At 58.6% G+C, this 40,394-nt stretch carries 36 protein-coding genes and 1 pseudogene; 16 read left to right on the forward strand and 21 right to left on the reverse strand.

The window, feature by feature from the left end; translation table 11 throughout:
* The first annotated feature begins 162 nt into the window (after positions 1-162).
* Positions 163-372, forward strand: a complete 210-nt coding sequence (locus APR53_02925) for a transporter (protein ID KQC04696.1) — start codon at positions 163-165, stop codon at positions 370-372.
* Positions 373-715: 343 nt separating this feature from the next.
* Here APR53_02925 and APR53_02930 read toward each other — a convergent pair whose 3' ends face one another.
* Entirely contained in the window at positions 716-2,008 is a 1,293-nt protein-coding gene (locus APR53_02930) for a proteinase IV (protein ID KQC04697.1), read from the reverse strand.
* A gap of 89 nt (positions 2,009-2,097) precedes the next feature.
* Entirely contained in the window at positions 2,098-2,295 is a 198-nt protein-coding gene (locus tag APR53_02935; protein KQC04698.1) for a hypothetical protein, read from the reverse strand.
* 228 nt (positions 2,296-2,523) lie between these two features.
* Here APR53_02935 and APR53_02940 point away from each other — a divergent pair, with 228 nt between their 5' ends.
* Positions 2,524-3,522: a hypothetical protein gene (locus tag APR53_02940; protein ID KQC04699.1), complete on the forward strand. Its 999-nt coding sequence runs from the start codon at positions 2,524-2,526 to the stop codon at positions 3,520-3,522.
* Positions 3,523-3,687: 165 nt separating this feature from the next.
* Positions 3,688-4,341 carry a hypothetical protein gene (locus APR53_02945; GenBank protein ID KQC04700.1) on the forward strand — a complete coding sequence of 218 codons (654 nt, stop codon included), beginning with the start codon at positions 3,688-3,690 and terminating at the stop codon, positions 4,339-4,341.
* Between the two features lie 233 nt (positions 4,342-4,574).
* On the opposite strand, the gene APR53_02950 is transcribed toward APR53_02945, so the two are convergent.
* The 4 genes from APR53_02950 to APR53_02965 form a co-directional block, all read right to left on the reverse strand.
* Positions 4,575-5,150, reverse strand: coding sequence for a hypothetical protein (locus APR53_02950; GenBank protein KQC04701.1), 576 nt, complete (start codon positions 5,148-5,150; stop codon positions 4,575-4,577).
* Positions 5,147-5,656: a hypothetical protein gene (locus tag APR53_02955; protein ID KQC04702.1), complete on the reverse strand. Its 510-nt coding sequence runs from the start codon at positions 5,654-5,656 to the stop codon at positions 5,147-5,149. The genes APR53_02950 and APR53_02955 overlap by 4 nt, the downstream gene beginning before the upstream one ends.
* A gap of 215 nt (positions 5,657-5,871) precedes the next feature.
* Entirely contained in the window at positions 5,872-6,432 is a 561-nt protein-coding gene (locus tag APR53_02960; protein KQC04703.1) for a tRNA-Thr(GGU) m(6)t(6)A37 methyltransferase TsaA, read from the reverse strand.
* A 256-nt stretch (positions 6,433-6,688) separates the two neighbouring features.
* The gene (locus APR53_02965; protein ID KQC04704.1) at positions 6,689-9,607 is read right to left on the reverse strand and encodes a hypothetical protein; all 2,919 of its coding nucleotides are present in this window, start codon (positions 9,605-9,607) and stop codon (positions 6,689-6,691) included.
* Positions 9,608-9,865: 258 nt separating this feature from the next.
* Here APR53_02965 and APR53_02970 point away from each other — a divergent pair, with 258 nt between their 5' ends.
* The 9 genes from APR53_02970 to APR53_03010 all read left to right on the forward strand — a co-directional run bounded on the left by APR53_02970 (position 9,866) and on the right by APR53_03010 (position 24,030).
* Positions 9,866-11,653: a hypothetical protein gene (locus tag APR53_02970; protein KQC04705.1), complete on the forward strand. Its 1,788-nt coding sequence runs from the start codon at positions 9,866-9,868 to the stop codon at positions 11,651-11,653.
* A 19-nt stretch (positions 11,654-11,672) separates the two neighbouring features.
* Positions 11,673-12,626, forward strand: coding sequence for a hypothetical protein (locus APR53_02975; protein ID KQC04706.1), 954 nt, complete (start codon positions 11,673-11,675; stop codon positions 12,624-12,626).
* On the forward strand, positions 12,623-13,291 hold the full coding sequence (locus APR53_02980; GenBank protein KQC04707.1) for an ABC transporter ATP-binding protein: 669 nt from the start codon (positions 12,623-12,625) through the stop codon (positions 13,289-13,291). The genes APR53_02975 and APR53_02980 overlap by 4 nt, the downstream gene beginning before the upstream one ends.
* Entirely contained in the window at positions 13,288-14,508 is a 1,221-nt protein-coding gene (locus APR53_02985; GenBank protein KQC04708.1) for an ABC transporter permease, read from the forward strand. The genes APR53_02980 and APR53_02985 overlap by 4 nt, the downstream gene beginning before the upstream one ends.
* A gap of 21 nt (positions 14,509-14,529) precedes the next feature.
* Positions 14,530-15,624, forward strand: a complete 1,095-nt coding sequence (locus tag APR53_02990) for a hypothetical protein (GenBank protein KQC04709.1) — start codon at positions 14,530-14,532, stop codon at positions 15,622-15,624.
* A gap of 207 nt (positions 15,625-15,831) precedes the next feature.
* Positions 15,832-16,782 (forward strand): nucleoside recognition protein, encoded by a 951-nt coding sequence (locus APR53_02995; GenBank protein KQC04710.1) that lies wholly within the window; start codon positions 15,832-15,834, stop codon positions 16,780-16,782.
* A gap of 246 nt (positions 16,783-17,028) precedes the next feature.
* Positions 17,029-17,688, forward strand: coding sequence for a methyltransferase (locus APR53_03000; protein ID KQC04711.1), 660 nt, complete (start codon positions 17,029-17,031; stop codon positions 17,686-17,688).
* 172 nt (positions 17,689-17,860) lie between these two features.
* Positions 17,861-19,264, forward strand: a complete 1,404-nt coding sequence (locus APR53_03005) for a hypothetical protein (protein KQC04712.1) — start codon at positions 17,861-17,863, stop codon at positions 19,262-19,264.
* A 599-nt stretch (positions 19,265-19,863) separates the two neighbouring features.
* Entirely contained in the window at positions 19,864-24,030 is a 4,167-nt protein-coding gene (locus APR53_03010; protein ID KQC04713.1) for a hypothetical protein, read from the forward strand.
* A gap of 195 nt (positions 24,031-24,225) precedes the next feature.
* On the opposite strand, the gene APR53_03015 is transcribed toward APR53_03010, so the two are convergent.
* The gene (locus APR53_03015) at positions 24,226-24,537 is read right to left on the reverse strand and encodes a molecular chaperone DnaJ (GenBank protein KQC04714.1); all 312 of its coding nucleotides are present in this window, start codon (positions 24,535-24,537) and stop codon (positions 24,226-24,228) included.
* A gap of 108 nt (positions 24,538-24,645) precedes the next feature.
* Here APR53_03015 and APR53_03020 point away from each other — a divergent pair, with 108 nt between their 5' ends.
* Complete coding sequence (locus APR53_03020; GenBank protein ID KQC04715.1) at positions 24,646-25,218, forward strand: methyltransferase type 11; 573 nt, start codon at positions 24,646-24,648, stop codon at positions 25,216-25,218.
* 11 nt (positions 25,219-25,229) lie between these two features.
* On the opposite strand, the gene APR53_03025 is transcribed toward APR53_03020, so the two are convergent.
* The 13 genes from APR53_03025 to APR53_03085 all read right to left on the reverse strand — a co-directional run bounded on the left by APR53_03025 (position 25,230) and on the right by APR53_03085 (position 36,363).
* Positions 25,230-26,024, reverse strand: coding sequence for a tryptophan synthase subunit alpha (locus tag APR53_03025; GenBank protein KQC04716.1), 795 nt, complete (start codon positions 26,022-26,024; stop codon positions 25,230-25,232).
* Positions 26,008-27,177 (reverse strand): tryptophan synthase subunit beta, encoded by a 1,170-nt coding sequence (locus tag APR53_03030; GenBank protein ID KQC04717.1) that lies wholly within the window; start codon positions 27,175-27,177, stop codon positions 26,008-26,010. The genes APR53_03025 and APR53_03030 overlap by 17 nt, the downstream gene beginning before the upstream one ends.
* A complete protein-coding gene (locus tag APR53_03035) occupies positions 27,174-27,737 on the reverse strand; it encodes a hypothetical protein (GenBank protein ID KQC04718.1) in 564 nt (187 codons plus the stop codon). Before APR53_03035 ends, APR53_03030 begins: the two co-directional genes overlap by 4 nt.
* A complete protein-coding gene (locus tag APR53_03040) occupies positions 27,734-28,480 on the reverse strand; it encodes an indole-3-glycerol phosphate synthase (GenBank protein ID KQC04719.1) in 747 nt (248 codons plus the stop codon). The genes APR53_03035 and APR53_03040 overlap by 4 nt, the downstream gene beginning before the upstream one ends.
* Entirely contained in the window at positions 28,477-29,493 is a 1,017-nt protein-coding gene (locus APR53_03045) for an anthranilate phosphoribosyltransferase (protein ID KQC04729.1), read from the reverse strand. Before APR53_03045 ends, APR53_03040 begins: the two co-directional genes overlap by 4 nt.
* Positions 29,490-30,065: an anthranilate synthase gene (locus APR53_03050; protein KQC04720.1), complete on the reverse strand. Its 576-nt coding sequence runs from the start codon at positions 30,063-30,065 to the stop codon at positions 29,490-29,492. The genes APR53_03045 and APR53_03050 overlap by 4 nt, the downstream gene beginning before the upstream one ends.
* Entirely contained in the window at positions 30,062-31,534 is a 1,473-nt protein-coding gene (locus APR53_03055) for a hypothetical protein (protein KQC04721.1), read from the reverse strand. The genes APR53_03050 and APR53_03055 overlap by 4 nt, the downstream gene beginning before the upstream one ends.
* 398 nt (positions 31,535-31,932) lie before the next feature.
* Entirely contained in the window at positions 31,933-32,169 is a 237-nt protein-coding gene (locus APR53_03060) for a hypothetical protein (GenBank protein ID KQC04722.1), read from the reverse strand.
* 90 nt (positions 32,170-32,259) lie between these two features.
* Positions 32,260-33,042: an iron ABC transporter ATP-binding protein gene (locus APR53_03065; GenBank protein KQC04723.1), complete on the reverse strand. Its 783-nt coding sequence runs from the start codon at positions 33,040-33,042 to the stop codon at positions 32,260-32,262.
* Positions 33,036-34,103, reverse strand: coding sequence for an iron ABC transporter permease (locus tag APR53_03070; protein KQC04724.1), 1,068 nt, complete (start codon positions 34,101-34,103; stop codon positions 33,036-33,038). Before APR53_03070 ends, APR53_03065 begins: the two co-directional genes overlap by 7 nt.
* 6 nt (positions 34,104-34,109) lie before the next feature.
* A complete protein-coding gene (locus APR53_03075; protein ID KQC04730.1) occupies positions 34,110-35,303 on the reverse strand; it encodes an ABC transporter substrate-binding protein in 1,194 nt (397 codons plus the stop codon).
* 11 nt (positions 35,304-35,314) lie between these two features.
* Positions 35,315-35,812, reverse strand: a complete 498-nt coding sequence (locus APR53_03080; GenBank protein ID KQC04725.1) for a hypothetical protein — start codon at positions 35,810-35,812, stop codon at positions 35,315-35,317.
* 176 nt (positions 35,813-35,988) lie between these two features.
* Positions 35,989-36,363, reverse strand: coding sequence for a hypothetical protein (locus tag APR53_03085; protein ID KQC04731.1), 375 nt, complete (start codon positions 36,361-36,363; stop codon positions 35,989-35,991).
* Positions 36,364-36,629: 266 nt separating this feature from the next.
* Here APR53_03085 and APR53_03090 point away from each other — a divergent pair, with 266 nt between their 5' ends.
* From APR53_03090 to APR53_03100, 3 genes are read left to right on the forward strand one after another with little or no spacing between them, the layout of a single operon-like run.
* The gene (locus APR53_03090; protein ID KQC04726.1) at positions 36,630-37,862 is read left to right on the forward strand and encodes a hypothetical protein; all 1,233 of its coding nucleotides are present in this window, start codon (positions 36,630-36,632) and stop codon (positions 37,860-37,862) included.
* A gap of 6 nt (positions 37,863-37,868) precedes the next feature.
* Positions 37,869-39,083: a hypothetical protein gene (locus APR53_03095; protein KQC04727.1), complete on the forward strand. Its 1,215-nt coding sequence runs from the start codon at positions 37,869-37,871 to the stop codon at positions 39,081-39,083.
* Positions 39,083-39,775 (forward strand): ABC transporter, encoded by a 693-nt coding sequence (locus APR53_03100; protein KQC04728.1) that lies wholly within the window; start codon positions 39,083-39,085, stop codon positions 39,773-39,775. Before APR53_03095 ends, APR53_03100 begins: the two co-directional genes overlap by 1 nt.
* A gap of 242 nt (positions 39,776-40,017) precedes the next feature.
* Here the strand turns inward: APR53_03100 and APR53_03105 are convergent.
* Positions 40,018-40,394: pseudogene (locus tag APR53_03105) on the reverse strand.

Genomic DNA, 40,394 nt, shown 5'->3' on the forward strand with positions numbered 1-40,394 from the left:
AGTTTTTCAAAAAAACCAAATAAATCTGATGCCGGGTAGACACCCGAGAGGTTCCCGCATCGCGATCGCCCTGCCGGCCGGCTGCTCCCTGTATACGAATAATGATTGCCTTCATCGAAATGTTTAAAATAAATCATTGTATATTCCGTTCCGGTGAACACCATGGAGATTAGTGCGCGAAACGTGTTTACGGGAACGGTCATATCAATCCAGTACGGCCAGATACTCGCCGAGCTTGTCATCGAACTCCCCGGCGGGCTGGAGATCACGTCGCTCATCACGAAAAAATCGGCAGAGCGGATGCATCTTGCCGAAGGCAGGAAAGTCTCGACTGTTATCAAAGCGTCGAACGTAATGGTGGCGCTGGACTAGGACATCCTGTGCCAAAGGACTGTTTGCCGGCCGACGTACATTCACTCCCCCAGCAGGGGGATGCCGCATTTGGGGCACGTCATCTGACGACAGGGCATGCCGGCAGTCTTTTGGGTCCGGTAACCACATGTGGGGCAGACGCATGCCGTCGGCGGATTGCCGCGGCGTCCCCTTCCCCCTCCGAAACGGCCATCAGGCATTTTCTTTCACCGCCGGAATATCTCCCCTCTCCGGCATAAGTGTTTGGCTGAGATATCTTCCGGGAGGGAGCGGCGGGATGCCGGAAAGGGGTGAGTGGAAAGAGGGGCGGGGGAAATGATGCTTTCCCCCCTCCGATAAGAAATTATGATCCGTCCGGCGCGACGACCCGGCCCATGAAGAGAATAGTCCCGGTCTCGTCATCCTGAATGAGGAAGAGGAATGGATGGTCCGCCCTGAATACGGGGGCCGGCCCGGCAATGCCCTTTCCAAGGATGACGGCCGTCGCGGCGGCGGCCTCGGTTCCCTCCTCGTTCACATCGAGACAGGCCTGGTGGATGACATCGGTGATGAAGAGGTCGCGGCTTCCGTCCAGCCCCGAGAAATCCGCGGCCGTGGTAAAGGCAGTCGGCATCCCCATCTCACTCAGTGTTTTCGGCAGGAAATACTTCGTTTCGAGCGTGAATTTCGGAAGCCAGACTCTGACACGGCGGGATGTCGCCGATTCCTGCCATGCTGCGAGGTTCTCTGCCGTGAGAGACCGCTCGATCACCGAAAGATCATCTCCTTTCGGAAGGAGAACGATCATGGAGAGTTTTGTTCCGCTTCCGTGTTCGTATGGCATTCCGAGAAGCTGGAGGTCGCCGCTTTCCGCATATCGGTACACGGCATTCTCATCGGTTCTTTCCATCATCGGCACCCTGACGGTGGTTCCCGACGCGGTGATGAAATCGGCTTCGCGGGTTTTGTTTTTGTCAAACTCAAACACCCAGTCGCCCCTGAAGTAGATCGCATTGGTGATCACGAGTCGTGTTTGCGGATCGATGGCATCGGGAGGAATCAATTCCCTGATTTTCTGCCCGGTCTCATTCTCAACCCAGGTGTTGATAATCTGCCGCGATTCGTCCGGGGCAGTAATAAAATCGAGGTTCGTGGTCTTTGCGCCGTACCAGGTTTCAGCCGTTGCGATATAGTCAGGGAGGAACCCATGTGTCTTTTCCGCCCACAATGCGTTTGCCGTGCGCAGGGTGTAGCTCGCGTCTCCGGTGTTCAGTCGTGCGTCCATGCCGGAGAATCCTTCTCTCAGTGTGGCGCTGTCGTCCGGGAAATGCAGGACAGAGCGTATTTCATCGGCGGTCGTGCCGCGGGCGCCCTCGGAGGTGATCGCACAGGCCGACGAAAGGGAAAACGGTGAGAAGAAGAGGTTGCTTTCCGAATATTCGGGATCCGCGGCCAGACGTGAATACAGATCGCAGGCAAAGCGGTTGCTGGCATCCGCCACCGTCTCCTCAGCCGGCGATGCGGATTCGGCACCGGGCTGCTCCTCCATCGTAGGGGGGACGGCGTCTGCCGGGGCCGTGCCGGTACACCCTGCACCGGCCATGCAGAGGATTGCGAGCGCCGCAAGGACACAAACACCGATGATTTTTGGCTCCATGGCCGAGTACTTGCATCCCCGATGAATTATATCTGGCGTTGGATGCGATTTTTTTCGAAGTTATTGTCGGGAAACGAAAGCCCCCGCAATTAAATGATGCCTGACATACCCATACCGAACACAAACGCTGTAATCACCACCAATACCACAATCAGGATACCGATAATCAGAAAAACAATCAGCTGTCCGACTATCGAATACGCCATAACAGCAAGTGCACGCTTCCAAAAGCTATCGGAGATTAACCAGCCTTTATAATTGTACGTATCCACATCACCATCTGACATGACAGGGGGATATGATCGTCCGTATATATGCCCTTATTTCATTGCGCGGATAAAATCCGCGAACATATCTTTTCGTCTTTCCCCGTCATCCGATCGAAGCAGCAGGCGTGTCAGCGTACCATGGATCATCCACCATGGTGATTACCCGTCGTTCATTCCTCCCAACGTTTCCCGGATGAGAGTGAAAGGGCCCAAAGATTATTGGGGGCGGATATGCCACGGAAGGGTATGAAGGAGCTGGAATCCTGTTGCCTGTGCGAGTGGCGGTGCAGCGTCGACCGCCTGCGGGGAGAACCCGGGGTATGCCGCATCGGACGTGCGGAGGTTGCGGCGACGATGTGCTCGGGATCGCTTGCCAGCTATATCGTCACCCTCCTCGGCTGCTGCTACCGGTGCCTTCACTGCAACGCATACCGGATCTCGCAGTACCCCGATCCCGGCTGGCGATACAGGGGCTATATGCCGCCGGAGGTGCTGGTTGCGGAGGCGCGTGAGCAAATCGCCGCCTTTTCCGGCCCCCGTATCCGTACGATCGGCTTTACGGGCGGGGACCCGATCATCCACCTCCCCTACATCGAAGAGGTGGCCGCCGAGGTGGAGCGGCAGGGGCTTTCCGCGGGGATCGGGATCTCGACCGGCGGATTTGCGACACCGGAGACGATGGCACGGATCGTGGACCTCTGCCGGGTGATCACCCTCGAGATCAAGGCATTTTCCGACCCCGTCCATCGTGCCCTTACCGGGGCGCCCTCGGGCCCCGTGCTCCGGAATGCGGATTATCTCGTGCGCGAGGGGCGGGACCGGATCCGGGTGTTCAGGACGGTTGTCATCCCCGGAATGACCGACGGGGAGGTGGACGACATCGCGGAGTTCATCGCCTCGCTCGACCCGACCGTACCCTACCGGCTCATCGGATTCAGGCCGAACAACGTCCTCTACTACCATCCCGGCCCGTCGCGTGACGAGATGGAACGGCTCTGCGGGGCCTGCCGTGAAGCGGGGCTTGACGATGTTGCATGGAGCGGTTATTACCCTGAGATGGTGCCTGACGGAGTCGCAGCCGAGGCGGAAAGGCTCGCCGACAGGTATGAGGGAAATCCGGCTGCAGCCCTGACCGCCGCCTATGCGGCTTTCTACGGATGCCCGACGCACCCCCGGAACTGCGGAGCATGCCCGCTCCGTGATCGCTGCCCCGCGACGCTCCGGGAGCCGTGGCGGGGGCGGTGACCGGCACATAGCCGGGCAGCAGGCTCCAAAGTACCCCTTTCCCCATTCCTTTCTTCTCCCATGTCTTCGCACGGCCGCTTCGTTTGCCCGTTTGCTTCAAGATGAAGCACACGCCATGACTATCTGCCGAGGGCATGACGGGATTGCCGGTTGAGTGAGGTAACTATGGACGCATCGTATTTTTACATCCAATTTTCCGTCTACAACACGGAATGGCTTTTTGTGAATATCCTCCTGTGGATTTTGCTCATGATCGCCACGGCGGCGGTGCTCGCACAACAGGGGAATGAACAATCTCATACCCTTATCAGAGGGGTTCTGGCCCTTGTCTTTCTCTGGAACGGCACCGTGTTCTTCTTTTCGTATATGACGCAGTCCGCGATTGCCGGCGGGATTCCTTTTGCATTGGTGGGGATCCTTTTTGCCGCCGACATCGTGCGGAAGAAGATCCGCATCGCCCTGCCCGCATCCGGCTGGCTTCGGTATGCCACGCTTGCCTGGTTTGTCTGGGCGCTCGGGCTGTACACGGTTGCCGGATGGCTTTCGGGGCACCCGTATCCCGGGGGGCCGCTGCCCGCCGCACCCTGCCCGGCTACGATGCTCGCCATCGCTCTCCTTTCAACATCGATGGGTACGCTCAGGACCGACCGGCTGTACTTTACGCTGCTATTTGCACTGCTCCTCTGGTGGGCATTCTTTGCAGGGATCTTCGCCCCGGCGCTCTATGGCTTCTATATAGATCTCACGCTGCTCGCCGCAGGCATATACGGTCTCGCGATGCTCCGGGCGCAGTCGAAAAAACCCGGCCATGCGGCATGAGGGGTGCGTCCGTATCGAGATCATGCACGGCAACCGGTTATCCACCCCGGTTTGCCGTTTTCACCTGATAATCAATCCTTCCAGAAGATCCTGCGGTCCCGGCCCGCTCCGGGGCCCGCGGCGCCTGATCTACGAACAAAATTCAGAATCGTAGAAAATTTCCGGAAAAAGACGGAGGGTAATACTGTTTCTATTATCCTCTATGCTGACTTCCCCTCTTTGACAGCAGATTTTCACTGCTTTTTCTCAGCCGGTTTTTTCAGGAGCACCGTCCGGCTGAACAGGACCCAAGGCCCTTTCTCCGGCACAAAACCAGCCGCCCGGGCGGCCGCCACTTCCCCCTCAAACTCCTGCTCGTCTACGTGATGCGACGGCTCGACGACAAGCATTCTTCCGCCGGGACGGAGTGCCGCGGCAATTTCCCCGAAGAAACGACCGGCGTCGGGCGTCTCGTGGACGACGTAGAAAGCAAGAACGAAGTCGAACGGGTCGGCTTTTCCGAGTTCGAGCGTCTCCGGGCGGGTTCTGTGAGTTTGGATCCGGGAGAGGATTCCTTCTTTCTCTGCCCGCTCCCGAAGCATCGCAAGCATCTCATCCTGCAGGTCGGCGGCGACGACGCACCCGGACTCGCCCACCATCCGGGCCATCGCCCGGGAAAAAAAGCCGGGTCCGCAGCCTACATCAAGCACCCTGTCTCCGGCACGGATGTAACGGCCGAGGATCCGTCCCGGCGACTGGATCAGTCGCCGGATCGGGTGATCGAGCATTCCGGCATGCGAGGCCGGACAGATGTCATGTTTGCCGGTCATGTCCTCTCCTCCGGTGCACGGGTGGCATGACGGCGCTCATCGAGCATCTCCCGGGTCACCTCATCGATTGCCTGAAAAACCGGAAAGAGCAGTTCGCAGGCTTTGGGATCCAGATCCCCGACACGCTCGTATATTCGCCGGTGAACCCATTCGTGCTCCGCTTCATGCCCGTGGAATGCAATCGTTCCCTCCGGTGTCAGACGGAGGCGGACCTCCTTTTCGTTGTCCGGCAGGCGGTATTTCTCGATGAGCCCTTTCCCGGCGAGTCTGCCTACCATCTGAGACGCAGCCCCGCGGCTGACGCCCATCATGGCCCCGAGTTCGGTCACGTTCATATCCGGGTGAAGACCGAGCGCCTGGATGGTGTGGATTTCGGATGGGTGAAGGAGCTGTCCCGTGCCGAAATCCGTCGGGATGGCCTCGATTTCGTTCATCCTGTTCATTGTCTTCATCCAGAGGGCGCACAACCGGCTGAAGGCCGTTTCATTTTCTGTGGGTTTTGCCATTTGATTACCTGCTATACAATATTGTATAGTAGCTTTACAATATAATGGTATCCCTGCTCCATGAAGATATGCGGGCAGGCGCCCCCGTCTTCGGCACGATCCTTCGTTCGCCGGTGCGGAGGAATAGACGGATAATGTCTCCCTGCCGTCGGTTTAAAGGGTGACAGGGTGGAGCCAGCCCGGCCGGGAAAAAAGGAGTGGCTGCCGGAGTTCTCTCACCCTCGACGCTCGCCCACTTCTTTCATGAGCCGGTCCATCCAGACCGGAACCCGCACGGCTTCCTGCGGGAACTGTGCCGGGACATAGGGCTTGATGTCGATGACGGGGCTGCCGTCGACGGCGTCGAGGCCGGAAACCTCCAGCACGTTTCTCCGGTGTGCGTGCAGCCGGACGACGGTCACAAGAACCGGATTGGGCCGTGCGGGGCTGCAGGTCGAAAAGAGCCCCGTCGCCGGGATATCCTTCCTGCCCATCGGGTGCACGCGGGTAAGCGCCCGGCTCTCTTCAGGCACTTTGTGGCCCCAGTACAGCACCATGAGGTGGGAATACTCCTCTATGCCTTCGAGCGCCCGGCTCACGTCATCCCGGAGGGTAATTTCGGAGATATCCTCCCGTGCGCTGCGGATCCTGGCCCTGTTCACGTCGGCTTCTCCCCGCATTGAAATGCCGTCCCCGTCGGCAACGAGGAAGGGTTCCTGTACGGTGTTGTGGATGATTCCCACGGGCCGGAGAACGATACGGGATAATTCGGGTAATGGTGCCGGGGGTTCGTGCATACTAAGGGTACTCCTGTGCTCTGCTTGCTGGATAGGTTCGCAATGGATGCACAAGAAGGTTCTTTTTCTGAATTCTGCCATATTCTTTGCTGGTGCAGGCTCTGCCGCAGTTCCGCTGAATGGTTCGCTCGCAGCGGTGACGCTGGGTGTAAAAACATGTCACCCGGGGGGGTATCGCAGCACATCCCCCACAAATCCGCAAAGGCCGGTTTAAATTTTTATTTAAAAAAGGAATGACACCGTGAATCGCCCTGCGTTATGTCCCCCACTCAGTGAAGAGTGCCCGCACATCTCCAAACCCGATCATGGAATTATTATCATAATCAAAACACTCACCCGGTTCATTGGCCGGGATCCACGCATCATAGTATTCGAAGAATGTACGAATATCACCGAAACTGAAAATACTGTCGCCGTTCACATCCTCGAAGAGCCCGTCCCCGTCGGGATCCTGCGGGAGGTTTGTATAGCCGGGGAGCGGGGAAAGGGCCGGGACGGCAGTGACGGTAATGTAATCCGTCTTGACTTCGTCATCGCTCCCGCCGGGCCCGGTGACGGTGAGTTTGACGGTGTATGTGCCGGATAGTGCGTACTCATGGTCAGGGCTCTCATCAGTGCTGTCTGTGGTGCCGTCGTTGTCAAAGTCCCATGCCAGGTGTGTGATGTACCCGGTCGAGGTGTCTGTAAACCGGACGGTGAGCGGCGCCTCACCGGACCGGGGCTCCGCCTCGAAATCGGCGACCGGTGCGGCATCAATGTATTCGATGATCAGGAAGGCATGGCTTGCTGCCATCACGGGAGTCGAGCCGGAGGTGCTCCTGATGGCGGCTTCGTTCCCGGAAGGAAGCAGGGAAGTTACCACATCATGGGTATCAACAGCTACCTGCGTGATCCCGTTGTCCCACACACGGCTTGCAATGGTCGCTCCATTGAAGAGCAGGTCGCCTTCCGGTCCATTCCCGGACGGAACGAACGTGACAAGTTTTGCTGCGACCGCGTCTCCCGGATCGATTGTCATGCCGGAGAAGGGCACATATGCGGTTGCCTCCCCGGGCGTGGTTGCGTAGCCGGTCGCATCGGCACCAAGGAGATCGAACTCCTCGTTTAAGAAGATCTGTTTTCGTGTAGCGTCAGGATCAGCATATACCACCGCGAGTGTGAGGCCGTACATGGCAACATTTGTATTCACATCGTCTTTGGAGATGACCGCACTGTTGCCTGAAGGATTGAACAGGCCCGTAACATCATACGTGAGCAGTCCGTAGTCGTGGTTCGGATAGCCTCCGAAATTGCTCCTGTCCTGGTAGTGGTTCTGGGGGGCCGCGGTAATTCCATTGAAGGTGATATCCAGATGGTCCGGAATCTGACTGGTGTCATCCCATGTATAGGGAACATAGAGGCGTGCTTCCTGTAGGGTTGCCCCTTCGGGAAGGGGGAGATCTCCGCTCGTCCAGGTAACGGTGTAGGAGGACCAGCCGCTTCTACCGATACCGCCGGCCATATAGGCACTGTCGCCGGACGAATGCAGGATCCCTCCCCTGAGGTCAAAGGTCTTCTTTGTCGTGACATCGCTGTCGTCCCAGTAGCGTTTGCCCTTGTAACCGTTGAACTTCACCGTCTTGGCCGTGCCGGCTTTGGCATTGTTCGCCTCATCCGTTTCGGAGACCATGTCGTCCGGGTCCACGATGGCAGTGTACGTGACGATCCCCCCTTCTGTTGTCCGAATGGTGGGATCGATCACATATACGGGCACGATTGCACCTGCGGCAATCGCCGGCACGATTTCACGTACATCAACTCCATCGGTTGATGTGAGTCGGACCTCGGTTTCGGGAGAGAACTCCAGACCGTTGTTCTTTACGTTGATCCGTACCCGGTTCGGCTCCTTTGCAAAGACGTTGCCGGTGTCCGGGTTCACCAGTGAGGGGGTGAGGTCGCAGGCCGGAGCAGCGGTAACGGTGATGTAATCGACCTTGATTTCCTCGTCGCTGCCACACGAATTTGACGCAGTGAGTTTCACCGTACAGGTGCCGGCATTGTAGTACGTGTGGATGGGGTTCCGATCAGAACTATCGACCGTGCCGTCGGTATCGAAGTCCCATGCCCACGAGGTCGGGGTGTTGGTGGAGAGATCCGTGAAGTGGACGGTGAGAGGAGCCGTGCCGGAGATCGTGTCCGCCGTAAAGCCGGCAACCGGAATGTCCACCGGCGGTTCTCCCTCCATTACCACCTCGAGCGTGGCGAGCGGGATCTTATAGAAGGATGCATTCCGATCATAAGTGAGGTCATTGACATCGCCCGTGAGTACCTGAGAGGTGACATTCCATGTATTGGTTCCGAAGTACACGCCCTGATAATTTCCATCCGGCGGATCGGCGGGGATCGCATCACCGTTCCAGGCATAGGTGCCGTCCGTGCTCGCGAGGTGGTTTACCAAAAGTGTTGCCGATTCAACCCTTCCCGATAATCCGGTGAGGTCGAAGGTCGTCATCCCGGCGTACGGATTCCCGGCATCATCAGTAAAGAAGGAGTCAACATCATGCCCCTGGTTCACCCAGTACCTTACCTTATCCGAATCGCCGTCGTTATAGGCAACGAAAAGCGTTAGCATCTTAATCCGGCCGTCGAAACTGCTATGGACCTTTGTGGTTGCTACCCGTGCTTTCGGTGCCCGCGAACTGATGAGGGATGTTACATTATACCACATCAGGTAGTCGCTCGTGACCCGGTTGCAGTGGTCGTTCACCACCACGGGCGTGGTGCCGCCGTCATATTCGTAGACATACTCGACGTTCAGCTCCTCCCTCCCCAGTGGTGTTTCGAAGGTGCCGTCCCCGTCCCCATCGAAAGAGACGGTTGCCCGGCCATCGTAGTTGCTCTGCATGGTCCCGCAATAGACCACAACGTACAGCCTGGCCCACGCAATATCGCTTGCGTCAGGAATATCGGAAAAAGTCTTATTCACCTCTGATCCGAAGAAATCAAGCGTTGCATCGACATAGAGACCCCCGGAAACAGTACCGGTTTGCACGGTTACCGGAGGGTCGCCACCAACATAATCGTCGGCCATGATGCCGGGCACCAGGCAGAGGAGGAGCAGTATTGCGACTGCCCCGTTTCTCACACCGGGTTTCCGGACGAATTTTTCACCTGTTATGATATCACCCCGTTTCACATCGGTATCGTGGATACGCGGAGTCTGACGGGATAAATCCCCCCATAGTGTACAGGTATGCTCCGGATTCCTGTCGGTAGATGTGCTTTCTCCGCTATAGTAACACGGATATGATCGGGGGTATGCCGCCATGAATCATAAATATTATGATATAAAATTTGATTAGCACTTTGTATAATCAATAAAACTATTTTTCATATTTGGTATGACGTAGTTGAGTATCACAATGTTAATGCCCCCCGGTGACCTGTATTCATCATGCATACCGCCCGGCTGGCTGCAATCCCCTGTATGCTTCTTGTGATTTTCCTGATCACGGCACCCTGTGCTGCGCTCTATGATTTCGAGGGTTTGGCGTTCCGGCCGGCAGCCCACGGCGAGGTCCGGGGTGTCGTGATCACGGCGGGGTCCTACGGCCTGACCGACCCGCCCGCCGAATGCACCATCACCCTTGACCGGGCCCCGGTGTGGGCACGGATCTACGGCGGGGTGTGGGGCGGAACCGAGAAGTACTCGGGCTGGGCGCAGTTTTCGGTCAACGGGTATTCCCTGGATCCCGTCACTCTGTATGGCGAGGATGATATGAACGTGGACGTCTACTGCAGCGGGCATGGCGTCTACTGGATAGTGCAGGACGCAACCGCTCTCCTCGGACCGGGCGAAAATACGGTCACCCTGTCTACCAGCAGGGGAGAGGCGGACAGCAGAATCGACGGCCGGCTCTACGGGGTCATGGTCGTGGCGGCGGTCGAGACCGGTGATGGCGACCTCGTCCGCTACGTGGTGCTCGAAGGCAACGAGAACCTCCACGGTGAAGGGTGGGCCGGTACCAATCCCACGAGAAAGGACCGGGTGGAGGTGCCTCTTGCCGGCATGGTCACCGACGACACGACAACGGCGGAACTCTCCGTGTTCCTGCTCGCCACCGCGAGAGGGCAGCCGGACTATCTGCTCTTCAACGGGGCCGATCTCGGGACCGCACCCCAAGACGAGACGTACCTGCCCGGCGCACTGGATATCGGGAACGAGCGGTCCTTCGATGCCGCCGGCGGCGCAGGCCTCGAGACCCGCTACGTCGATATGGAGTCTTTTGACGTTTCAGACGACCTGCAGCCCGAAAACCTTCTGGTCTTCGAGCGGGGCCGGGACCTCGACGGCGATGGAACAATCAGTACCGCCGGGGCAACCCCCGAGGGTGAAGACTACCTGCATCCCTGCCTTGCCGTCCTCACGATAACCCGGCCGGATTCGGTTTCCACTCCTTTGCTTTCCGTAAATTCCCTTCAGGTGGCAGACGCGTATGCAGGCGGGGAGGCGACTGTTGCCGCGACGGTGAGAAACACCGGCAGCCCGCCGGCGGGGCCCCTGACCGTGGAGGTCATGGTCGATGGACTGCCGCTCGAAAGCCGGCAGGTTTCCCTGCCCCCGGCAGGCTGGGTGCAGATCGCTGTTCCCTGGGAGCCGTCGGGAGGGCGGCATGAGGTTGCCGTCAGGGTATCGGCGGACGGGGCAGCGCCTGCAGAGGCCGGGATAAGCGTGCAGGTCGGCACGCCGGTCGACCTCGCCATCGCCATCGGCGACCCGGTGCGCCGCGGGGGTGCAGCGGAATCGGCAGTCAGCACTCCCGTCCCCCTTGCCGGGGGTGCCGCCGGCGTCGTGCTGGGCTGGTGGCTGTGCTGCCGGCGATCGCGGCTGTCCGGGCTGCTCCTTGTCGCAGCGGTTATGATTGCCGTGCTGGCAGTCCCGCTAGCCGCTGCCGATAACGGTGCATCCGGTCAGGTCATCTCCTACACCCTGCCGGTGGAGATCCGGAATGCAGGGGGAAGCGATGCTGCGGCATTTGACGTGGATGTCTTCCTCGATGGAGAGCGGGCGGCCCGGCTGACGGTCCCGGGCATTGCTCCGGGCGGGATAATCCGGGAACAGGTGCCGCTCCACACCTGGCCCGGTACCCATGAAATCACCGTCATTGCCGATGAAAAAGGAGTCCTGAATGATGTCGATCACAGCAATAACCGCGCTGACGGAAGTGTTCTGTTCCTGTAAGCCGCATGCAGGGTGCGCAATGGCTCTTGTCCTCCTGCTCTCCGCAGCGCCGGCAGCGGCGAGCTACGCGGGAGATCTGCCGCTCCAGGTCGTCTATTCCGCACGCCTGAACGGCAATTACCTCTTTTGCGAGGGCGACGGGGGCTATAGCGGCACCCTGACGCCGGGGAGCGTCTATACGGCATCCTTCTTCCGGGATATTCCGCCGGGGGGACAGGTCTTCTACGAACGGATCTACGTCTACTGGACGTGGAGCCGGCGTGACCAGACAGCATCGTACCCTGCCATGGAGGTGCGGCTTGACGGTTCCGACGGCCTCGTTCTCGAGCAGTCCGCCCGCTATGCGGACAGCAAGGGCTTTGCCAGCAAGAATGATTATTTTTCGGGGATGGACAGCTTCCTCCTCCCTTCCCCTGCCGATCAGGAGGTCACCGTTACGATAGCCAATACCGCCGCTGACGAATCCACCTTCATTATCCAGGGAACCGCACTCCTGGCGGTCTACGAGGATGCCGGTGAGCCCGAATCATCCATCTGGGTTGCCGAGGGGGGCGACCTCCTCTACCGCAGCTACGGCATACCCGAGGAGCTCGCCACCAGCCGGGTGGAATTTTCGGGACGGATCGACCTTTCCCGGGTGGCGTCGGCCCGGCTTTTTCTCCTGGCCCCTTCCGCCGGCTTTGCCCGCGAGGAGATCCCTGAAATGAACCAGCTCCGGCTGAATACCCCCGGAAGGGGAACGCTCCCCCCCCTCATCGAGCCGGTGATACAAATCCTCTTCCCCAATTACGAAGGCCGGACCTGGACCGATGTCTTTTCGGCAGACGAAAGCCGGCAAATCGGGACGGCATCGCGCGAACTGCGCCCCTTCCTCCGCTATTCCGACAATTTCATAGAAGTCCGCGACAATGGCGACTATTTCCAGCTCTGCAACGCCATCCTGCGGGTGGCATACCGGGAGGCAGAGGCATGACGCCGCTGATGGTGGAGACCCGGAACCTTTCGCGCAGCTATGCCGGCGGGGTGCATGCGCTGCGGGGGGTCGATCTGGCGATTGAAACCGGGGAATTTGTATCGCTGGTGGGAAGGAGCGGGAGCGGCAAGAGCACGCTCTTAAACATTATCGGGGGGCTGGACGCTCCGACCGGCGGAACCGTCCTCATTCAGGGACGGCCCCTTATGTATGCCGACCGGCGGGAGCTTGTCGGCCTCAGGAGGAGCACGATAGGGTTCATTTTCCAGCAGTTCAACCTCCTTCCTTCGCTCACCGCCCGCGAAAACGTCGAGTACCCCCTCCTGTTCAATTACCGGCGCCCGGACGAGCGGCGGGAAAAGGCACTGGCGCTTCTTGCAATGGTTGGCCTTGAAGGGCGTTCCTCCCATTATCCCGGTCAGCTCTCCGGCGGTGAGCAGCAGCGGGTGGCGATAGCGCGGGCGCTGGTTGCCGATCCACCCCTCATTCTCGCGGACGAGCCCACGGGGAACCTTGATTCGGCAACGAGCGAGGGGATCTTTTCTCTCCTCCGGCGCCTGAACCGTGAACAGGGCGTGACCCTGCTGGTGGTGACCCATGAACGGGAGCTCGGGTCCTACGCGGACCGGACCATCGAGATGCGCGACGGGCAGGTGGTGGCATGATCGCCCGCCTGCTGGAGTTTTTCCAGCTCGCCGTCCGCCAGCTCTCCCGCCGGAGAGTGCGGGTCGTTCTCACCGTTGCCGGCATTGCCATCGGCGTGGCAGCGCTCGTCGGAACCGTCGCCCTCGGGGAGGGGATACGCACCCAGGCGGTCGAGGCCATCCGGAGCCAGTCCGACCTGACCCTCATCGAGGCGCTGCCGGGAGTGGAGGGCATGACCGTGCAGCTCATTACCCCGACGCGGGCTTCTGCTGCAGGCGGCCTAGCAGGAGTCGATGCTTCCTCCCCCGTCGTGCGGGGAACGTGCGCCACCCGGGGCCAGACATATGTCCGGTTCGTAGGGATATCCTCGCCGGGACTCAAGACGGTACTCCACCCGGCCTATCTCAAGGGCAGCACCTTCGGAGCAGGATCGCGGGACGTGGTGCTCGGTGCAGCCCTCGGCGAAAAGCTCCAGCGCTACGAGGGCGTCCGCACCGGGGATCCGCTCGTCCTCATCCGGCGAACCTATGATGCCCGGGGAAGTCCGGTGGACGAGAAAGTGACGGTTGTTCCGGTCGGAATCCTTGAAGAGCGGGGCGATGAGTATGACCAGGTACTGCTGATGGACCTCGATCTGGCCCTCTCGCTCGGCGAAGACGACGAGGGGTACAGCGGGGTCCTTATCCGGGCCGAAGGACCGGAGCAGGTCTTTTCCGTCGCGGAAGGGCTCAGGGAGTTTGGCCTCTCGCCCCAGGGTTCGTTTGAACAGATCGAGGCCGTGAACCGGATGATGGACATGGTGGTCATCTTTCTGGGCATCTTCGCCGGGCTCTCCCTTGCCGTCGGCGGGCTGATGATTGCCAGCACCATGATCACTTCAGTCTACGAGAGAACGCGGGAGATTGGCATTGCCATGGCCGTCGGCGCTTCGGAACGGGATGTGATGGAGCTCATCCTTTCCGAATGTGCAGTGCTCGGGTGCATCGGGGGGGTCTGCGGCGATCTGCTGGGAGTGGGATTCGCTGCGATGCTGAACACGCTGGGAGGCCCGTTCCTGATCTCGCGATTCGGCGACGCCTTTGCAGGGCTTTTGGACACCGAGATCGCGCTGGTGACCTGGCCGCTCCTTCTGGCAGGCTTTGTCCTGGCGGTGGGGCTCTCCCTGCTTGCCGGGCTCTATCCGGCCTGGACAGCGTCATGCCTCAATCCGGTTGAAGCTATCAGATCAGGGAGATGAAACATGAATGCCATAGCTACCATGAAAAAGAGGAACTATATTCTCACCGCGCTTGCGGTCTGCATGCTTGTTGCCTGCATCGTACCTGCCGGCGCAATTGTAATCCCGCCGGAATCAGCCGGTGCCCTCGGGGCGGAGCTGATAGCCCTGACGGGGCCGGCATCATCATCAGGGGAATCCACGGCGGCATCGGGGTACCGCGGTTCGGTCCTGGAACTGTACCGGAAGGGGACGCTCCACGGCGAATTCTTTTCAACGGCGGCCAGCGGGTACACCGGGATGATCCTCTCCGGCCAGGAGAAGGTCTACGCGCTTCCCGATCCCGTGCCTGAAAAAGGCGTGATTGTACTCTCCCGCCTCTATCTCTATACGACGTGGAGCCACGACACCTCAGTACGGGAGGGTATTTCCGCCTCGCCGGCAGTCTTCTGGAACGGAAAGGAGCTCAAGGCCGATGCTGTCTACGAGGACCGGAAAGGCAGCGGGATCTATGACTATCCCGTGGAGACCTTTGCCTACGACGTAAGCAGCATCATCACGGCAGGCGAAGAGGCGGAGGTGAGGGTCGTAAACAGCGGGAGTGACGGGCATGAATTTGCGGCCTATGGTCTGCTGCTCCTTGCCGTCGTTGAAGATCCCGTTGCACCTCAAATAACCTACTGGATATGCGAAGGATCCGACATCATCTTCGCGGACTCAGGTTTCGGCACAACCGCCGCCGATGCCCGCACCAGCGTGGCTTTTACCGGCGACGCGGAGATCGCCGATCTCTCCGGTGCCAGCCTTCTCCTGGTCAGCACGGCTGCTTCCGGCCTGGAAAACGACCCGCATCAGGTTCTGTTCAACGGTGCGGCCTGGGATAATCCTCTCTCCGCCGGCTCCTCCGCTATCAGCATTGCCGATCTCGATGTGCTCTCCATGGTATCAGCCTCGGGAAACACGCTCGAGATCGCCAGCGTTCCGGTCTCGGGGGGAGGGGACTATATGGAGAACAGGAACGCCGTTCTGGTGCTGATCCAAGACGGTGCCGGTGAGGTGCCGTCGGCGGCAGGCTCCTCCGGGAATTTCTTCGAGTGGTTTATCGGTCGCATTTCGGCGTTGTTCGGGTTCTCTTAAACGGCTGAAATTCGACAGCGTCGAAATGATAGCGGAGGTTGGTGTCGTTGGAGGGGTGTGTACGGATGGAGTCACCCCGGTCCGGCGCGCCGCACCGCCCTATCCTCTCCGAAAACCGATTTCAAAAAAGACTCGTAATGAACCAATGCCCGGAGAATTTCAACCGATGACCGTCACGCACCCTACGACCTACGACAGCTGGCAAATATGATCGAGATCGGGAACCTCTCTGCATTCGCCAACTATCTAATACGGGCAACCGTGCTCATAACAGCAGGCATCATACTGGCAGGTATCATTGCCGAAACAGGGCTTTTTTCCCGTCTAAACAGGATATCACGCCCGCTTTGCCGGTTTTGCGGTCTCTCCGAGTCCTGCATGGTCTGCGTCTGTGCCATGGCGGTCAATGTGACCGCAGGAAAATCAATGCTGGCCGACTATTTTCGCAATGAACAAATCAGAAAAGAAGAGATCATTCCCGCACTCCTGATGGGTACGTTTCCGGCCGTTCTCGGCGAATCGCTGTTCCGGGTGCAGCTGCCCACAGCACTCGTCCTCCTCGGCCCGGTCATCGGGATGCTTCACACCTTCCTGAACCTCTTCTCAAGCTTTCTGCAGACGTTCGCCGCAGTTATCTTTTCACAGCTCTTTCTGCGCACGCATCATAACGGCCTCTGTCATCCTGTCGATGAACAGCCGTTATCGTTTTCAGCTTCCACTGTAAAAAAGGGCTTTTCCCGCGCTATACCCACTCTCTGGCGCGTTCTCCCGGCTACAGTGGCGGCAACGCTGGTCTTTTCCGTGCTCTGGAGCGTTGGCGGGATGGAGGCTGTCGCATCGATCTTCGACCCCATCCTTCGCCTTGTCGGTCTCCCCGGCGAAAGCAGCGCTGCGCTTGTCGCACAGTTCATTCATTTCTCGGCCGGGTATGCCATCGTCGGTTCGCTGATGATCGAAGGCGTGCTCGGCCTGAAGACTGCGCTGATAACGCTCATCATCGGGAGCATGATCATCATCACGAACATCTACATCAAATACACCGGGCCGCTGTACATCTCCCTTTTCGGCAGGTACGGTCTTCGCGTCACGCTGGTCACCTACAGCGCCAGCATGGCGGCAAAGGTGGTGACGATCGCTGTCGTCATGGCACTTGTCTGAGTCCGGCGAGGCTTAAAACGGTGCCGGGGGGTCGTGTCTCTGTCGTACCAGCAAGGCTCCACCCCACCACCTCCTTCGCAGGTGATATGCTGCCTGCACGCAGCAGGAGGGCTGTGCTGCGTGAAACGAAGGCATTGCCAGTACAGCCGCCATATCAATGGAAGTATTCTTCCTTTTTTGATGTGTTATGTAGGTACGATCTGGTGCAGAAGCGACGTTACCGCCACCGAATCGTGAGTCATGCCTATGTCCGACAGAAAGAAAAGATCTGAAAGAAAAAGGGCCGGCAACATGGATGAAATTGCCAGAACCGTCTTTGCCCCGGTATATCCTGTCATCGCCCGGACACTCATCGATCGCTTCGGCATTACCGAAGGAACCTGCATCGACATCGGCAGCGGGCCGGCATCGCTGGCCATCGCCGTTGCACGAACAACCCGCCTGTCGGTCATCGCTCTGGACGTTTCGCATCATATGCACGAGGTTGCCGTGCGGAACATCGCAGAGGCCGGACTTTCCGGCCGGATACACCTCCTCTACGGGGATGTGCACGCCATACCCCTTCCCGACGACACTGCGGACCTTATCATCAGCAGGGGATCCCTGTTCTTCTGGGATGATATTTATGCCGCCTTCCGGGAGATCTACCGTGTCCTCAAACCGGGCGGAAAGACCTACGTCGGCGGGGGTTTTGGTAACCGGGACTTGAGGGATTCGATTGCGGCCGAGATGATCCGCAGGAATCCCGACTGGCAAGAAATGAACCGGAAAAATATCTCCCCGGAGAACGCCGAGCGGTTCCGGGCTATGCTTGATGATATCGGTGTTCCGGTCTATGATATCATCTTCGGGGACGAGGGGTTCTGGATCGTCATCTCCAAGACGGCCGGCGGGGCGCTCCCCTGAGATGCATGGTCTGCGAAAAGGAGTGCGACATAGCCAAGGGAGTTTTGGCCGGTGCAGGATGTACGTCAACTGGAGAGAGTGCAATCCGTATGGGTGATCATTAGTGCTTTGCATACCTTTAACACTATTTTTCACGACCGGATGGTTATAGGTGGTTTTTATGAAAATTCCAATGATTATCGCTCTTCTTGCCGTGTGCATGCTCGCAACTCCTGTTCTGGGCGCGGTACCTGCCCTCGACTGGCAGACAACCTACGGTGTGGAATGTACGGAAAACGCGTTTGCCATGGTTCCCCTCGGGGGCGGCAAGATCCTGTTCTGCGGCGATACCGGAAAATGGGCCGTCAACACGCATCCCGGTGCAAAAGGTCAAAACGATCTCTGGCTTGCGGAAGTGGGCGACGACGGCAGCGAAATCTGGGATTACTGCTACGGCGGGACGGATGACGACAGCGGTAGATCGATCGCTGCGACCGCTGACGGCGGATGGATCATCGCCGGGTATACCGATTCCAACGATCTCGATGTGTCCGGCAATCACGGCGGCCGCGATGCATGGGTGGTGAAACTCAATCCCGACCGGACGATTGCGTGGCAACAGTGCCTTGGCGGCACCGAGAGCGACGTTGCACGGTATGTCATCCAGACCTCCGACGGCGGCTACCTCGTGACAGGAGTAACCGCATCTGAGGAGCTTACCGGCCACAACGGGTGGGAAGACGGGTTCGTGGCAAAACTCCTTCCCGACGGCACCCCCGACTGGTTCTACTGCTATGGCGGGGAAAATATCGACGGGCTGCTGGATGTCATTGAGACTTCCGGAGGCGGCTACCTCATCAGGGGATACACCGGCTCGGACGAGATTCCCGGCTATCATGGCTTCTGGGATCTCTGGATCCTGAAAATCACGCCGTCCGGCGCGCTTGACTGGGAACGGTGCTACGGCGGATCCGATCTCGATATCAACAACCTGTATGACCGGGGCTCCGGGCTCATCGAGTGTGCGGACGGCTATCTCGTGCTTGCCGATACGAAGTCCACCGACGGCGATGTGACGGGCGTCGTTCAGGGGGACGCCGATATCTGGATAGTCAAGATCGGATTCGACGGCACCATCCTCGGCCAGGCGACCCTTGGCGGGGAGGGATACGAGACCATCGGGACGATACGCCCGGTTTCCGGTGGCGGGTACATTCTCGTTGCAACGACCACGTCCAGCGGGGGCGATGTCTCCGGCAATCACGGCGATAAAGATATCTGGGTGGTCAGGCTTGCAGCCGATTATTCGATTGTCTGGCAGAAATGTCTCGGCGGGAGCCGCGATGAATACGGCTATGATGTCCTGGAGATGACGCCGGGAACCTTCGAGCTTGTCGGGGTTACCCAGTCCGATGACGGTGATGTCACCGGGTACGTGACACCCACGGGACTGATCCTTACCGATGCGTGGATCGTCCGGCTTGCGAATGACGGGGGAGGAGGTGTTCCCGTACCTGAGTTCCCGGGCATCCTCATCCCCGGTGCACTGCTCGGTGTTCTCGGCTGTACCGCCCTGCTTCTGCGGCGGCGGCCCTGAATCCCTCTCATTTTTTCAGGCCGGAAATCCACGAGCCGGCCAGATTCATTCTGCGAGTAGTTTATTATTATCCCCCGTATCGAAGAGCCGGGCTATGGCAGATAACGTCATGCTCGGGGTCCTCACGGCGGTGGCAGTCGTCGCCCCCCTGCCGGTCAGGACGTACGGCGGGAATTTTCTCAATATCATCCGTGCCGAGTACTGGGTGCCAGCCTCTCGCTCTTCCGGTTCCTGCTTCGGACGATTGTCATCTCGTTTTCATACTTTGGTCCCGGTCATGATCCGGCATGCGGGAAAACCTGTTATCGCCACCGGAAAAGCGAGGGCTGCAGTCACCGGGAGATCGGAATTTGACGGGTCTCCTCCGCCTTCTCACTTTCCTGACGAATCCGGTCAAGGTGTATCGTCATCATCTTTGCACTTCCTGTTCTCCCCAATTCGCAAAGGTAATCCATCTTTGACTACTTTTACCATACTTTTCGAATAAAATGTAATATAATGTAACAAATTTTTTATCTTTTCGCATCAGAACAGCATTCGCAGATCCCCGGTTCCCGAACCGTCATGGTGCGTGACACTTTCTGCGAGAGGAGTAGTTTATGATCCCGTCCCTCACCACCGTCTCCCTACGCCAGCTTCTTCCTGTTTGCGTCGCATGCATTATTGCGGCTCTGGTTTTCATTCCGGCCGCCGTCTCAGCCGACACCTATGTTGGCGGTATCCCGCTGACGACGGAAAAGATTGGCACGGTCTCCGGCGGCCTCTGGTTCAACTCGTTATATGGCACCGCCGGTCAGCCCGTTGGCCAGCCGAATACGGTGACCATGACATTCCTGCTCCCGGAGCACTCGGAAATCCGATGGGCACGTATTTATGTGGCTGTTTACTGCGGACATATGCAGAACAATTACGAAGGGACGGCACGGGTGAAACTTGACGGCAACGGTGACGGAAGCTTTGAAAGGACGCTTGGAACGGAAACATTGAATGTGGAATATTCGTTTCCCGGCGAAGGGGGGGTCGGTGCCGTCGCAGTGAACGACCACTGCAACCGGGTTACGAGCGACTATCTCATGTGGTACGATGTTACGGAGAACATCCATGGCGGAACCGTCGGTGTTGAGGTCTTTACCGATAAAAATCCGGGATACACCGGCTTTTTCGATGGCAGGATCAAGCTCATCACGCTTGTTGTCGCCTATGACGACGGGGATGCGGACGAAGTGCAATACTGGGTCAACCAGGGCCACGACGTGGATACCTATTACTCTGATGATTATCTCGGGGAAGATTACATCGGCGAGTGCATCTTTTCGGCAGGAAGCCTTCCCAACGACTGGGAATCTTCGGAGCTTTCCGTCGTCTACCTCGCAAGCGAGAACGGAAACTACAATTTCAACCTCGATGATCTCGGTGCGGCATCCCCGCAGGGAGGGTATGCCGGTTCGCAGACCTGGGATGTCACCGACAGCGTCGCCGGTTCGGGCGATAATATCCTGACATATTCCCGGTCCTTACAGTTCTACAAAATCCCACTCGCAATGCTGACGATTTCGTATCAGGGAGCACAGAAGGGCTCCCTTTCCGTCACCTCCAGCCCTGCGGGCGCTGCAATCCTCCTTGATGATGAAGAGACCGGCCAGGCCACGAATGCCACCCTCGGGGAACTACCGGCAGGCGATCACGTCGTGACGGTGGCTATGGAGGGCTATTACGAGCCGGATGAAGTGCTCGTGACGGTGGAGGCAGGTGGCACAACCACGGTTCACTTCACGCTCGAACCCATTATCGGCAGCATTCACGTCGATTCAGACCCGGCAGGTGCGGATATCTATCTCGATGCCGTGCAGCAGGACGAAAAAACCGGGGCGACGCTTGAGGGTGTGGTTATCGGCGAACATACTGTAATGGTCAGGAAATCCGGATATACCGACGCTTCTGAGACGGTTTTCGTCGAGGAGGGGGAAACGGCGGAGGTATCGTTCGAACTTTCCCCCGTTGCCTCCCGGAGTGCGGGCGACGCATCCGCCGACCGGCCCGGCTATTCGGGTACGGCCCTCGCCCTCTACCGGACTGATACACTCTGCGGAGGCGTATCCCTCGTTAATGTGAGCGGATACTCCGGCCTTCTCAAACCTGAAGAGACAAGGGAGTATACATTCCCGGTCACCGTTCCGTCCTCCGGAACCATTGAAGTCGGACGCCTGTTCATCTACTCGGCTCAGGGGCATAACACCGAAACCAGGAGCGGTGTTATTCCGCATATCCAGGTTTCTGTCAATGGAAAAAGTACTCCCGCGGCCTCGAGATACACCGATCAAAAAGACGAAGAAGAGTATGAGTATATTCTCGCCACCGACTGCTTTGATCTCACCGACAGTCTCAATGCACCCGGGGAGATCCGGATTACGGTACGGAACGCGGGAACGGGGGATGAAACGTTCGCCCTGCATGGAGCGGTGCTTGCCGTCGTCTACCGGGATGAAAACAGCCCCCGCATTACCTACTGGCTCTATGAAGGATGCGATGCCATCCTCGCGTCTCCGGAATTCGGCACGACATCGGAAAGCGCAACAACGACCGTCTCGATTTCTGATACCATAAATACTTCTGCCATCTGCAGCGCCAGGCTGATCGCCATCGCCTCTGCGGCATCCGGAACCGAGACCGGGGAAAACCTCGTTTCGTTCAACGGCTGGGAATGGTTCAACCTGTTGCGAGGGGATTCGTCGGGGATCAGCAGAGCCGACCTTGATGTCAAACCGTACCTCAGCCGCTCCGACAATATCGTAGCGATCCGGAGCTACAATACCGGCACACAGGGTGATTATCTCGAAAGCAGGAATATCTTCCTTGTTCTGAATCAGGAAGATGAGGGGGCCCCTCCCGTCGATACTCTCAATCAGTCAGCGGCGGGAACCGTACCGCAGGACCGCACGCAGACAGGCGGGAGCGACACGCACCGTATGGCGTACGCGCTTTCGCTTGCGAACGGAGGTACTGCGGCACAGTATATCGTGCTGCCCGACGGAAGCCTCACGCTGTATATCAGGGAAGGGACCGAGATCCGCGACAGCACCGGCGGCATGATCGGAACGCTCGGAATATCCCGTCCGGAGCCCGGTAGCGCCGGGGCTGGAAATGCCACCGGCTGGATATACCGCATCAGCCCCGACGATGCAATGTCGGACATCCCGATGGTCCTGACCGCGCCCGTCAATGCGTCCGGTCATGAGGATGTTCCCGGCGATTCCCTCTCGTTTGCCCGGTACAATCCGGGGACCGGCCTCCAGGAATGGATCGCTACGACATACGATAAGGAATCGGGCGTCCTATCATGTGAGATAACCCGTGCCGGGGTGTATGCGCTCTACGGAGGGGAGGCCGGAGCACCGGGTGATGCGGATAAATCCGGCCTTTCGGGAAATCCACTCTTCTCCATGCTTATGGCCGTATGGAACAGCCTGTTTGGCTCTCTTTTCGGACCCTCACCTGCACAGGACAATGGCGTGGGTGTTTTACCCCCTGATGTTGCGGGTGTGCTGTCCGAGCTTGTCATCGAGACGGCAGAGACGACGGAGAATAGTACAAGCGCATTGTACAGTCTTTCCATAAGGTCGAATCCGCCCGGGGCCCTCATTTTCCTCGACGGGACATATCTTGGGAAGACGACACCCGCAACAACAGGGCCTCTGGAGGCCGGAGAGTACCGCATTCGTCTCGACCTGGAGGGATTCCGGCCGGCCGAGCAGGATATCATCCTCACGGAGGACACGTGCATTGATCTCGACCTCTCCCCCCGCGACGGTCCGTATCTGAACCGGCTGAAGTACGATATGATCGATCAGATCCCCGAAGTGAGTGTCGTTGGCGGCGTGCGCGTCGAATCGGTTCCCAGCGGTGCCGAAATATATATCGACAGCAGAAACGTGGGTTTTACCACCCCGAAAGTAATCTACGGGCTGAAAGAAGGCATTCATACGATCAAGGTCAAGAAGGCGGGGGCGCTTGTGGAGGAGGGAAAACTTGTTGCCTGGACGGCGTCGGAAAGCGTGTGGATTTATCCGGACGCCATCACCCCCGTGCAGTTCCTGCAGGGAGTCCCCGTGCCGCCGGTAAGGACGGTCACGATCGATTCGGATGACTATTCGGGGAAGATGTTCTCGATCTGCGGAAAATATCCCGCCGGTATAATCCCGCAGGATATGCAGATCCGGGAGACAAATCCCTTTATCACGATCGAGAATGACGGGACCTATCAGTCATACCGGCTCGATAACGCGGAGGACGGAACAAGCATGAAGATTCAGCCGGAATCGCAGGATTTTGGTGCTATCAGCGTGGAATCAGTGCCTTCCGGTGCTGATATCTTTCTGGACGGCTTTCCCACGGGCTACTGCACCCCCTATAGTATCGGAAACGTTTCGGAAGGTCCTCACAGCATCATGGTGTCGAAGCTGGGATATCTTCCCGCTGAAAATGATCTCTGGCTCGTCCCGGGGCACGCCGATGCGGACGCCGCGGTGCGTTTCATCCTCGATTCGTATTCCTATGGTTCTATCTGGGTGAATAGTACCCCCGCAGGAGCAAAGATATACCTGTACGGCCGGGACACCGGTGCGATTACCCCGTACCTGTTTTCTTTTCTGGAGATCGGCACATACGATCTCAAGCTGAAGAGGGACCGGGCCTCCGAAAGCATCGAGGGAATTTTAGTTTCTCCCTACGAGCTCCGGCGCCTTGCCGTGAATATTACGGATCAATAATCTCCTTTTCCCGGCTGAAAACGGGCTTGCCGGGAGGATAGTGCATGCCGGAGGGGAAATCTCCGGGAAAGGCCGGGAGTGGCGGTTCTTGTTGCCGGTGGTGGAGCTACCGGGGTGCGTGGGATCCCTTGCTGTTGCAGGAGGGTGCTGTGTGGCGTCGTTTCACGCTCTTATCAGTGGAATGCCTGATTTCCGTCAGCTCCAGAGAGGGTCGTCGCCGAACCGCTCCATCCAGTATTCGCCGGGAGTCTTCCCCAGGGTGGCTTTGATGTCATCGAGACGGAACGAGAACCGGTGATTCGTGCAGTAGTCAAGGAGGAGTTCATATGCCCCGTTGAGGGTGGCGGCTCTCTGGTGGGAGGATGGCGGGTCACTTTTTGCCGCATCCGGGTGCCATTCTTTCATCAGCTCACGATAGCGGTGGCGTATCTCGTTCAGACTGGCCCCCCCGGTAATCCCGAGAACCTCCGCTGCCTCCCTGACGGCCATGGCAGTATGTGTGTTCATTGTTCATCCGATACGGCGGGACGGAGAAAAAAAGTTACCGCGGTAGTCTGATCCTGTACTTTTTCGCGCTTGCGGCAGATACGGGTGCAGGGAGAATTCACAGGTCCCATGACAGAGGAGATCTTCGAGCGGTATGCCGGGGAATATGATGCCTGGTATGATGTGCACCGGAGCGTCTATCACGCAGAACTGGCCCGCATTCAGAGCGTCCTCCCTCCGGTCGATGCCCGGAGCGTTGAAGTCGGCGTGGGATCCGGGAGGTTCGCCGGCCCGCTCGGGATCCGGCTGGGCATCGAACCCTCGCGGGCACTCGGCGGGATGGCATACCGGAGGGGAATCGATGTCATCCGCGGCCGTGCGGAAAGCCTTCCCCTCCGGGATAACTCGTGTTCGCTGGCGCTTCTCGTGACCGTTCTCTGTTTCCTTGACGATCCACACGGGGCGCTTGCCGAACTATACAGGATTGTCGTCCCGGGGGGCGCCCTCGTCATCGGCTTCCTCGAACGCGACGGTCCGGTCGTGCGGACGTACCTCCGCGAGGGGGAGAAGGGGCGTTTTCTCTCCCATGCCCGTTTTTTCTCGTCCGATGAGGTTCGGGGGCTCCTCCGGCAGGCCGGATTTTCCGTGCTTTCGGGGGATTCCCGGCAGGGATTCGGTGTTTTCGTGGCGAAGAAGGACTGAAGGGAACATTATTAAACCCCGTGCGAATCCACCGCCGCCTTCATCCGGGCGGTGAACGCCGCAAGCTCCCGCTCCATCCTGCCAGGATTTCCGGCATTTCTCTCGATAATCTCCACGATGGCGCTTCCGACAATAACGCCGTCCGCTCCGGCCTCCACCGCCTGCCGGGCCTGGACTTCATCCGCTATCCCGAAGCCGAGGGCGAGCGGCATGTCGGTCTGCTCCCGTACCCGTCGGATCAGGGGCCGGGCGGCTTCCGAGAGCGTTTCACGTTTTCCCGTCACCCCCGAGAGGGAGACCAGGTAGAGAAAGCCGCCGGCCAGTGCGGAAATCATTTTCACGCGGGCGGGGGGCGTTGTCGGTGTCACCGTAAAGATCTGCTCAATCCCTGACTCTTTCGCAGGGCCCGTCACCAACCCCGCCTCTTCGGCCGGCATATCGACGACCAGTATCCCGTCAACCCCGGCGTCCTTCGCCTCGCGGTAGAAGCATGCGGGCCCCCGGGCATAGACCGTGTTGCAGTATACGAGCAGCACGACCGGAATATCCGACTCTTTCCTGATCTCCCTCACGAGCGTAAAGGCGGAGGCGGTCGTTGCACCGGCAGAGAGAGCCCGTTCATCGGCCCGCTGGATTACGGGGCCGTCGCCCACCGGGTCCGAGAACGGGATGCCCAGCTCCAGAATGTCCGCTCCCGAACGGATGAGGGTCTGCGCAATCATAAGCGAGGTCGCGTAATCGGGATCGCCCGCCACCGTAAAGGCGATGAATGCCGGTCCTTCAAAGGCTTTATTGATTCTGCTCATGCACGACCTCCCGTGTGATATCCTTGTCACCCCTCCCGGAGAGGTTGATGATGACGATATCGTCTTTTTCGAACCTGCCCTTCTCCCGGAGGAGATAGGCAACCGCATGCGCCGACTCGAGTGCCGGCACGATTCCCTCCCGTCGCGAGAGATACCGGAACGCGTCGAGGACCTCCGTGTCCCGGACGCTTTCATAGCGTACCCGGCCGGTATCTTTGAGCATGCTATGCTCGGGCCCGACCGAGGGGTAGTCCAGCCCGGCCGCTATCGAGTGCGTTCCGCGGACCTGCCCGTCGTCGTCCTGGAGAAGGTAGGAGAGGGCTCCGTGCAGGATCCCCGGCCTGCCGTGCCCGAGCGAGGCACCGTGTTCTCCGGGCTCTATGCCCCTGCCGCCGGCCTCGACGCCGGTGAGCGCCACATCATCCCCGAGGAAGGGATGGAAGATCCCGATGGCATTGGATCCGCCGCCCACACAGGCGATCACGTCATCGGGGAGGCGCTCCTCACGCTCGAGGATCTGCCGCCGGGCCTCCTTTCCGATGACTGTCTGGAAATCCCTGACCATCCGGGGGTACGGGTGCGGCCCGACGACAGAGCCGAGGATATAGGCAGAATCCCCGGCACTGGCTGCCCAGTCCCGCATCGCCTCATTGACCGCATCCTTGAGGGTCGCGGTCCCGCCGCTTACCGGGATGACGGTTGCGCCCATCAGCTCCATTCTGACGACATTAAGATGCTGTCGGGTGCAGTCCGTCTCTCCCATGTATACCTCGACCGGGAGACCGATCACCGCCCCGGCAATCGCCGTCGCAACGCCGTGCTGGCCGGCTCCCGTCTCGGCGATCAGCCTCTTTTTGTTCATATGGCGTGCAAGAAGGGCCTGTCCGAGCGTGTTGTTGAGTTTATGCGCCCCGCCATGGAGGAGGTCCTCGCGTTTGAGGTATACCCTGCACCCCATATCGTCCGAGACATTCCTGCAGAATGTCAGGGGTGTCTCCCTCCCGGCATACTCCGTCAGGTACAACGCAAGCTCGTCCTGAAACTCCCTGCTCCGGCAGATGGTTCTCTGCCCCTCCTCGAGCGCCGCCAGGGCTGCCATCAGGGTTTCCGGAACAAACTGACCGCCGTATTGGCCGAAACGTCCTTTCTTCATGGAAGCCTCCTGCATGCGCTGATAAATGCACGCACGAGCCGGGGGTCCTTGACTCCGGGCCGGCTCTCGACCCCCGACGCCACATCGAGTGCATAGGGGCAGAGGGCCGCTGCGGCGTTCGCATTCTCCGGGGTCAGCCCTCCGGCAAGGATGGCCGGGAGGGGGCAGTTTGCGAGCACCTGCCGCGCAAATCCCCGGTCAAAGGGCTGCCCCCTCCCCCTGCTGGAGTCGATCACGACCGCATCGCAGGGGTAGGCCGGCCTCTGTCCGGGGCTGATCATACGCAGGACCCGCGCACGGGTGCGGGGGAGGGGGATCTCCGCCCGCACCTGCACGGCCGGGGTGCGGAGCGCGAGCATCTCGTCGATCTCCTCCCCGTCCTCCGTCGCCGTCACGCATACCCCTGTCGTGAAGGGGCCGAGTCGATCAAGGATCTCTCCGGCGCGCTCCACCGCAACCGAGCGCGGCGAATCGCTGAAGACGACGATGCCGACGGCATCGGCTCCCGCCTCCTCCGCACAGCGTGCATCCCCGGGCGAGGTGACCCCGCAGATCTTTATGCGAATACCAATCCCTCCAGTGCCGTGTGCGGCTCCTTTGCTGACATGAGTGCCGTTCCGACAAGGAAGGCGTCGGCATGGGGGGCAAGCCGCCTGATATCCTCCGGCCCTGTAATCCCGCTCATCGCGACGACGAGCCTGCCGGCATTCCGAATCCGTCCGGCTCGTTCGGCCGTTGTATCCGGCCGGATCTGCATGGTGCGGAGGTCACGGTTGTTGATCCCGATGATCCCGGCACCCGATGCGAGCGCCACCTCCACATCATGGTGCGTGTGCACCTCGACCAGGGGTTCGAGCCCCGCCTTCCGGGCAGCAGTGACGAACGTTCCGAGCCGGTCGCCGAGCAGGCCCGCGATCAGGAGCACCGCATCCGCCCCGAGCTCTTTCGTCTCCCCGATCTGGCGTACATCGATGATGAAGTCCTTTCGTAAAACCGGGAGAGAGACAACTTCTTTCACCGCCGCAATATCTTCCGGCCTTCCCCCGAAGAATTCGGGCTCGGTGAGAACCGATATGGCCGCACACCCGCCTCTCCGATATTCTTCCGCGATTGCGGCGGGATCGGTCCGATCCCGTATCCTTCCCGAGGAGGGCGAGGAAAACTTGATCTCCGCGATGACCGCATGCCTTCCCCGAACGGACGTTATCGCCTCCTTCAGGCTCAGAGGGTCGTTCCTCTCTCCGCCTCGTCCGGGCTCTTTTATCCGATGCCGTGTCGTCCTGAGGATCTCGTCCAGAATCATGGTGTTTCCCCGGTTATCTCAATCAGCGATTCCAGTTTTCTCCGGGCCTTTCCGCTGTCAATCGAGTCCTCCGCACGGCGGATGCCCTCGTCAAGCGAACCTGCCCGTCCCCCGAGGCATATCGCGGCCCCGGCATTCATGAGCACGATGTCGCGTGCCGGCCCCTCCCCTCCTCCGAGGACGTGCAGGAAGATCTCCGCATTCTCTCCAGCATCGCCTCCCCTGAGCGCGGCCGGATCGGCCTCGGAGATGCCGAAGTCCCGGCATGAAAGTTCGTAATGCTCCACCTTCCCGTCGGTGAGCTCTGAAACCCGGGTTCTCCCGGCCGTTGTGATCTCATCGAGCCCGTCGCCGTGAACGACCATCGCCCGCCGGGTGCCGAGTATCTTCAGGGCACCGGCGACCGTTTCCGTGAGCTCCGGGTTGTATACGCCGATGAGCTGGGCTTCTGCCCCGGCAGGGTTTGCAAGCGGGCCGAGGATATTGAAGAGGCTCCGTATCCCGATCTCCATCCGCGGCCCGGCAACGGCTTTCATCGCCCGGTGGTACAGGGGTGCGAACAGAAAGCCGATGCCAATCTCCTCTATGATGCGGCATGTTCTTTCGGGCGGGATGGCGAGGACGACCCCGACCTTCTCCAGCAGATCGGCTGATCCGCACCTGCTGCTCACGCTTCTGTTTCCGTGTTTGACGACGGGAACCCCTGCACCCGCGGCGACGAACGCGGCTGCCGTGCTGATATTGAACGTTCCTCGCATATCCCCTCCCGTCCCGCAGGTATCGACGAGCGTGCCTTCACATTTCGGCCTTATTGCCGCGGCATGCTCCCTCAGCACACCCGCACCGGCGGCAATCTCGGTCTTCGTCTCTCCCTTCATGCTCATTGCGGTCAGGAAAGCTCCGATCTGTGCATCTGTCGCACTGCCTGTCATCATGGAAGTCATGGCAGACGCCGCCTCATCGGCGGTGAGATCCGTCCGTGCCGCGGCCCGTGCTATCGCTCTCTGCATCACCGGCACCCGCTCCCCAGGAAATTTGTCATCAGGTGCATGCCTTCCCCCGTGAGGATGCTCTCGGGGTGAAACTGTATGCCCTCAATCGGGTAGTCGCGGTGCCGGACGCTCATGACATAGCCGTCATCGCAGCTCACCGCGGTCACGGCAAGTTCGTCGGGGAGCGTCCCCCTCTCCGCGATGAGGGAGTGGTACCTCGTCGCCGTAAACGGATTCACAAGTCCGGAAAAGATCCCGGCACCATCATGCGAGATCAGGGAGGTCATCCCGTGCATGAGGTTTTCCGCCCGGACGATCTCCCCTCCGAAAGCGAAGCAGATCGCCTGGTGGCCGAGGCACACGCCGAGGGTCGGGATCTCCCGTGAAAACGTCGCAAGGGCGTGGAGGCAGAGCCCCGAGTTTTCGGGCCGGCCGGGCCCCGGAGAGAGGATGACCCGCTCGATATCCCGGAGCCGGAGCTTTTCGGGCGGGTAATCGTTCGGCACGACCACGGGCTCCGAGCCCAGGCGGCCGATCATCTGGCAGAGATTATAGGTAAAGCTGTCGTAGCAGTCGATTACAAGGGCCTTCATCCTTTTCCCTCCGCTCTCCTGATTGCATCGAGCATGGCCCCGGCCTTTATCGCGGTCTCGGCATATTCCTTCTCGGGGACAGAGTCCGCGACGATGCCGGCTCCGGCCTGGACGGAGGCCTTTCCGTTTTCGACGACGATTGTCCGGATGGCTATTGCGAGGTTCAGATCCCCGTTCAGCCCGATATAGCCGGCAGCTCCCGCATAGATGCCTCTCTTCTCGTCCTCCAGTTCGTCGATGATCTGCATCGCCCTGATCTTCGGCGCACCGGAAACCGTTCCGGCGGGAAAACAGGAGACGAAGGCATCAAACCGGTCGCAGTCGTCTCTGAGTCTGCCGTTCACCCGGGAAACGATATGCTGGACATGAGAAAACTTCTCGACCTCCATGAAAATGTCGGGAGTGACCGAGCCGTAGGTGCAGACCCTGCCGAGATCATTTCGTGCCAGATCGACGAGCATGAGGTGTTCGGCGCACTCCTTTCTGTCGGCGAGGAGTTCCCGGGCAAGCCGCCCGTCCTCTGCCGCGTCCTGTCCCCGCGGCCGGGTGCCGGCGATGGGAACGGTGGTCACCGTTTTTCCTTCGACTCTCACAAGCATTTCGGGGCTGGATCCGATGATCTGCCTCTTCCCGAAGTCGAGGAAGTACATGTAATTGCTCGGATTCACCTCCCTGAGAGTCGCATAAAGAGCCCGTGGCGATGCGCTGAACGGGCACTCCATTTTTCGGGAGATGACCGCCTGGAGGATCTCGCCCGAACGGACGTATTCCTTCGCCCGCGCCACCCGCTCTTCATAGGCTTTTTCAGTGAGGTTCGAGGTAAGCCGCAGTTTTCCGGAGCCTTCGGATCTGTTCGCATGCCCTGCCGGTCTGCGGGCCCGGTCCCGTATTCGCCGTTCTGCTTTGTCATATTCTTCCAAGGGATCGGAGTTCTCCGTGATGAGCGGATAGGAAAAAAGATACCTGGCATTGTCCCGGTGATCGGTGACAATGCTCTCGCGGGTGAATATAAACTCGGCAACCGGCGTTTTTCTCTCTGCCGGACGATACTCCGGGAGCATCTCGTAGAGCGAGTAGACAAGATCATACGCAAAGTAGCCGGCAAAGCACCCAGTGAAATCAGGCGTATTCTCTGTGCATACCGTAAAGGCGTCGATAATCGACCTGACCGTCTCGACGGGGTTCCGGCCTCGGGCCGCCCGGCGCGCAGTCTCGACATACCGCTCGTCTCCCGTCAGGCTGAGCCCGTCTCCGATCGAGATGGTCAGCACGACATCCATTCCCCTCACCGAATACCGCGCATCCCTTTTTTTCGTATCAAGGGATTCAAGGATAAATCCGCAGTCCCCGCCGGGAAGGATACTTTCCGGCAGGGTCGTGCAGAGCGGAATTATCACGGGCTTTTTACTGCTGTGCGTAATTTTCTCGAATTCTTCTGCCGTCAGGTTCAGTTCTGTTCCGGTCTCCATTCCACTGGCATCACCACTGAACAAATTTGTACTTCATTGTATAAATATGCTCACAAGTACGCATTAATGTACTGGGGTAGATCCGAAGAAGGCGCCATCTTCCTTTCTTATGGATAGGGATTCCGGATGAATTCTCAGGTGTTATCGTATGAGGTACCGGCGGCAAACTGTTCGATGCCATAAAAAAAGAAGCGGGAGGGCTTCCCCGGGCCGTTCCCGAATATTTTTTCGCATGTGTGTGGACAGGAAAGGAATTCAGGGTGTGCATAGTGACCGTTGTATGGTAGGGCAGCCACAGGAACGGAGGAGGTGTGTTCCAACCCGCCGATTTCTCGGGACCGCCCACCACATAACTGTGCTATTTTATCATATATATTTCTTACTTAATGTTATTAATATTAATATTTGTATGATATAGCCCCCCCCCGGCACTGATGGGAGCGTTTACAGGATTGAACAGCAAAAATCCGCAATGACTCCCGTCGCACTCCATCCGGTGTTTTCCCAGACCCGGCGATGGCGGCCATTGTGGCGCCCTCTTCCCTCTTGTCTCCGGGAAAAGCGACTGCCGCGTACCGCTGGCACCTCATCGTTGTCTCCCACACCTCCGCTGCCATGGTGCTCTCCTGAGCCACCGGTTCCCTCCGGGTTGATAGCGAGTGCCGGAATCGATTGGATTGGCAGCTCTATTTTCTTTGAACGCGAGAAAAATGGGATGGGATTTTTTACGGTCGCTCGCGGACAGCCCGTATCGGCACTACATAGGGTGGTGAGGGGTCGTGCTTTACCAGCGCTTCGATGCCGTACACCTCGCGGATCATCTCAGGAGAGAGCAAATCGGACGGGCTTCCCTGTCCGTATACCGTTCCCCGGTTGAGAACGAGCAGATCGGTGCAGTACCGTGACGCGAGATTCAGGTCGTGAATTGCCATGATAACCGTGAGGTCTCGCTCACGTGCGAGTCCGGAAATGACTTCGAGAACCCCCATCTGGTAATGCACGTCAAGGTTGCTTGTGGGTTCGTCCAGCAGGAGGATCTGTGTGTCCTGAACCAGTGCCCGGGCGATCATCACCCGCTGCCGCTCTCCCCCGGAGAGATTGCGAATATTCCTGAAGGCAAGATTCTCGATTCCGAGCAGTTTTATCGCCTCTATCACCTTCAGCTCGTCGGATTCGGAGACGCTCCAGTTCAGGTACGGTCGTCGGCCCATCAGCACGATCTCAAAAACGGTCGAGGAACCTGACGAAGAGATGGCCTGGGGAACATACGAGATCCGCCGGGAGAGTTCGCGGCGGGACAATCTCTGCAGATCCGTTCCGTCCAGCCGGATCGAACCCCTGTCCGGGAGGAGTATCTGATCGATGCACTTGATCAGGGTCGTCTTTCCGCAGCCGTTCGGCCCCACAATACCGAGGAGTTCACCCTCACCCGTCTCGAACGAGATGGCGTCGAGCACTTTCCCCTGGCGGTACGAGAAAGAGAGATCCTCGATTCGAAGCGTTACCACTGTCCATCACTCCTGTGAAGAAAGAGATAGATGAAGAACGGCACTCCAAGGAGTGCGGTCATGATGCCGACCGGTATGATCGCGGGAGCAAGGATGCTTCGGGCGAGGCTGTCAGCACCGAGCAGCAGGACCGCGCCCGCGAGTCCTGAAGCAGGGAGGAGAGTGCGGTGGTCGCCCCCGAGGATCATTCGCGTGATATGGGGTGCGACAAGACCGATAAACCCGATGGTGCCCGTGAAGCAGATGATGGAGGCGGTCATGAGCGATGCGATGACCATAAATGCCGTCATTGAGCGCTCGACCGGCACCCCGAGGCTGGATGCCACCTCGTCCCCCTCTGCGAGTGCGTTCAGATCCCATGCCCGGAGGAACAAATAGGGGAGGCACAGTGCAAGGATCAGGCTCACCACGCTGAGTTTCAGCCACGATGATTTCTCCAGTGAGCCGAACATCCAGAAGACCACCTCCTGCAGCTGTGCAGACGTGCCGAGATACTGAAGAAGCGAGGTGATGGCGGAGAAGAGATACATAAGCGCGATTCCGGCAAGGATCATGGTCTCCGACCTCACGCCCCGATACCGGGCCATCCCGTAGATCGCGCCGGCAGCGAGGGCCGAGAAGAGAAATGCATTGCCGATGACGAGGTACTCTCCGCTCATCATCCCGGCACCGAGCACGATCGCGATCGAGGCACCGGTTGCCGCCGCGGAGGCGATGCCGAGCGTGAAGGGGCTCGCGAGGGGATTCCGGAGTATTCCCTGCATCACCGCACCGGCAATGGCGAGGCCGGCGCCTGCGGTCACGGCGAAGAGCACCCGGTGCAGCCGATAGTCCCAGATGATGATCATCGCGAGTTCCGTTGCACTGACGTGGTCGGGAAAGAGGCCCGCGAGGATTGCCCTGTACGATTCATCCACGGGGATATCAGCGGAGCCCAGGGTAACCGCAATCAGAGCGAGCACAATGAGCAGGATTACGAAAATACCGATAAATGTGAATCTTTTTCTCCGTAGCTGCCCGTAACGGCCATGGAGTTCAGCCGAGGTCTCCTCAGATGCCATTTCCGGTCACTCCGGGTACACGAATGCCCCTTCGGATGCGAGATCGAACGGCAGCCGCTGGAACCTGTCCAGATAATCCTGGTGGAGCACCGCAGGATTAAGATCGGCGAAGAGATCGGGATAGAACCATCGTGCGAGATATGCAGTCCCGATGAAATGCTGGGAACTTCCGAGAATATCGGAATGGATGATGTATACTCTGTCATTCTGCACGGCAGCGAGCTGGTTCCACCCCGGCCGTGCGAGGAGCGATTGCCGGACCGCGATGAGCGGTTCGATATCGCTCTTCGCATAACCGCCGAACTCAAGACCCTTCCCCGCCAGTTTTATGATCACTTCTGGATTGCGCACGATCACCGCTTCAGGATCGATTTCGGGGTAGTCGGCGGCCTCGTCGCGAAAAATGTTCATGCCGCCGGCAAGCTCGATCTTCTCATTGTATCCCGCTGCACCCGCGACGGTCTTGTAATCGTTCCAGTACTCGAAATACACACGTACCCTGTCCTTCTCAGCGATTGAGGAGACCCGTGTTCCGATAGTGTCCATCACTGACGAATAGAATTGGGCGAAATCATTCGCACCCTCTTCCTTGTCCACTATCAAGCCGATCTTCCGGATCTCTTCAGGATAGGTCCGCGGATTGAAGCAATCAAACCTGAATACCCGGATGTCGGGATAACTGCCGGTGAGTTTCTGCCCGATCTCGTCGCAGGCAGTGGTGCTGATGGTGGCATAGAGGAAGACGGTATCGGGATGCATTGAGAGAACCTTCTCCATATCCGGGGACCAGACGGACCCGATATTCTCCCGGCCGGCATGCTCGGGGAAGAAGGAGGATTTTTCCTGCGTATATTTGTCTGTCGCGACGATCTTTTCGGGATCGAATCCGATGGCGCGGAGTGTTTCCGCGGCTTCGCCATTAAAGACCACCACCCTCCGAACCGGGCGATACAGCACGATGTGGTCGGATACCGAATCCGAGACCGGCTTCGGTGTTCCGTTCCATTCGAGATACACGTGGGCGGCATCGCGGATGTCTTCACGCGTGAGGGCGGGAGAAGCGGAAAGATACTCAAGGATCCCGGTTCTCAACTCCTGCCCTGTGAGCGCATCATCGCCATTATAATCCGCAGGAATACCGTAGGCATCCCACCCCGCAGCGATGCCTGAGCCGCACAGGAACAGAAGGAAGATGCACAGCGCAAGCCGCTTCACGTCCGTCCCCTCCTCATGTACGCGAGATATCCCGTCACCGCAAGGAGCGGAAGTGCAATCCCGATGCCCGATTGCGGAGCCGCGACATCCGGGACGGGTGCAGACGGCGAGAGGGCTGCGCCGGTGGTTGCCTCATGCACGTTTCCTGAAAGGCTGTCTCCAAAATCTTCCCATGTTCCCGTAATCCCGCTCTCCTCATCGCCGATTCTTACGGTGTACTCGATGGCCTCTTCCCCGAGGAATGCAAAGCACAGCCGGTGTGAAAGGAGCCGCGTACTCTCCGGCGGATGGGTGGTCGCCACAAATTCGTATCCCCGGGGAAGTTCTTCAATGATGCCGCCCGCCATGATCCCGTGAATCTCCAGCGTGACCGTCGTCGTCGCATCAGGATTCTCCTGATAAGAGCGGATGACATCCGGCACGGTCAGCGCGGCGGCATTGCCGACCGAAAACAGTATGATAAGGAGAAGGGCGAGTGCGGGACGTTTCATCATACCATCTGGTTTCGGAAGAGTTTTAATTATTGCGATAAATGTAGCACGAAATTGTATTTTTTTGAGCCCTTTTATTCACATCACCTGATATTCACTCACTCGCGGGCAGAAACCTGGAGGGGGAGAGATGATTTCGCAATACCGTGAAGAAAGCCCCCAAAAAATTCAAACCCGCTTTACCCGAGTGTGCCGTACGGACCTTTCCAGTTTCGTGTTTTCTCTAAAAATTGTTTATATCCGTTCTTTCTGATGAATTCGATCGACTGTCTGTATTTTTTATATTTATATCCCTTTTTATCGTAAAAACCGGAGATTATGGTACAGGCGGAATAGTCCGGGCAGTCTGCGCAGGTTTCAAGGTTTCTCTGGCCGAAGCAACATACTTTCATCGGGCATCTGGCTTTGGAAATGTCCCTCTCTCCGGTATCGTACCCCAATTTACAGCCCTTGCAGAATCCTTCGACGAATGGCTTGCAGGTTCTGCAACAGGCCCCGCAGCACCCGACAAACCGCACCGGATTCTCCGGTTGCCTGTTCTCTGATTCCGTCATTCTCTCAGAGTCCTCAGTCATTTTCACATAATATACTTTTTCAGGGTATCGTGGCTTACAAAGAGGCTTAAAAACGAAGCCCCCATTACGGTTTCCTCCACGATACATGATGTTTAAATGGGTTATTCTCCAGAAGTCTTTTTCGAAGAAAAGTCTGCTTTGACCGTACTCCCCGCGCTGTAGAAGGTTCATCAGGGTTCCGGTCAATCACGGAATGACAACTAAAATAAGAATCCGGATCATTGACACCATCAGGAGAGAAGCATATGATGTGGAAGGAAATCGCAGCCGTGCTCTGCATTTCGGCACTCTGTATTGTCCCGGCATTCGCCGGACTGTATGAACCGACGGTGATCATCACCGATACGGACGTGTCCCCGGCGGTGCTTATGCCCGGAGAGACCGGGGTTATTACGGTGACCCTGAAAAATACCGCCAAAGCATCGCTGACAACGACCTACACCGCCCAGACGTCGACGAGCGAGATAACGACAAGCACCGAGGTCAACCCGACGATCAGCAGTGTCTATCTCGACGGGGGCGGGGACGTTGAGGTGCTGGGAGGAAATTCCCAGTATTCGGGGGATCTTGGTCCCGAACAGTCCATCCAGCTCTCGTTTTTAATCAGGGCTCCGGAGAAGGACGGCATCTATTTCCCTCTCCTGAGGGTGCGGGTGCTGGGGGCGGAAAGCCTCCTGTACCCGATACTGGTCAATGTGAATGTGCCGGTCTCGGTTGTCAAAAAGCCGGTGCTTCTCATCAGCCAGTCGGGGCCCGAATATATCCGGCCCGGTGATGAGGTGGAGGTGACACTCAGCGTCTCCAACAGCGGGCGGAGCAGTGCGGATGATATATTCATCCGGGTTGCCGAGGACGATCCCTCCCTTGCCCCGAAAACGTCGGGATCGTTTCACGTGGACCGCCTCGACGACGGCGAATCGCAGGACCTCGTTCTCTTCCTTGTTACCGACCCCGACCTGGAAACCGGTATCCGCGAGATTGCCCTCGATGTGAGCTATTACACCGTGGATGGCGTTCTGGTGTCCCGGACCGATGCCGTCTCTCTCGACGTCCGCGGCCGTGCGGCTATCGGTATCGCCTCCGTCAAGACCGATCCGGTGAGGGTGATGCAGGGGGACCAGTACGACCTGATCATCCGCCTAGAAAATACCGGCACCGGCGATGCGACATCCACGAAGGCGGCAATCGACCTTCCTTTTTCCGGCAACAAGGAATCCTTTATCGGAAAGATCAAGCCGGATAACGATGCTCCAGCCGTTTTCACGCTCGATGCGTCCGAAGCCCGCGACTATGACTATGCCCTGACGGTCACCTACGAGGACGACTGGGGGGCCCACACCGAAACATTCCCCCTGACAATGCCGGTCCGGTCGAAAGGCGACGGGGGCATCGTTGTCTTCGGCGTGATCCTCCTCGCCGTCGTTGCGGCGGGCGCATGGTACTATTTCGTCTACACAAAAAAGGACGGACAGGACTGAGCACCGATGTTCGAGAACCTCAGGGTCTCCGTGTTTCTTGCGGCGCGGGCCCTGCAGCGGGGCGGCAGGGGCAGAGTGCTCTTAAATATCATCGTCATCGCCTTTGTCTTCACCAACATGATCTTCCTTCCGTCGGTCATTTCGGGAGCCGTGGAGTCGTATAATGTCCAGACCATCGATTTCATGACGTCGGACATCGTCATCGGGCCGCGTGTGGACGAACGCTACATCGAGGATGCCGACACCCTCCTCGGACGTATCAACAGGATTCCCGGCGTCATCCGGGCATCCGCACGATTTTCCATGCCCGTCTCGGTGGACTTCGAGGAGAATACCGTTTCCATCGAAGTCAAAGCCTTCGACCCGCGCGATGAGGTGGAGGTCACGAAGATCCACGAGTTCATCGAGGAAGGCAGTTTTCTGGGAAGCGGGGACCGCGACGAGATCCTGCTCGGGGTGCTCGTGACCGGCCACGAGGACAAGTCGAAGGACTTCTACGATTCGCTCGGCGGGGCGGCCGTCGGGGACGTCGTCACGGTCAGGTACGCAAACGGTGTTGTGCGTCAGTACCGGATCAAGGGCATTGTCCGGACAAAATCCTATATCGCCGATTACATGGCGTTTGTCACCGCCGACGAGATGGAGAGCGTGCTGGGCGGCACCGGGCCGAACACCCGTGCAAGCGAGATCCTCGTCAAGGCGACCGACGATGCCGATCTTTCCGCCCTCAAACGAATGATCCTCAGTTTCGGTGTCGGGGAGGAAGTAAAAACCTGGGAGGACGCAACATCGGACATCGTCGCCGAATCGGTCGAATCCTTTAACATCATCAACAACATCACCGTCATCGGAAGCCTCATCATCGCAATCGTGGTGATCTTCATCCTGATTACGATCAAGACATTCACCAACAGAAAGCAGATTGGCATCCTGAAAGCGATCGGGATAAAAAAGAGCGTCATCATCAACTCCTATGTCATGCAGGTGTTCTTCATCTGCACCTTCGGGGTGATCCTCGGGCTGGTGATCCTCGAGGCGATGGTGCTCTACTTCACCGCCTACCCAATCGAATTTCCGGACGGGACCGTCACGCCGCTTGTGGATGCGGGCATGCTCGTTGAAAATACCGTCATGCTCTACCTCTCCTCGGCGGTTGCCGGGTTCATTCCCGCCTGGCGGATCACCAACGAAAAGATCCTCGATGCGATGCGGGGTGCCTGATGATCACCGCCCGCAACCTGAAAAAGATCTATACGATGGGCCGTGTCGAGGTGCACGCCTTGAACGGGGTATCCTTCGATATCGGTACCGGTGAGTTTGTCGGGATCATGGGATCGTCGGGCTCCGGGAAATCAACCCTTCTGCATATGCTCGGGCTTCTGGACGATCCCACCGAAGGGGAGATCACGATCGGCGGCGAGGATGTGCTCGAGTTCTCCGACAGCAAAAAAACCCGGTTCCGGCTGCAGAAGTTCGGGTTCATCTTCCAGGATTACGCCCTCGTCCCTGAGCTCTCGGCGCTTGAAAACGTCATTCTCCCGGCACTCGCCCGCGGCGTCCCCCTCCCCGACGCCTCTGCGACGGGCCGCGACTACCTCGACCGGGTGGACCTCGCAGGGAGGAAGGACCACCTCCCCGCCGAACTCTCCGGCGGCGAGCAGCAGCGGGTGGCCATCGCCAGGGCCCTCGTAAACAACCCCGACATCCTCTTCGCCGACGAGCCCTGCGCAAACCTCGACAGCATGAACTCGCGTGCCGTACTCGATCTTTTCGGGCAGATCAACGAGGAGCTGAACCAGACGGTGATCATGGTCTCCCACGAAGACTGGCACAGGGAGTATTTCGACCGGGTGATCCGCCTCCGCGACGGAAAGATCGAGAAGGAGGAGGTGTTGCGGGAAAAAGTTCAATGACGACAATCTCAGGTTTCACGGCAGAGAGGGAGAAATGATATATTGGTTACTGTCCCGCTTTTTCCTCACCGGAGATACAACAAGGGCAAGCCCCGGAAGAGAAACCCCCGGGACTCCGAATGACGGGAACTCGGCACACGGGGTGGCATCATCGGGGGAAGAGAGTGAAAGGGAAGAAATTACACGAGTGTAGAGTGGTTATGGTGCACCAAAAGGATCACGGAGGGAAAGAGGGAGAATAATCAGGATTTTTTCCGGCCATAGCAGATGAGTGCAATTATCCCGAAAATAAACCCAAGAGGAATGAACAGAGCGGGAAATTCCGGTACAACAACATCCGGGGGCATGCCACAGGAAGGATGCCAGTCCGAATACTGATTGTTCGTCAGCCGGATCGGCCCGGATCCGTCCGCGTTCATGACGTAAATCTCATCGCTTCCATCCCGATCGGTAACAAACGCAATTTTCGTTCCGTCCACGGACCAGGCCGGCTGCCAGTCCTGTGAAGGATCGGTTGTCAGCCGGGTCTGGGCGGTTCCGTCCGCGTTCATCACGTAGATCTCATCATTTCCTTCCCGCCTCGAATAAAATGCAATTTTCGTCCCGTCCGGTGACCAGG

It is taken from the genome of Methanoculleus sp. SDB (assembly GCA_001412355.1).
Taxonomy (GTDB): Archaea; Halobacteriota; Methanomicrobia; order Methanomicrobiales; family Methanomicrobiaceae; genus LKUD01.

Excerpts from the sequence above, each read along its gene's own strand:
- APR53_02925 (KQC04696.1), top strand. The coding sequence starts at position 163 with ATGGAGATTAGTGCGCGAAACGTGTTTACGGGAACGGTCATATCAATC.
- APR53_02930 (KQC04697.1), bottom strand. The coding sequence starts at position 2,008 with ATGGAGCCAAAAATCATCGGTGTTTGTGTCCTTGCGGCGCTCGCAATC.
- APR53_02935 (KQC04698.1), bottom strand. The coding sequence starts at position 2,295 with ATGTCAGATGGTGATGTGGATACGTACAATTATAAAGGCTGGTTAATC.
- APR53_02940 (KQC04699.1), top strand. The coding sequence starts at position 2,524 with ATGAAGGAGCTGGAATCCTGTTGCCTGTGCGAGTGGCGGTGCAGCGTC.
- APR53_02945 (KQC04700.1), top strand. The coding sequence starts at position 3,688 with ATGGACGCATCGTATTTTTACATCCAATTTTCCGTCTACAACACGGAA.
- APR53_02950 (KQC04701.1), bottom strand. The coding sequence starts at position 5,150 with ATGACCGGCAAACATGACATCTGTCCGGCCTCGCATGCCGGAATGCTC.
- APR53_02955 (KQC04702.1), bottom strand. The coding sequence starts at position 5,656 with ATGGCAAAACCCACAGAAAATGAAACGGCCTTCAGCCGGTTGTGCGCC.
- APR53_02960 (KQC04703.1), bottom strand. The coding sequence starts at position 6,432 with ATGCACGAACCCCCGGCACCATTACCCGAATTATCCCGTATCGTTCTC.
- APR53_02970 (KQC04705.1), top strand. The coding sequence starts at position 9,866 with ATGCATACCGCCCGGCTGGCTGCAATCCCCTGTATGCTTCTTGTGATT.
- APR53_02975 (KQC04706.1), top strand. The coding sequence starts at position 11,673 with ATGGCTCTTGTCCTCCTGCTCTCCGCAGCGCCGGCAGCGGCGAGCTAC.
- APR53_02980 (KQC04707.1), top strand. The coding sequence starts at position 12,623 with ATGACGCCGCTGATGGTGGAGACCCGGAACCTTTCGCGCAGCTATGCC.
- APR53_02985 (KQC04708.1), top strand. The coding sequence starts at position 13,288 with ATGATCGCCCGCCTGCTGGAGTTTTTCCAGCTCGCCGTCCGCCAGCTC.
- APR53_02990 (KQC04709.1), top strand. The coding sequence starts at position 14,530 with ATGAAAAAGAGGAACTATATTCTCACCGCGCTTGCGGTCTGCATGCTT.
- APR53_02995 (KQC04710.1), top strand. The coding sequence starts at position 15,832 with ATGATCGAGATCGGGAACCTCTCTGCATTCGCCAACTATCTAATACGG.
- APR53_03000 (KQC04711.1), top strand. The coding sequence starts at position 17,029 with ATGTCCGACAGAAAGAAAAGATCTGAAAGAAAAAGGGCCGGCAACATG.
- APR53_03005 (KQC04712.1), top strand. The coding sequence starts at position 17,861 with ATGATTATCGCTCTTCTTGCCGTGTGCATGCTCGCAACTCCTGTTCTG.
- APR53_03010 (KQC04713.1), top strand. The coding sequence starts at position 19,864 with ATGATCCCGTCCCTCACCACCGTCTCCCTACGCCAGCTTCTTCCTGTT.
- APR53_03015 (KQC04714.1), bottom strand. The coding sequence starts at position 24,537 with ATGAACACACATACTGCCATGGCCGTCAGGGAGGCAGCGGAGGTTCTC.
- APR53_03020 (KQC04715.1), top strand. The coding sequence starts at position 24,646 with ATGACAGAGGAGATCTTCGAGCGGTATGCCGGGGAATATGATGCCTGG.
- APR53_03025 (KQC04716.1), bottom strand. The coding sequence starts at position 26,024 with ATGAGCAGAATCAATAAAGCCTTTGAAGGACCGGCATTCATCGCCTTT.
- APR53_03030 (KQC04717.1), bottom strand. The coding sequence starts at position 27,177 with ATGAAGAAAGGACGTTTCGGCCAATACGGCGGTCAGTTTGTTCCGGAA.
- APR53_03040 (KQC04719.1), bottom strand. The coding sequence starts at position 28,480 with ATGATTCTGGACGAGATCCTCAGGACGACACGGCATCGGATAAAAGAG.
- APR53_03050 (KQC04720.1), bottom strand. The coding sequence starts at position 30,065 with ATGAAGGCCCTTGTAATCGACTGCTACGACAGCTTTACCTATAATCTC.
- APR53_03055 (KQC04721.1), bottom strand. The coding sequence starts at position 31,534 with ATGGAGACCGGAACAGAACTGAACCTGACGGCAGAAGAATTCGAGAAA.
- APR53_03070 (KQC04724.1), bottom strand. The coding sequence starts at position 34,103 with ATGGCATCTGAGGAGACCTCGGCTGAACTCCATGGCCGTTACGGGCAG.
- APR53_03080 (KQC04725.1), bottom strand. The coding sequence starts at position 35,812 with ATGATGAAACGTCCCGCACTCGCCCTTCTCCTTATCATACTGTTTTCG.
- APR53_03085 (KQC04731.1), bottom strand. The coding sequence starts at position 36,363 with ATGACGGAATCAGAGAACAGGCAACCGGAGAATCCGGTGCGGTTTGTC.
- APR53_03090 (KQC04726.1), top strand. The coding sequence starts at position 36,630 with ATGATGTGGAAGGAAATCGCAGCCGTGCTCTGCATTTCGGCACTCTGT.
- APR53_03095 (KQC04727.1), top strand. The coding sequence starts at position 37,869 with ATGTTCGAGAACCTCAGGGTCTCCGTGTTTCTTGCGGCGCGGGCCCTG.
- APR53_03100 (KQC04728.1), top strand. The coding sequence starts at position 39,083 with ATGATCACCGCCCGCAACCTGAAAAAGATCTATACGATGGGCCGTGTC.